The 56,282-nt window shown below is 63.4% G+C and carries 54 protein-coding genes (2 of these 54 running past the window's edge); 23 read left to right on the top strand and 31 right to left on the bottom strand.

The genetic code is table 11. The features are described 5' to 3' along the window. Positions 1-904, bottom strand: partial view of a LysR family transcriptional regulator gene (locus VA602_RS21625; protein WP_054891404.1) — the 5' portion only. Its footprint begins 29 nt before the window's first position; 904 of the gene's 933 nt are visible here — the first part of the coding sequence; it begins with the start codon at positions 902-904; its stop codon lies off the left edge, out of view. A 116-nt stretch (positions 905-1,020) separates the two neighbouring features. Here VA602_RS21625 and VA602_RS21620 point away from each other — a divergent pair, with 116 nt between their 5' ends. Then, complete coding sequence (locus VA602_RS21620) at positions 1,021-1,284, top strand: DUF2790 domain-containing protein (protein ID WP_323454285.1); 264 nt, start codon at positions 1,021-1,023, stop codon at positions 1,282-1,284. Positions 1,285-1,287: 3 nt separating this feature from the next. Here the strand turns inward: VA602_RS21620 and VA602_RS21615 are convergent, their stop codons facing one another. After that, a complete protein-coding gene (locus tag VA602_RS21615) occupies positions 1,288-1,980 on the bottom strand; it encodes a tRNA (adenine(22)-N(1))-methyltransferase (RefSeq protein ID WP_323454284.1) in 693 nt (230 codons plus the stop codon). Between the two features lie 128 nt (positions 1,981-2,108). On the opposite strand from VA602_RS21615, the gene VA602_RS21610 reads away from it, so the two are divergent. Beyond that, entirely contained in the window at positions 2,109-2,489 is a 381-nt protein-coding gene (locus tag VA602_RS21610; RefSeq protein ID WP_054891401.1) for a RidA family protein, read from the top strand. A gap of 8 nt (positions 2,490-2,497) precedes the next feature. Here VA602_RS21610 and VA602_RS21605 read toward each other — a convergent pair whose 3' ends face one another. From VA602_RS21605 to VA602_RS21595, 3 genes are read right to left on the bottom strand one after another with little or no spacing between them, the layout of a single operon-like run. Continuing rightward, positions 2,498-2,812, bottom strand: a complete 315-nt coding sequence (locus VA602_RS21605; protein WP_054891400.1) for an AtuA-related protein — start codon at positions 2,810-2,812, stop codon at positions 2,498-2,500. Further along, positions 2,809-4,155: an acyclic terpene utilization AtuA family protein gene (locus VA602_RS21600; RefSeq protein WP_323454283.1), complete on the bottom strand. Its 1,347-nt coding sequence runs from the start codon at positions 4,153-4,155 to the stop codon at positions 2,809-2,811. Before VA602_RS21600 ends, VA602_RS21605 begins: the two co-directional genes overlap by 4 nt. Positions 4,156-4,157: 2 nt before the next feature. Next, positions 4,158-5,450, bottom strand: coding sequence for a CitMHS family transporter (locus tag VA602_RS21595; RefSeq protein WP_323454282.1), 1,293 nt, complete (start codon positions 5,448-5,450; stop codon positions 4,158-4,160). Positions 5,451-5,549: 99 nt separating this feature from the next. Between VA602_RS21595 and VA602_RS21590 the strand changes: the two genes are divergently transcribed. The 3 genes from VA602_RS21590 (at position 5,550) to VA602_RS21580 (ending at position 9,219) form a co-directional block, all read left to right on the top strand. Continuing rightward, positions 5,550-6,428 (top strand): LysR family transcriptional regulator, encoded by an 879-nt coding sequence (locus VA602_RS21590; RefSeq protein WP_323454281.1) that lies wholly within the window; start codon positions 5,550-5,552, stop codon positions 6,426-6,428. Between the two features lie 102 nt (positions 6,429-6,530). Continuing rightward, positions 6,531-8,531: a peptidase U32 family protein gene (locus VA602_RS21585; RefSeq protein WP_323454280.1), complete on the top strand. Its 2,001-nt coding sequence runs from the start codon at positions 6,531-6,533 to the stop codon at positions 8,529-8,531. 130 nt (positions 8,532-8,661) lie between these two features. After that, positions 8,662-9,219, top strand: a complete 558-nt coding sequence (locus tag VA602_RS21580) for a TetR/AcrR family transcriptional regulator (protein ID WP_153773621.1) — start codon at positions 8,662-8,664, stop codon at positions 9,217-9,219. A 74-nt stretch (positions 9,220-9,293) separates the two neighbouring features. Here the strand turns inward: VA602_RS21580 and VA602_RS21575 are convergent, their stop codons facing one another. From VA602_RS21575 to VA602_RS21545, 7 genes are all read right to left on the bottom strand, one after another. Next, positions 9,294-10,700 (bottom strand): efflux transporter outer membrane subunit, encoded by a 1,407-nt coding sequence (locus VA602_RS21575; protein WP_407682526.1) that lies wholly within the window; start codon positions 10,698-10,700, stop codon positions 9,294-9,296. Then, on the bottom strand, positions 10,700-13,837 hold the full coding sequence (locus VA602_RS21570; RefSeq protein ID WP_323454278.1) for an efflux RND transporter permease subunit: 3,138 nt from the start codon (positions 13,835-13,837) through the stop codon (positions 10,700-10,702). Before VA602_RS21570 ends, VA602_RS21575 begins: the two co-directional genes overlap by 1 nt. A gap of 15 nt (positions 13,838-13,852) precedes the next feature. Continuing rightward, positions 13,853-14,995 (bottom strand): MexC family multidrug efflux RND transporter periplasmic adaptor subunit, encoded by a 1,143-nt coding sequence (locus tag VA602_RS21565; protein ID WP_323454277.1) that lies wholly within the window; start codon positions 14,993-14,995, stop codon positions 13,853-13,855. A gap of 175 nt (positions 14,996-15,170) precedes the next feature. Next, on the bottom strand, positions 15,171-15,335 hold the full coding sequence (locus VA602_RS21560; RefSeq protein ID WP_197889690.1) for a con-10 family general stress protein: 165 nt from the start codon (positions 15,333-15,335) through the stop codon (positions 15,171-15,173). A gap of 156 nt (positions 15,336-15,491) precedes the next feature. Beyond that, entirely contained in the window at positions 15,492-16,769 is a 1,278-nt protein-coding gene (locus tag VA602_RS21555; RefSeq protein WP_323454276.1) for an NTP/NDP exchange transporter, read from the bottom strand. A gap of 4 nt (positions 16,770-16,773) precedes the next feature. Beyond that, entirely contained in the window at positions 16,774-17,682 is a 909-nt protein-coding gene (locus VA602_RS21550; RefSeq protein ID WP_323454275.1) for an aldo/keto reductase, read from the bottom strand. Between the two features lie 83 nt (positions 17,683-17,765). Next, the gene (locus VA602_RS21545; protein ID WP_063544871.1) at positions 17,766-18,644 is read right to left on the bottom strand and encodes a Dyp-type peroxidase; all 879 of its coding nucleotides are present in this window, start codon (positions 18,642-18,644) and stop codon (positions 17,766-17,768) included. Between the two features lie 185 nt (positions 18,645-18,829). On the opposite strand from VA602_RS21545, the gene VA602_RS21540 reads away from it, so the two are divergent. Beyond that, on the top strand, positions 18,830-19,723 hold the full coding sequence (locus tag VA602_RS21540) for a bile acid:sodium symporter family protein (RefSeq protein WP_125929870.1): 894 nt from the start codon (positions 18,830-18,832) through the stop codon (positions 19,721-19,723). Between the two features lie 12 nt (positions 19,724-19,735). Here VA602_RS21540 and VA602_RS21535 read toward each other — a convergent pair whose 3' ends face one another. Continuing rightward, positions 19,736-20,200: a sterol desaturase family protein gene (locus tag VA602_RS21535; protein ID WP_063544869.1), complete on the bottom strand. Its 465-nt coding sequence runs from the start codon at positions 20,198-20,200 to the stop codon at positions 19,736-19,738. Positions 20,201-20,625: 425 nt separating this feature from the next. Here VA602_RS21535 and VA602_RS21530 point away from each other — a divergent pair, with 425 nt between their 5' ends. Next, entirely contained in the window at positions 20,626-21,339 is a 714-nt protein-coding gene (locus VA602_RS21530; RefSeq protein ID WP_063544868.1) for an MgtC/SapB family protein, read from the top strand. On the opposite strand, the gene dksA is transcribed toward VA602_RS21530, so the two are convergent. The 3 genes from dksA to VA602_RS21515 are packed head-to-tail and all read right to left on the bottom strand — an operon-like array spanning position 21,336 to position 23,668. Continuing rightward, positions 21,336-21,743, bottom strand: coding sequence for an RNA polymerase-binding protein DksA (gene dksA, locus VA602_RS21525; protein WP_054891385.1), 408 nt, complete (start codon positions 21,741-21,743; stop codon positions 21,336-21,338). The two genes, VA602_RS21530 and dksA, sit on opposite strands and share 4 nt — an antisense overlap. 24 nt (positions 21,744-21,767) lie before the next feature. Then, complete coding sequence (locus VA602_RS21520; RefSeq protein WP_153773613.1) at positions 21,768-23,105, bottom strand: dihydroorotase; 1,338 nt, start codon at positions 23,103-23,105, stop codon at positions 21,768-21,770. A 2-nt stretch (positions 23,106-23,107) separates the two neighbouring features. Further along, complete coding sequence (locus VA602_RS21515) at positions 23,108-23,668, bottom strand: gamma carbonic anhydrase family protein (RefSeq protein ID WP_153773612.1); 561 nt, start codon at positions 23,666-23,668, stop codon at positions 23,108-23,110. Between the two features lie 175 nt (positions 23,669-23,843). Between VA602_RS21515 and VA602_RS21510 the strand changes: the two genes are divergently transcribed. After that, positions 23,844-24,344, top strand: a complete 501-nt coding sequence (locus VA602_RS21510; protein WP_065862877.1) for a DUF4142 domain-containing protein — start codon at positions 23,844-23,846, stop codon at positions 24,342-24,344. 26 nt (positions 24,345-24,370) lie between these two features. Further along, entirely contained in the window at positions 24,371-24,622 is a 252-nt protein-coding gene (locus VA602_RS21505) for a hypothetical protein (protein WP_054891381.1), read from the top strand. A 64-nt stretch (positions 24,623-24,686) separates the two neighbouring features. On the opposite strand, the gene VA602_RS21500 is transcribed toward VA602_RS21505, so the two are convergent. Continuing rightward, a complete protein-coding gene (locus VA602_RS21500) occupies positions 24,687-24,857 on the bottom strand; it encodes a DUF6021 family protein (RefSeq protein WP_177339335.1) in 171 nt (56 codons plus the stop codon). A 61-nt stretch (positions 24,858-24,918) separates the two neighbouring features. Continuing rightward, positions 24,919-25,794 (bottom strand): DNA-binding protein, encoded by an 876-nt coding sequence (locus tag VA602_RS21495; protein WP_323454274.1) that lies wholly within the window; start codon positions 25,792-25,794, stop codon positions 24,919-24,921. Between the two features lie 127 nt (positions 25,795-25,921). Here VA602_RS21495 and VA602_RS21490 point away from each other — a divergent pair, with 127 nt between their 5' ends. Beyond that, positions 25,922-28,777 carry an RHS repeat-associated core domain-containing protein gene (locus VA602_RS21490; RefSeq protein WP_323454273.1) on the top strand — a complete coding sequence of 952 codons (2,856 nt, stop codon included), beginning with the start codon at positions 25,922-25,924 and terminating at the stop codon, positions 28,775-28,777. A 7-nt stretch (positions 28,778-28,784) separates the two neighbouring features. Here the strand turns inward: VA602_RS21490 and VA602_RS21485 are convergent, their stop codons facing one another. The 4 genes from VA602_RS21485 to VA602_RS21470 form a co-directional block, all read right to left on the bottom strand. Further along, on the bottom strand, positions 28,785-29,606 hold the full coding sequence (locus tag VA602_RS21485; RefSeq protein ID WP_054891378.1) for a helix-turn-helix domain-containing protein: 822 nt from the start codon (positions 29,604-29,606) through the stop codon (positions 28,785-28,787). A 53-nt stretch (positions 29,607-29,659) separates the two neighbouring features. Next, positions 29,660-31,072, bottom strand: a complete 1,413-nt coding sequence (locus VA602_RS21480; protein ID WP_323454272.1) for an aminotransferase — start codon at positions 31,070-31,072, stop codon at positions 29,660-29,662. Between the two features lie 34 nt (positions 31,073-31,106). Next, positions 31,107-32,213 (bottom strand): polyamine ABC transporter substrate-binding protein, encoded by a 1,107-nt coding sequence (locus tag VA602_RS21475; RefSeq protein ID WP_323454271.1) that lies wholly within the window; start codon positions 32,211-32,213, stop codon positions 31,107-31,109. Between the two features lie 119 nt (positions 32,214-32,332). Next, entirely contained in the window at positions 32,333-33,016 is a 684-nt protein-coding gene (locus VA602_RS21470) for a metallophosphoesterase (RefSeq protein WP_323454270.1), read from the bottom strand. A 78-nt stretch (positions 33,017-33,094) separates the two neighbouring features. On the opposite strand from VA602_RS21470, the gene VA602_RS21465 reads away from it, so the two are divergent. Both VA602_RS21465 and VA602_RS21460 read left to right on the top strand, forming a co-directional pair. After that, positions 33,095-33,607 (top strand): DUF3016 domain-containing protein, encoded by a 513-nt coding sequence (locus tag VA602_RS21465; protein ID WP_323454269.1) that lies wholly within the window; start codon positions 33,095-33,097, stop codon positions 33,605-33,607. Between the two features lie 68 nt (positions 33,608-33,675). Next, a complete protein-coding gene (locus tag VA602_RS21460; protein WP_197889682.1) occupies positions 33,676-33,918 on the top strand; it encodes a hypothetical protein in 243 nt (80 codons plus the stop codon). 4 nt (positions 33,919-33,922) lie between these two features. On the opposite strand, the gene VA602_RS21455 is transcribed toward VA602_RS21460, so the two are convergent. Together VA602_RS21455 and VA602_RS21450 are read right to left on the bottom strand one after the other, a co-directional pair. After that, complete coding sequence (locus VA602_RS21455; RefSeq protein ID WP_200602487.1) at positions 33,923-34,420, bottom strand: methylated-DNA--[protein]-cysteine S-methyltransferase; 498 nt, start codon at positions 34,418-34,420, stop codon at positions 33,923-33,925. Positions 34,421-34,504: 84 nt separating this feature from the next. Continuing rightward, positions 34,505-35,311, bottom strand: coding sequence for a lipopolysaccharide biosynthesis protein (locus tag VA602_RS21450; RefSeq protein ID WP_323454268.1), 807 nt, complete (start codon positions 35,309-35,311; stop codon positions 34,505-34,507). A 314-nt stretch (positions 35,312-35,625) separates the two neighbouring features. On the opposite strand from VA602_RS21450, the gene VA602_RS21445 reads away from it, so the two are divergent. From VA602_RS21445 to VA602_RS21430, 4 genes are read left to right on the top strand one after another with little or no spacing between them, the layout of a single operon-like run. Further along, on the top strand, positions 35,626-36,849 hold the full coding sequence (locus VA602_RS21445) for an SfnB family sulfur acquisition oxidoreductase (protein WP_323454267.1): 1,224 nt from the start codon (positions 35,626-35,628) through the stop codon (positions 36,847-36,849). 9 nt (positions 36,850-36,858) lie between these two features. After that, a complete protein-coding gene (locus tag VA602_RS21440) occupies positions 36,859-38,232 on the top strand; it encodes an LLM class flavin-dependent oxidoreductase (RefSeq protein WP_323454266.1) in 1,374 nt (457 codons plus the stop codon). Continuing rightward, on the top strand, positions 38,229-38,894 hold the full coding sequence (locus tag VA602_RS21435) for a methionine ABC transporter permease (protein ID WP_054891369.1): 666 nt from the start codon (positions 38,229-38,231) through the stop codon (positions 38,892-38,894). The genes VA602_RS21440 and VA602_RS21435 overlap by 4 nt, the downstream gene beginning before the upstream one ends. A gap of 26 nt (positions 38,895-38,920) precedes the next feature. Further along, positions 38,921-39,691 carry a MetQ/NlpA family ABC transporter substrate-binding protein gene (locus tag VA602_RS21430; protein ID WP_112898218.1) on the top strand — a complete coding sequence of 257 codons (771 nt, stop codon included), beginning with the start codon at positions 38,921-38,923 and terminating at the stop codon, positions 39,689-39,691. Between the two features lie 57 nt (positions 39,692-39,748). Here VA602_RS21430 and VA602_RS21425 read toward each other — a convergent pair whose 3' ends face one another. Beyond that, positions 39,749-40,246, bottom strand: coding sequence for a hypothetical protein (locus VA602_RS21425; protein ID WP_323454265.1), 498 nt, complete (start codon positions 40,244-40,246; stop codon positions 39,749-39,751). A 368-nt stretch (positions 40,247-40,614) separates the two neighbouring features. Between VA602_RS21425 and VA602_RS21420 the strand changes: the two genes are divergently transcribed. The 4 genes from VA602_RS21420 to VA602_RS21405 all read left to right on the top strand — a co-directional run bounded on the left by VA602_RS21420 (position 40,615) and on the right by VA602_RS21405 (position 44,723). Continuing rightward, positions 40,615-41,448, top strand: coding sequence for an oxidoreductase (locus VA602_RS21420; RefSeq protein ID WP_323454264.1), 834 nt, complete (start codon positions 40,615-40,617; stop codon positions 41,446-41,448). A gap of 52 nt (positions 41,449-41,500) precedes the next feature. Then, the gene (locus tag VA602_RS21415; RefSeq protein WP_323454312.1) at positions 41,501-42,409 is read left to right on the top strand and encodes an AraC family transcriptional regulator; all 909 of its coding nucleotides are present in this window, start codon (positions 41,501-41,503) and stop codon (positions 42,407-42,409) included. 50 nt (positions 42,410-42,459) lie between these two features. Beyond that, entirely contained in the window at positions 42,460-42,798 is a 339-nt protein-coding gene (locus VA602_RS21410; protein ID WP_323454263.1) for a VOC family protein, read from the top strand. 338 nt (positions 42,799-43,136) lie between these two features. Then, entirely contained in the window at positions 43,137-44,723 is a 1,587-nt protein-coding gene (locus VA602_RS21405) for an ABC-F family ATPase (protein ID WP_054891347.1), read from the top strand. Positions 44,724-44,839: 116 nt separating this feature from the next. Here the strand turns inward: VA602_RS21405 and VA602_RS21400 are convergent, their stop codons facing one another. Both VA602_RS21400 and VA602_RS21395 read right to left on the bottom strand, forming a co-directional pair. Next, positions 44,840-46,138, bottom strand: a complete 1,299-nt coding sequence (locus VA602_RS21400) for an ATP-binding protein (protein ID WP_063544840.1) — start codon at positions 46,136-46,138, stop codon at positions 44,840-44,842. A gap of 6 nt (positions 46,139-46,144) precedes the next feature. Then, the gene (locus VA602_RS21395) at positions 46,145-46,846 is read right to left on the bottom strand and encodes a response regulator transcription factor (protein ID WP_323454262.1); all 702 of its coding nucleotides are present in this window, start codon (positions 46,844-46,846) and stop codon (positions 46,145-46,147) included. A 260-nt stretch (positions 46,847-47,106) separates the two neighbouring features. Between VA602_RS21395 and VA602_RS21390 the strand changes: the two genes are divergently transcribed. The 3 genes from VA602_RS21390 to mobA all read left to right on the top strand — a co-directional run bounded on the left by VA602_RS21390 (position 47,107) and on the right by mobA (position 52,044). Continuing rightward, positions 47,107-48,276 (top strand): efflux RND transporter periplasmic adaptor subunit, encoded by a 1,170-nt coding sequence (locus VA602_RS21390; protein ID WP_054891344.1) that lies wholly within the window; start codon positions 47,107-47,109, stop codon positions 48,274-48,276. Between the two features lie 11 nt (positions 48,277-48,287). Next, a complete protein-coding gene (locus VA602_RS21385; RefSeq protein WP_323454261.1) occupies positions 48,288-51,410 on the top strand; it encodes an efflux RND transporter permease subunit in 3,123 nt (1,040 codons plus the stop codon). A gap of 61 nt (positions 51,411-51,471) precedes the next feature. Next, positions 51,472-52,044 (top strand): molybdenum cofactor guanylyltransferase MobA, encoded by a 573-nt coding sequence (gene mobA, locus VA602_RS21380; protein WP_323454260.1) that lies wholly within the window; start codon positions 51,472-51,474, stop codon positions 52,042-52,044. Here mobA and VA602_RS21375 read toward each other — a convergent pair. From VA602_RS21375 to peaB, 4 genes are all read right to left on the bottom strand, one after another. Beyond that, the gene (locus VA602_RS21375) at positions 52,041-53,723 is read right to left on the bottom strand and encodes an AMP-binding protein (protein WP_323454259.1); all 1,683 of its coding nucleotides are present in this window, start codon (positions 53,721-53,723) and stop codon (positions 52,041-52,043) included. The genes mobA and VA602_RS21375 overlap by 4 nt on opposite strands. A gap of 137 nt (positions 53,724-53,860) precedes the next feature. Continuing rightward, a complete protein-coding gene (gene peaD, locus VA602_RS21370; RefSeq protein WP_323454258.1) occupies positions 53,861-54,988 on the bottom strand; it encodes a quinohemoprotein amine dehydrogenase subunit beta in 1,128 nt (375 codons plus the stop codon). Between the two features lie 32 nt (positions 54,989-55,020). Next, a complete protein-coding gene (qhpC, locus tag VA602_RS21365) occupies positions 55,021-55,344 on the bottom strand; it encodes a quinohemoprotein amine dehydrogenase subunit gamma (RefSeq protein WP_054891339.1) in 324 nt (107 codons plus the stop codon). A gap of 1 nt (position 55,345) precedes the next feature. Continuing rightward, positions 55,346-56,282: the 3' portion of a quinohemoprotein amine dehydrogenase maturation protein gene (gene peaB, locus VA602_RS21360; RefSeq protein ID WP_197889663.1), read on the bottom strand. 494 nt of this gene lie beyond the right edge of the window; only the last 937 of its 1,431 coding nucleotides appear in the window; the start codon falls outside the window, past its right edge; its stop codon occupies positions 55,346-55,348.

Here is a 56,282-nt window from a genome sequence, read left to right as displayed (position 1 = left end):
GCCGCTCATGCGCCTGGAACAGCACCGGCAACTGCTCCTTGAGAAAGTCCAGCCAGGTACGCACCTTGGCATCGAGATAGTGCCGCGACGGGTAGATCGCATAGATCTCCCGTTGCCGCAACCGATGCGGGGCTAGCAGTCGGCAAAGGCGCCCGTCCTCCAGTGCCTGGCTGGCCGAGTAATAGGGCAACAGGCCAATGCCCATGCCGAGCTCGGTCGCCTTGACCATCGCATCGGCCACATTGGTGAGAAAGGTGTCCTGGGGGGAAATCACGCAGCTGTCCGGCGCGTCACCGAAGGGCCAGTCCTCCTCGAACAGCGGATCGACCGTGCGCAGGCAGACATGCTCGTGCAGGTCCTCGGGGCGCTTGGGGACGCCGTGACGGGCCAGGTAGTCGGGGGATGCACACAGCACGCTGTAGATACTGCCCAGCGGGATGGCGATCAGTTGCGAGTCCGGCAGGCCCTGGCCGATGGCAATGACCACATCATGCCCTTCGGCGAGCAGGTCGGGGTTGCGCTGGGACAGGGTAAGCTCCATCACCACTTCACGGCACGAGGCGTTGTAGCGTGCCACCAACGGCATCATCAGCAGACCCAGACCATGACTGCAATGCACGCGCAGGCGTCCGCGGGGCGTGAGGTGGGCGCCGCGTGCTTCGTCGAAGGCCTCTTCGGTCAACAGCATGATCTGGCGCGAGCGTTCGAGAAAGCGCTCCCCCGCCTCGCTCATGCGCAGCCGCCGGGTGGTGCGATGCAGCAGGCGAGTCTGCAACTGGTTTTCCAGTTCGGCGACGATCCGCGACACCTGCGCCGCCGAAATGTCCAGCGCATTGGCGGCTGCGGCGAAGCTGCCGCACTCCACGACCCGGGCGAAAGTGCGCATTGCGTGCAGCATGTCCATGAAGTGACGCTCCAGCGTGATTCATACCTTGAAGGCAGGAATCTATCACGGTCCAGCCCATTTATTGTGAAACACCAATGAATGGATCATGAGGGAAACCTCATCTGGAGTTCATCATGAAACGCTCGATCGCCGCACTTGCGCTGTGTAGCGCCCTCCTGCCCATTGCCGCCTTCGCCGAGCAGCCTCGCACGCCGTCTGCCGAGAGGCAGGCTTACGAATACGGTATGCCGCTGGATGTCGCCAAGGTGGTGTCGATCACCCCGGCCAGTAACGCTGCCGATTGCCAGGTCGGCACGGCGCACATGGTCTACGTTGACCATCAGGGCCAGACCCACAAGATCGCCTACCGCGAAATGGGCAACTGCTCGCAGCAATGAGCTTCAGGCCAGCAACTGGTCGATCCAGTCGATGTGCATCGCAAAAGCCCGGGCCTTGTCCTGAGGCACTTCCCTGGCCCGTTCGAAGTTGGCCAATGCCTGTTGACGCTGGCGCCGCATGCGCTGCCACTTGTTGATGAACGCCGCGCTTTTCTCGCGCATGAGCAAGGGGCCGAACAATAGCTCCTGCGGGCTGTAGCTCACCGAGTCGGCCTGCTCGGCGACGATGATCTCGTAGTCGAAGCGGTTTTCTCGCAGCACCTCTTCGCTGACAATCCGATAGCCGTTGTCCATCAACCACTGGCGCAGCGGTTGTTCGCCGCCATTGGGTTGCAGCACCAGGCGCTGCCCATCCTGCAACCTCGCCTTGCCCGCCTCGAGGATCTCGACGATGGTTTCCCCGCCCATGCCCGAGAGGCTGATGGTGTCGATGCGATCATCGCTTTCGATGGCGGCCAGACCGTTGGCCAGGCGCACGCTGATGCGCGCGTCCAGCCCGTTGCGGCGCACATTGCGCCGGGCTGACTCGCAAGGCCCTGCCGCCGCCTCGCCCGCCACTGCGGCCTCGATGGCGCCACGCAATACCAGGACCACCGGGAGAAAGCCGTGGTCGGAACCGATATCGGCCAGGCGCGCCCCTGGCGGGATGTGAGCCGCCACGCGTTCCAGCCGCTGCGACAATGTCTGTTCGTTCAACGCCAACCCCTTGCATGAGAATCGGCGCGATTCTGAAGGCCGAGTCGCATCATTTCAATGCATTTGCGACCGGGGCCGCGGCTCGCGTAGGCTTGCGCTTTCACTTCCAAAGCAAGGCAGAGTCGTTCATGGCCCAGACTGGTATCACCTTTACCCCCGATGCGGACGCCGCGTCCATCTCCTCCGATGTCGCCGAGTACAACGGTATCCTGGTCACCACCCAGGTCCCGGTGCGCGCCGATGGCGAGCTTGAGCTGGGCGATATCGTCACCCAGAGCGAATGCACGCTGCAGGCACTCAAGGACGCGCTGGAGCGTGCGGGCAGCTCGATGGACCGCGTGCTGCACCTGACCATCTACCTGACCGACATGGCCGATCGTGCGGCATTCAACGAGGTGTACCAGCGCTTCTTCGCCAAGCCATGGCCAGTGCGTGCGGCGGTGGGCGTGGCCTCGCTGGCGTTCGAAGGGATGAAGGTCGAAGTGACGGCGATGGCGGCCAAGGGCTGATAGCAGAGCTAGACCTCCATCGCCAACAACGCCGCCCCCAGGCACTTGCCATGGGCATCCAGCGCCAACGAGCGGGTCACGCCACCACGCAATAAACCCGGCAGCACGAAGTTCAGGGCCTTGAGTTGCGGCAAGTCATAGCGACGTACAGGCCCCGCGCTTTCATCGCGAAGATGGGCGAACCACGCTGCCACCCGTTCCGCTGTCAGCTCCCGTTCAAGCAGCGGGTAGTCCTCGTCCCGATACGCGATCAGCGAGATGTTCGAGGTGTCGCCCTTGTCCCCGGTACGGGTGTGAGCAAGTTCGTGCAGTCGGCGGGTCATGGACATTGCTCCAGGTGGACTTGAGGTTGCGCGAGTTCACGCGGCACGTAGAGGCTGGCGACGGCCAATACTTCGCGGACCTGGCGAGTGGCCCCGCCACCGCCAGCCGGGCCATTGGTGTAGAGGGTCTCGACCTCGTTGGCGACCGCCTGCGCCGCTTCACGGCTCGGGCAGCGCGCCGCAACCCGCAGGCGTACCTCCCAGGGTTCGCCGCCCATGCCGAAGTGGCTGGCGTGCAGCGAATCAACCCCCATCAGCTCGCAGCGCAATTCTTCGACGGCGACGCCCGTCAACGCCAGGCGTTCCTCGACGATCCGCCCGGCCAAACGCGCCCGCGCCACGGCGTTCGGGCCACCGTAGGACATCTGCCCTTCGCCGATCCAGCCATCCCGATAGCCTACGGTCACCTTGAGGTGCTGTGGGCGAGCCGTGCCTTCGCCACCACTGACGCGCACCTGATCCTTGCCGCAGGCCTGCAAGTGCACGCCCGAAAAGTCGGCCGTGACATCAGGCGTCAGATACCGACGTGGATCGTGTACCTCGTAAAGCAGTTGCTCGGTGCACGTCGCGACATCGATGCGACCGCCACTGCCGGCCACCTTGCCGAGCGTGGCCAGGCCTTCGCTGTCGATATCGGCGAAGGGGAAACCCAGCCGTGCCAGGTCGGCCACATCCTTCATGCCGGGGTCGGCAAAGTAGCCGCCACTGACCTGCCCTGCGCATTCGAGCAAGTGCCCGGTCAGCGTCCCTCGGCCACGGCGGCGCCAATCGTCGGCAGGCCAGCCAAAGTGATGCACTTGGGGGGCAAGGAACAGCGACGGATCGGCGACACGACCGGTTATCACCACATCGGCGTCCAGGGCCAGCGCCTGAACGATCCCTTCAATCCCCAGATAGGCGTTGGCCGAGACCAGCCGCTCCCCCAACCCGGCCACCGTCAGGCCATTGTCCAGCGTCCACTCCGGGTGCTCGCGCAGCACGTCGAGCACATCGTCACCTTCCACGGCCGCGACCTTCAGCCCCTGCAACCCGAGTTCAGCCGCGATGGCCGACACTTGTCGCGCGGCGCCACGCGGGTTGGCTGCGCCCATGTTGGTGATGATCCGCAGCCGCTGCTCGCCGCGGCGTACGTAGGGCAGCACCGCCTGCATGCGCTCGGCCAGCAACGGATCGAAGCCGGCACAAGGGTCAGCCAATCGGGCTTGCTGGGCCAGGGCGATGGTGCGTTCGGCCAGGCACTCGAAGACCAGGTAGTCCAGCTGCCCATCCCGGGCCAGTTCCACCGCAGGCTCCAGGCGATCGCCGGAATAACCGGCACCGGCGCCAATTCGCAAAGTGTTCATGTTCAGAAGACTCCAAGTGCCAGCGCGGTCAGGGTCATCAGCACCGACGCGGCGAACAGAAATGGCAGGGTGAAACGCTGGTGATCGGCAAGGTCAAGCTTGCACAGCCCCACCAGCAGGAAAGTCGCCGGGGTCAGCGGGCTGACCGGGAAGCCGGTGGTATGGACCCCGAGCAGCGACGCCTGGGCCACCTGCACCGGGTCCACGCCCAGCGAGCGGCCGACTTCGGCAATCACCGGCATGACCCCGAAGTAGAACGAGTCCGGGTCGAACAGCAAGCTGAGCGGCATCGACACGAAGCCCACAAGGGCAGGAATCAATCGCCCGTGCCCCGGCGGAATCTGTTGCACCGCCACCTCGGCCATGGCCTTGAGCATGCCCGTGCCCTGCATGATCCCGGTGAACACCCCCGCGGCAAGCAGGATGCTGGCCATGGTCAGGGCAGTCTTGGCGTGCGCGTCGATGCGTTCGCGCTGCTGATCGACACGCGGGTAGTTCAGGCAAAGCGCCGCAACAGTGCCGAGCATGAACATCACCACGGGGTCGACCCAGCCGGCGATCATCACCGCCATCACCAGCACGGTGAGCAGCAGGTTCGGCCAGAACATGTGGGTCCGGCGCAGGGCCTGTTCATCGGCGCTCAAGATGCGCTGCGGTGCCGCGCCGGCATCGGCGCCGGCCATGAGCCCCAGGCGCTTCTCTTCACGTCGGCCCAGCCAGTAGGCACAGCCGAAGACGAACAACAGCCCCACCACCTGCACCGGAATCAGTGGCTGGAACAGCTCGGCCACCGGCACGTGCAGCGCGGCGGATGAGCGCAGCACCGGGCCTGTCCAGGGCAGGAAGTTCACCCCCGCCGCCATCGCCGCAACGCAGGCCAGGACCCGCCGGTCGATGCCCAGGCGCGTATACAGCGGCAGCATCGCGGGCACCGTGACGAGGAAGGTCACCGCACCCGAGCCGTCCAGGTGCACCAGCAACGCCAGCAGCGCGGTGCCGCAGACGATACGGGTCGGGCGGGTCCCGACGGCGCGCAGGATGCGGTCGATGATGGGGTCGAGCATGCCGGCATCGGTCATCACCCCGAAGAACAGGATGGCGAAGATGAACATGCCGACCACCGGGGCGACATTCTTGATACCCGTGAGAATGAACCCGCTGGTCTGCAGGCCGAAGCCCGCGAGCAAGGCAGCCACGACGGGAAGGGCGATCAGCGCGACCAGAGGCGAGATGCGCTTGCTCATGACCGCGATCAGCAGGGACAGAATGGTAATGACGCCATAGAGGGCGAGCATGGGGTTACTCCGGCTTTTTTTGTTGTTGCCCCGAGTATCAGGAGAGGTCCGGTAGCGTGTAAATTGCAATTTAAAGCCACGCACATTCGAAAAAACAAAATGAAGAATGCCCTGCAGCATATTCGTGCCTTCATCACCGTTGCCCAACGCGGCAACTTCGCCCGCGCCGCCGACGACCTGCACCTGTCGCCCTCGGCCCTGACCGTACAGATCCGCCAACTCGAAACCTGGCTGGGCGTCGCCCTGCTCGAACGCAGCCCTCGGCACGTCACCCTCACGGGCGCAGGGCGCGAGGCGCTGCCGGCAATGGAGAAGCTGCTGCTCGATCTTTCCAATATCGTCAGTGCCAGCCAGGGCTTGGCGGCGGTGCGCCGCGGGGTGGTCACCGTGGCTGCCCTGCCCTCGCTGTGCGCCGGGGCGCTGGCTGAGCGGCTGGCGGTGTTCCGCCAGTTGCATCCAGGTGTCGAAGTGCGTCTGCGCGACCTGGTTGCCGAGCGCATCGTCGAGCGCGTGCGCGAAGGCGATGTGGATTTTGGGGTGGGTGTGCGCAGCCAGTTCGGCCATGGGCTGGACTTCACACCGCTGCTGCGCGATCGACTGTGCCTGTTTGTGCCCGCCGGGCACCCGCTGGCCACCGGCCCCGTCAGTCTGCAAGCCCTGAAAGGCCTGCCGATGATCCTCACCGGGCGCGACAGCAGCGTGCGGGCGCAGATCGAACAGGTGTTCCGCGCACACGGGCTGGTGTTGCAAGCGGCCATGGAAGCCAACTACATGTCGACGGTATTGGCGCTGGTGCGCAATGGGCTGGGCGTCACGCTGCTGCCGGAATCGGCGGATGACGGTGAAGGGCGACTGGTTCGTCGGCAACTGGACGAAGCAGGGTTGGAGCGCGAGCTGGGGGTCATTACCCGCAGCGAGTGCAGCCTGTCCCCGGCGGCACTGCGTTTGGTGGAATGCCTGAAGGCGATGAGGCTCTGATTGTTGCTCACTGGTGAGACCTGTGGGCGCCCAAAGATGCCACCAGCGCATTTCATCGCTACAATGCCGCCCTAAACCGTGACAGCCCGAACCTATAACGACATGTCCCTTCCAAAGAATCACCTGGAACTGCTCAGCCCTGCCCGCGATGTGGCCATCGCCCGCGAGGCCATCCTGCATGGCGCCGACGCCATCTACATCGGCGGCCCAAGCTTCGGCGCGCGGCACAACGCGTGCAACGAGGTCGGCGATATCGCCGAGTTGGTGGAGTTCGCCCGGCGCTATCACGCGCGGGTCTTCACCACGATCAATACCATTCTCCATGACAACGAGCTGGAGGCTGCACGCAAGCTGATCCACCAGCTGTACGACGCCGGTGTCGATGCATTGATCGTCCAGGACCTGGGGGTGATGGAGCTGGACATACCGCCGATCGAGCTGCATGCCAGCACTCAGACCGACATCCGTACGCTCGAGCGGGCCCGGTTTCTCGACCAGGCCGGTTTCTCCCAACTGGTGCTGGCGCGTGAACTGAACCTGCAGCAGATCCGCGCCATCGCCGCCGAGACCGATGCTGCCATCGAGTTCTTCATCCACGGCGCCTTGTGCGTGGCCTTCTCCGGCCAATGCAACATCTCCCATGCCCAGACCGGCCGCAGCGCCAACCGCGGCGATTGCTCGCAGGCCTGTCGCCTGCCCTACACCCTCAAAGACGACCAGGGCCGGGTGGTCGCTTTCGAAAAGCACCTGCTGTCGATGAAGGACAACAACCAGACCGCCAACCTTCGCGACCTGGTCGACGCCGGCGTGCGCTCGTTCAAGATCGAAGGGCGCTACAAGGACATGGGTTATGTGAAGAACATCACCGCCCACTACCGCAAGGAGCTGGATGCGATTCTCGAAGATCGCCCGGACCTGGCCCGCGCGTCGAGCGGTCGTACCCAGCACTTCTTCGTACCCGATCCAGACAAGACCTTCCACCGCGGCAGCACCGACTACTTCGTCAGCGACCGCAAGATCGACATCGGTGCCTTCGATTCGCCCACCTTCACCGGCTTGCCGGTAGGTGTGGTGGAAAAGGTCGGCAAGCGTGACCTGATGGTGGTGACCGAGGTGCCGCTGACCAACGGCGACGGTTTGAACGTGCTGGTCAAGCGCGAAGTGGTGGGCTTCCGGGCCAACATCGCCGAGCCGCGTGGCGAGTTCGAGGAAGACGGCCAGACACGCTACCGTTATCGCGTCGAGCCCAACGAGATGCCCGAAGGTTTGCACAAGCTGCGACCGAACCACCCCCTGTCACGCAACCTCGACCATAACTGGCAACAGGCGCTGCAACGCACCTCCTCCGAGCGTCGCGTCGCGGTTCAGTGGCAGGCCGTGCTGACCGAGCAACGCCTGGCGCTGAGCGTCACCAGCGAGGAAGGCATCACCGTGCAGGTTGCCCTGGACGGCCCGTTCGGCGCAGCCAACAAGCCGCAGCAGGCGCTGGATCAGTTGCACGACCTGCTGGGCCAACTGGGTACCACCCAGTACCACGCCGAGGCCATTGAGCTCGATGCCCCGCAGGCGTATTTCATCCCCAACTCTCAGCTCAAGGCCCTGCGCCGTGAGGCTATCGAGGCGCTCACCGAGGCGCGGGTCAAGGCGCACCCGCGCGGCAGCCGCAAGGCCGAGACCAGTCCGCCACCGGTCTATCCCGAAGCGCACCTGTCGTTCCTGGCCAACGTCTACAACCAGAAAGCCCGTGACTTCTATCATCGCCATGGGGTGAAGTTGATCGATGCTGCGTTCGAGGCTCATGAGGAACACGGCGACGTGCCGGTGATGATCACCAAGCACTGCCTGCGCTTCTCCTTCAACCTGTGCCCCAAGCAGGCCAAGGGCGTTACCGGTGTACGAACCAAGGTCGCGCCAATGCAGCTGATTCATGGCGACGAAGTGCTGACCCTGAAATTCGACTGCAAGCCGTGCGAAATGCACGTGGTCGGTCGGATGAAAGGCCACATCATCGACCTGCCTACCCCCGGCAGTGCGGTGGGCCAGGTGGTTGGGCACATCAGCCCGGAAGACCTGCTCAAGACCATCGTGCGCGCGCCGCACTGAGCCTGGACCCGGGCTTTTTCAATCACTCGAGCCAGAAAAGTCTCACATGAGGCATTTTCATCTCGAAAACATTGAACAGCCCGGTATTTTCTGCACAATGGGTTCCATGCGATCCACGCGAGGAACCCAGATGCAACCCACCCCCCACGACGAACGCCTGCTCAAGGCACTTGCCCACGCCATCGTCGTCCAGCCGCGCGCCACGCTCAAGGAGCTGGCCGAGACCGCCGGCATCAGCAAGGCCACCCTGCACCGCTTCTGCGGTACCCGCGACAATCTCGTGGACATGCTCGAGAAGCACGGCGAGCGCGTGCTGAACCAGGTCATCGAAGAAGCCGACCTGGCCAACGCCGAGCCACTGCAGGCGATACGCTACCTGATCACCGAGCATCTCAAGCACCGCGAGATGCTGGTCTTCCTGATGTTCCAGTACCGCCCCGACACCTTGCTCGGCGACGGCGACGACCGTCGTTGGGACACCTATACCCAGGCCATGGATGCATTCTTCCTGCGCGCCCAGCAGATGGGTACGCTGCGCATCGACATCAGCGCGGCGGTATTCACCGAAATGTTCCTGACCATGATCTTCGGCATGGTCGATGCCGAGCGCCGTGGCCGGGCGGCCAGCGCCAATTCGGCGCAGGCACTGGAGCAGTTGTTCCTGCAAGGGGCCAGGGTCCAGGCCTGAGGACTGGCAAAAAAAGGCCCCAGGACACAAGGTCCAGGGGCCGAACGGTTGGATCGTCCAACCAAAGGAGCCCTTCAGCCCTTGGGCGCAGGCCACCCCCCACCCAGCGCACGGAACAGGTCGACCAAGGCAATCTGGCGCTGGGTGCTGGCCTCGATCAACGTCGACTCGTTCACATAGCTGCTGCGCTGCGCATCCAGGTAGCGCAGGTGATTGTCTATCCCGCCCTGATAGCGCGCCCTTGCCAGCTCCAGGGTTGCCCGGCTGGTCTCGACCAGCGCGCTGCGCGCCGCTTCCTCTCGGCGCAGCGTGTCGCTGGCTGCAAGCGCATCGGCCACTTCGCGAAATGCCGTCTGTACTGTGCCCTCGTAGGCCGCCACTGCCGAGTCCTTGCGTACCTGCGCAAGATCCAGCCCGGCACGGTTGCGCCCGCCATCGAACAGCGGCAACGACAGTTGTGGCATGAAGCTCCAGCTACGCGAGCCACCGTCGAACAGCCCCGACATCTGTGCGCTTGAGGTACCGAAGCTGCCGGTGAGGCTGATCCTCGGGAAGAACGCCGCGCGGGCCGCGCCGATATCGGCGTTGCGGGCTCGCAGCCGGTGCTCGGCAGCGAGAATGTCAGGGCGCCGTTCGAGCAGCGCCGAAGGTGCACCCGGTGCGATGTCCTGCAATACCCAAGGGGCTTGGCCGGCAGATACCGGTATGTCCCTGGCCGCATCGGCACTGCCGACCAGCAGCACCAGCGCGTTGAAGGCCTGGCGCTGCTGGCGCTGGGTGCTCTCAAGCTCCGCGCGGGATTGTTCGACCAAGCCCAGCGCTTCCTGATGGTCCAGTGCCGTGGCGGTACCGGCAGCGCGACGTTGGCCGACCAGAGCCAGTGAGTCCTCGCGGCTGGCCAGCGTCTGGCGGGTCAGGGTCAGGCGGCGCTGCGCGCCATCCAGGGTGAGGTAGGCCTGGCTGACCTCGGCGATCAGCGCCAGGCGCGCGGCTCGACCGGCCTCCTCCGTGGCCAGGTACTGCTCCAGTGCCGCATCGCTCAGGCTCTTGACCCGACCGAACAGGTCCAATTCGTATTCGGGTAAGGCAAGGCCGACCTGATAGGTGCTGGCCACACCGCTGCGTCCGTCGGCCGCCAGGCTCGCTGGTTGGTGCTGGCGATTGCCCGACGCGCCGGCATTCAAGCCCGGTACACGATCGGCGCGCTGGATCCGGTACTGGGCACGGGCCTGCTCGATATCGAGCAAGGTCTGGCGCAGCGAGCGGTTGTTGTCCAGAGCGCTGCTGATCAGCTGGCGCAGGCCCGGGTCGACCACGAACGCCTGCCAGTCCAGTTGCTCCACGCTCTGCCCTTGAGCTGCCGCGCCGTCGTGCCATTGCGCCGGGATCGGCGCCTCGGGGCGTTGGTACTGCGGCGCCATCGAACAACCTGCCAGCATCAACGCCATCGCCAAGGGGGCGATTCCTTTACCCATGACCATCACTCCACCACCTCGACAGGACGTTGCGCAGCAGCCTTGCCGGCCCTGCGCTTGAGCAGCGACAACACCCAGACGAAACAGATCGGCACGAACACCACCCCCAGCAACGTCGCGCTGAGCATGCCGCCGATCACCCCGGTGCCGATCGCCCGCTGACTCGCAGCCCCGGCGCCGGACGCGATAGCCAGCGGTACCACGCCGAGGATGAAGGCCATCGACGTCATCACGATCGGTCGAAAACGCAGGCGCGCAGCTTCGATGGCCGCTTCACGCAGGCTGTGGCCCTTCTCCACCAGATCCTTGGCGAACTCGACGATCAGGATCGCGTTCTTCGCTGCCAGGCCAATGATGGTGATCAGGCCGACCTTGAAGTAGACATCGTTGGGCAGGCCGACCACCATCACCGCCAATACCGCGCCCAAGGCACCGATCGGCACGATCAGCATCACGGTCAGCGGGATCGACCAGCTCTCGTACAACGCCACCAGCAGCAGGAACACCACCAGGATGGCCAGCGCGAACAGGCTGCTGGCCTGGCCGCTGGAGACTTTTTCCTGATACGAGAGCCCGGTCCAGGCATACCCGATGCCGGGTGGCAGGTCGCTGACCAGATGCTCCATCTCGGCCATCGCTTGACCGGTGCTGTAGCCTGGGGCCGCGTCCCCTGCAATACGGATCGAGGGGTAGCCGTTGTAGCGCACGATCTGCACCGGGCCTTCTTCCCAGCGCGTGGTGACGAAGGCGCTGAACGGCACCTGCTGCCCTTCGTTGTTCGGCGCATACAGGCGCAGCACCGCTTCCGGGGTCATCCGCTCGCCTTGCTCGGCCTGGACCACCACGCGCTGCTGACGTCCGGCGTTGGTAAAGTCGTTGATCACCTGCGAACCGAACGCCGCCGACAGGGTGCTGTTGATGCTCTCGAAGGTCACGCCCAGGGCGCGGGCCTTCTCACGGTCGATATCGACCCGCAATTGCGGCGCCTCGGCCAGGCCTTCCATCATCGCGTAGAGGATCGCCGGGTTGCCGTTGACCTGTTGCAAGATCTTGTCACGCGCGGCCAGCAACGCTTCGCGCCCCAGGTTGCCGCGGTCGAGCAGCCGCAGGGCGAACCCGCCAGAGTTGCCCAGGCCATCGATCGGTGGCGGGTTCACTGCCATGATGCTGCCGTCACCGTGCGCCGCGAACTGCGCGTTGATGACCTGGGTTTCGGCATCCACCGACTGTTGCGAGCTGCGCTCGGACCAGTCCTTGAACGTCGGGAATGCCAGCGCCGCGTTCTCGCCCATGCCCGAGAAGCTGAAGCCGCTGACCAGAAGCGCCGAAGCAATGGCCTCGCGTGACATCAGGAACTGCTCCAGCGCCTGGCCCGTGGCATCGGTGCGCACCCGGCTGGCGCCTGGCGGCAGTTGCACATCGACAATGGCGTAGCCCTGGTCTTCCACGGGCACGAACGATTCGGGCAGGCGCAGGTAGAAGTACCCCAGCACCACAAGAATCCCCGCATACACCAGCATGAAGCGGCCGGCGCGCGCCACGAAGGCGCTGTTGAGCGAAGAGTAGCGTGCGGTCAGGCGGGCAAAGCCGCGGTTGAATGCGCCAAAGACACCGCGTTTCTCATGATGCCCCTGGGGCACCGGCTTGAGCAGCGTGGCGCACAGCGCCGGGGTGAACGTCAGCGCCAGGAAACCCGAGAACAGGATCGACACGGCCAGCGACAGCGAGAACTGCTGGTAGATCACCCCCACCGAGCCGGACATGAACGCCAGCGGCAGAAACACCGCTGACAGTACCAGCGTGATACCGATGATCGCGCCGGACACCTGACCCATGGCCTTGACCGTCGCCTCCCTGGGCCCAAGGCCCTCCTCGGCCATGATCCGCTCGACGTTCTCCACCACGACGATGGCGTCGTCGACCAGGATGCCGATGGCCAGGACCATGCCGAACATGGTCATCATGTTCACCGAGAAACCGAGCAGCTTCATCACCAGCAAGGTGCCGAGCAGGCAAACCGGCACGACGATCGACGGGATCAAGGTGTAGCGGATGTTCTGCAGGAACAGGAACATCACCAGGAACACCAGTACCATCGCCTCGATCAGGGTATGGATGACTTTCTCGATGGCCACGTCGACGAAACGCGAGGTGTCGTAGGGCACAGAGTATTCGACACCTTCGGGGAAGAACTCGGACAGCTCGGCCAGGCGCGCCTTGACTCGTGCCGCGGTCTGCAGGGCGTTGGCCCCGGGGGCCAATTGCACCGCCCCGGCCACCGCCGGCTTGCCATCGAGGCGCGAGGAGAAGTTGTAGCTTTCGCTGCCGACCTCCAGCCGTGCGACATCGGCCAGGCGCACCATCGAGCCATCGGGATTGGCCCGCAGCACTACACGGCCGAAGGCCTGCGGATCGTCCAGGGTGCCATGCACCGCCAGGGTCGCGGTCAGCTCTTGCTGGCTGCTACCCGGCGCACTGCCGAAGGCACCGGCCGGCACCTGCACGTTCTGACCGCGGATGGCATTGCCGACATCGTCGATCGACAGCCCGTAGCCAACCAGCTTCTGCGGATCGATCCACACGCGCATGGCCGCTTCCGAGGAGAAGAACTGCAATTTGCCCACCCCCGGGATGCGTCGCAGCTCGTTGTTGATGTTGCGCGCGGCATAATCGCCCAGTTGAGTGGTGTCGCCATGGCTGGCCGCGTCGGTGTAGCTCAGGGCGTAGATCAGCAGGAAGCCAGCGCTGATCTGTTCGACTTCGACACCTTGGGTGGTCACCGCCTGCGGCAGCCGCGCCTCGGCTTTCTTCAGGCGGTTCTGCACGTCGACCTGGGCCAGCTCAGGTTCGGTGCCCGGCTCGAAGGTGACGACGATCTCGGCGATGCCGTTGGAGTTGTTGGTCGACTCGAAGTACAGCAGGTTCTTGGCGCCGTTGAGCGACTCTTCGATGACACTGGTGACCGACTCCACCAGCACCTTGGCCGAAGCCCCCGGATAGGTGGCGGTAATGGTGATCTGCGGCGGTGCGACGCTGGGGTATTGCGCAACCGGCAATGACGGAATCACCAGCAGGCCGGCCAGTGAGATGAACAGCGCCACGACCCAGGCGAAGTTCGGACGATTGATGAAGAACGTGGACATCGTGCTTTCCTCGCCTTATCGCGCCGCGGCTTGCTGGGTTGCCGACGGTGCCACCGGCATGCCTGGCGTCAGACCCGCCGGGCTGCCGACGATGACCTGATCACCCGGCTGCAAACCCTCGGTGATCAGCCAGCGCGCGCCATGCATGGTGCCGGTCTGCACGCCCCGGGCCTCGGCCATGCCGTCAGCGCCTACCACCATCACCCGTGCCTGACCATCGGCGCCGCGCTGCACCGCACGCTGCGGCACGAGAATGGCGCGGTTGTCGGTGCCTTGTGGGGTGTGTACGCGCACGTACATGCCTGGCAGCAGAATGCCGTCAGCGTTGTCGAAGCGTCCGCGCAGGGTGACCTGGCCGGTTCCGCGATCGACCGAGACATCGGTGAAGACCAATTGCCCGGAGCGCTCGTAATCGGTGCCTTCGACCCGTGCCGTGAGGTGCTGATCGCTGCCGCTGGCCAGTGCGCCGTCCTTCAGGGCCTGGCGCAGACGCAGGGCATCGGCGGCGGACTGGGTGAAGTCGACATAGATCGGATCGAGCTGCTGGACACGCGCCATCAGGGTCGCGTCGCCCTGCCCGACCAGCGCACCTTCGGTCACCAGGGCGCGGCCGATACGACCGGAGATCGGCGCCTTGACCGTGGCGTAGCCAAGGTTGAGACGTGCCGTTTCGACATCGGCCTGGGCCGAACGAATCGCCGCTTCGGCGCTACGCAGGTCGGCGCTGGCGGTGTCGAAGTCCTGCTGGCTGACCGCTTCGATCTTCACCAGCGGTGCGTAGCGCTTGACCCGTGCCTGCGCTTCCTGACGCACCGCCTGGGCACGTGCCAGGTCACCCTCGGCACGCGACAGCGAAGCCTTGAAGGGCGCCGGGTCGATCTGGAAAAGCACATCGCCGGCCTTGACGTCGGCGCCTTCTTCGAAGCGCTTGCGCAGGACGATACCGGCCACCCGGGCGCGCACTTCAGCGACACGCATCGGCTCCACCCGGCCGGGCAACGTGGAACTCAAGGTCAGCGCCTCGCTGGCGACGGTCAGGGTTTGTACGGGTAAGGCGCTCTGGGCGCCGGCCTGAGGTTCTTCAGCCCCCCCACAGCCCGCCAGTACCAAGGTGGCTGCCAGGCAGCTGGCCAATGCTGTTGCACGCAAATTGCTCATTTCTGCTCACCGAGCCTTTGATAAAAACGGCTCGAATGGTACTAACCGACCATTAATGAGTCAATTTAGTCTCATTTGATATTTGTGTTAAAGATTGTAAGCTGGGTGGTTTCAGGCCGCGGCCTGGTCTGCCTCTGTTGCGGTGCCGAGTTACCCCGGCACCGCGCAGCATCACTTACGAGCGACCGCCCTTGCGGCCCATGTCGTCGCTCTGCTTGTTGCCACCGGACTGCTGGCCTCCTTTGCGACCGGCTTCAGACGCTTTTTCCCGGTCGTTGGCGAAGTTGCCAGGATTTTTGGTACCACCCTGACTGCCAGTCTTGTTCTGGTTATTGGCCATGGTCTTGCACCTCTTGTGGCTGTGGGATATGCACGGGCGTTTGCCGTACATAAGTTCGGAGCTCAGCGGCAACAGGGGATTCGGTTTATTACCGAGCCGCCAGACCGGTGGCGCTAAAGGTGCAGGGCGGTGTATTTGGCGCGAGGTACATTGCGCTTACGGAGCGTTTTCGAGGCTGCGCTGGCGACGGCCCAACCAGGCGCCGGTAACCCCCCAGCCAAGCGCGAGGATGGCGCCGATCGACATCGCCAACTGCGGATGCTCGCCCAGCAGGTCCAGGCCACGCTTGACCCAACCGCTCAAGGCGTCGCCACCCCGGTAGACCACGGTGTCGATGAAGTTCTTGGCTTTGTATTTCTCTTCGGCGGGCAGCACGGTAAAGAGCATCTCCCGCCCCGGGCGAACCAGGGCGTACTCACCCGCACGACGCATGACCATCACGAAGACGAACACTGCAAATACCGGCGCCAGCGCCAGCCATAGGAAACCGACCGCCATCACCAGGGGCACGCCGACCAGTAGCACGCCGACACCCAGGCGCCGGGCCAGGCGTCCGGTGAGAAAGACCTGGGTGAGTATCGCCAGGGTTTGCACGACCGTATCGATCAGACCGAAGACTTGTGTCTGACGTGTCCGATCGCTGAACGTCTCACTGACGATACGGGCCTGCTCGAAATACAGGAACGTGCTGACGCTGGCCAGCAGTACGACGAACAACGCGATACCCAGCAGGTAGGGCGACCGCAGCACCGCGGTGGCGCCGGAAAACGGATTGCCGCCCAGCGGCCGCGAGGCCGGATGCGCGATGATGGCCGGCAGCGGATTCAGCTCACGCCAGTGCTGCAAGTAGAGCGCGGCGCCTATGCTGCCAAGCAGGCAGACGCCCGCCAGCACCAACAAGCCCGCGTGCCCGAGGGGAGAAACCAGCAGCGTGCCAAGAATCGGCCCGCTCAGGCCGCCAAGGCTTGCACCCGCCGCGAGCAGGCCGAACAGGCGCTTGCCCTGCTCGCTGGAAAACTGGTCTGCCAGTACGCTCCAGGCCAGGGAGATGGCCAGCAGGTTGAAAACCGACAGCCAGATATAAAAAGCCCGCGCATTCCAGAGGTCGTCCGGGTCGCGGGCAAAGAGCACAGCAAACAACAGCAGGTTGCTGGCGAAGAAGGCGTAGGTCCACGGCAGGATGCGTCGCCTCTTCACCCGTGATGCAAGCCATCCGAATAGCGGCAGGCAGGCCAGGGTGGCAATGAAGGTACCGGTGAACAGCCATTGCAGATTGTCCACCCCACCGGCCACGCCCATGGTTTCACGGACCGGACGCAGCATGAAATAACCGGTGAACAGCAGGTAGAACAGCGCAAGACCTGCAACCACCGCCGGGCCTTCGCCGGGCTGGATGTTGAGGCTCTGGTCCAGGCGCCGCCGCCAGCCGTTCATGGCGTCAGGCAAATTGCTTGATCAGCGCCTGGCGCTGGGCTTCGCTCAGCAGCGGCCCGCTGCCCGCCTTGAGCTGGTCGAGCTGACGGTCCGGTCGGCCGGTCGCAGGAATTACCGTGGTCACCGCCGGATGACTGATGGCGAACTTCAGGAACATCTGCGCCCAGCTGCCGATACCCGCCTCGGCCGCCCACTCCGGCAATGCCTGACCTTTGACCCGGGCGAACAGCCGGCCGTCGTCGAAAGTACGGTTGACCAGCACCGCGACGCCTTTGTCCTGGCACAGCGGCAGCAGCTCGCGCGCGGCATCCGGGGCGTTCACCGAGTAGTTGATCTGGATGAAATCCAGCGGCTCGCTGCGCACGATGCGCGCCACCTCATCCTGGCCGCTGTTGAGATAGTGAGTGATGCCCACATAGCGCGTCTTGCCTTGCTGCTTCAACTCCCGGGCATAGGGGAGCTGGGTCTGCCAATCGCGCAGGTTGTGGATCTGCAGCAAGTCGACCTTGTCGGTGCGCAGGCTGGACAGGCTTTGCGCCCATTGCCGTTCGGCGGCGTCGCGGCTGTCGGCGGCGATCTTGGTGGCGATGAAGCACTGACGGCGCCAGCCGCCCTCCTCCAGCAACTGACCGAGAATGGCGTCGGCACCGCCGTAGTTGGGCGAGGTGTCGATGACCTTGCCGCCGCCTTTGAAGAACGCCTCGAGCACAGCCTTGAGCTGTTGGTACTGGGCAGAGCCGGCCTGGACCTCGAAACTGCCGGAAGTGCCGGCACCGATGACCGGCAAGGCCTCCCCGGTGGAGGGGATCTTGCGGGTCAGCAGGCCGCTGGCGGACTCGGCGCGCAGCCAAGGGCTCAGGGCCAGCGCGCCAAGCGCGGCGCTGGCGCGCAGGACATCGCGACGTGCGTACATGAAGGAGGCTCCCGGTTACAGGGGGAAACCTTCAAGGCTAGTCGCTCTACCCCGCGATGCGCAGCGATTCTGTATCGGGATATTTAACCGAGCAACAGGCGCAGGTCCAGGCCTTCAGCGCCCATTGGCGGGCACCAGTAGTAGCCGCCGGTCAGTGGTCGGCTGAAGCGGTACAAGGCATCGACCACGCCATCTTCCAGGCCACTCATGCGCCGCAGCTGGATTTCGAAGGCATCGAACGAACGGCCCAGAGCAACGAAAGCCAGCCCTGCGCCACGGTTGTCGGCCCAGGCCACCGAACGGCGCACCATGAAGGCCGCGGGGTCATAGCTTTCCTGCGCGGTACGCTTGACGTGGGCCGACTCCGGCGCGTCTTCCAGTTCCTCGTTGTCGCTCAGGCGACGGCCAATGATGTCGTCCTGCTCTGGCTGAGGCAGCGACTTGAAGTAGTTGAGGTCGTGTTTCCACAGCTGGAACGCAGCGAAACTGGAACCTGCCAGGCCCGCTTGCTCGCCCGCCACGATGGCTGCGTCGACAGCATCGTTGTCCCGCGGGTTTTCGGTGCCGTCTTCATAGCCGGTCAGGTCGTGTCCGCCGTGGTGCAGAAAACCATCGACACTGTCGACCAGCGTGAATGCCGGCGCCAGGGCCTGCTCCAGGGCTTGGGCACGCAGGAACAGATCACCACGCGCGTCATCACGCAACCAGAGCCACAGGGCATGCTGGGTGGCCGGGTTTTCGACCGCTGCGTCCAACTGCGGGAAGCTGCGCAAGCCCGGGACATCGCGCCCCAGTGCCTTGGCCAGCGGCGCGCCGACGGCCAGGATCAGGCTGTGGCCGTCGACTTGCTGCAACAAGGCATCCAGAACGGCAGGCAGCGCCTCCCCCGTATGCAGGGCAAAGAACAGGTGACGGGCGTGGGCCGGCACCGGAGTGGCGAGCAGACCTTGCTGGAACGACATGACGAGCTAATCCTTCGGCAAAAGCGCGAATCCTACTGTGCTCGGCAGTCCATCGCAACGCGTCAGGTCGCGGCGAGGTGCGGCTCATCCGGAAATAATCAGTTACCAAAGGCTGGCACTTTGCGATTAGCTGATCGACGGAGCCTGCCTACACTCTCCGGAATCCCTCGCCCACGAGCATGCCGATGACCGCCTCCCCCTTGCTGACTGCCTTCCTGCCCATCGCCCTGGGCATCATCATGCTGGGCCTGGGGTTGTCGCTGACCCTCGCCGACTTCGCCCGAGTGGTGAAGTATCCCAAGCCCGTGCTGGTCGGCCTGGCCTGTCAGATCCTGTTGCTGCCGTTCATCTGCTTCCTGATCGCCAACGGGTTTGGCCTGGAGGCCGCGCTGGCAGTGGGCCTGATGCTCTTGGCCGCATCGCCGGGCGGGACTACCGCGAACCTGTTCAGCCACCTGGCACATGGCGACGTGGCACTGAACATCACGCTGACGGCGGTCAACTCGCTGATCGCCATCCTCACTATGCCACTGCTGGTCAACCTGTCGCTGATCTACTTCATGGAGTCGGACCAGGCCATTCCGCTGCAATTCGCCAAGGTCATGCAGGTCTTCGCCATCGTCTTGCTGCCTGTGGGCCTGGGCATGCTGATCCGCCGCTACGCACCGGGTTTTGCCGCGCGGATGGAGAAGCCGATGAAGCTGGTGGCGGCGTTGTTCCTGGCCTTCACCATCGTCCTGGCACTGGCCAAGGACTGGCAGACGGTGGTGGAGTACGCGCCGGTGGTGGGGGTCGCCGCGCTGCTGTTCAACGTGATCAGCCTGGGGCTGGGGTATTGGGTGCCGCGCCTGTTGCGCATCCCGAAACGCCAGGCAATTGCCATCGGCATGGAGATCGGCATTCACAATGGCACCTTGGCCATCGCGCTGGCGCTGAGCCCCAGCCTGCTGAACAACGCCACCATGGCCGTGCCGGCAGCGATCTACAGCCTGATCATGTTCTTCACGGCCGCCGCCTTTGGTTGGTGGGTGAGTCGGGGACACAAAGAAGCCATTGCCGCGCAGGAAACCGCGAATTGAATCCTGCGCGACTCAATCACCTCGCCGCGCGCGCAACTGGCGCTTGAGCTCGCGCAGCGGTGGCGCGTAGAAAAAGCCGAACGACACGCTACCCTCGCGCCCTTTCACCGCGTGATGAAGCCGGTGCGCCCGGTACAGGCGTTTGAGGTAGCGCTGCATGGGTTTGGGTTTACGTGGCCAGTGCCGGTGGAAGAAACCGTCGTGGGCCAGCACGTACAGCACGCCATAGCCCGCGACACCTGCGCCGACCCACTGCAGGGGCGCGTAGCCGGCCTTGCCCAGCGCCATCAGGCCAGCAGCGATCAGGGCCAGCGCCACCAGGTAGAGGTCATTGGTCTCGAGCACACCCAGGTGCGGCTCATGGTGCGAGCGATGCAGCCACCAGCCCCAGCCGTGCATGACGTACTTGTGGGCCAGCGTGCCGACACCCTCCATGGCCACCAACGTGGCGAGCAGCACGGCGATGTTGAACAGCATGAGACAGTCCGGCGTAGATAATTACAGGCGCCAAGGTTACCACCGCTGACGAACGCATCGGAAACGGTAGGAGGTTTCGGCAATGAAGCAATTGTCATGAATTCGGCCTTGATTCTGCGCAACTGCAGGCGTAAGGTCCGCGTCGCACTTATGCATCCCCTACAGGAGTCCTGCATTGGACAGTAGCCCCAGTCGATTGCGACAGGTCCACACGGCAAGCTAGTCCGGCAGCATTCCTGCCGCTGTCTTGCCGAATACGGTAGACGGCGGTCCATCTCGCCTGCAAAGGCAGATCTCCCCTCTTCTTTCCCGCTCAGCCAGCTCATGCCGGCGAGTGTCGTGGTCCTGCGCGCTCATTCATTTCATCGGCGTCACGCTTGCCAGTGGCGCATGCGCGGGCCATTGCCCGTGGAAAGAGGTTTGCTATGGATTGGAAAGTATTTCTGCTGCGCGTCAGTGTGGCCCTTGTACTCGGCGCCCTGATCGGCGCCGAACGTCAACTGCGCCAGCGCCTGACCGGCCTTCGCACCAATGCGCTGGTCAGCACCGGTGCCTGCCTGTTCGTACTGATGACCCAGGCGGTACCCGGCATGGAACCCAGCGACGCCTCGCGCATCGCCGCGTATGTCGTGTCCGGGATCGGCTTTCTCGGCGGTGGCGTGATCATGCGTGATGGTTTCAACGTGCGCGGCCTGAACACGGCCGCCACGCTCTGGTGCACCGCGGCCATTGGTGTGCTGTGCAGCTTGGGGCTGTTGCTGGAGGCCACTCTGGGCAGCCTGGTGGTGCTGTGTGCCAACATCCTGTTGCGCGACATCGCCCAGCGCCTGGACCGTCAGGACGTGGTGCCCGCCAGTGAAGTCGAGCAACGCTTCGAGGTGCGCATTGTCTGCCGGGCCGAAGACGAGATCCAGGTACGCAGCCTGATGCTGCACAGCCTCAGTGACCCAGGCCTGCGCCTGCAGTCGCTGCACAGCGAAGACCTTCACGACCCGCTGCGCCTGGAAGTACGCGCCGAACTGCTGGGTACCCCACAGGCGCCCGCACAACTCGAGCGCCTGGTCAGCCGAGTGAGCCTGGAGAAAGGCGTCAGCTCGGTACGCTGGCAACTCCATGCCCAAGCGGTAGAAGTCGATTAAGCATCGTCGCGCAAATGCCGCTCTCTGAGTTCCTGCCGCTCCTTGGCCTCGATGCACAGGGTCGCGGTCGGACGCAGCAGCAGGCGGCGCAGACCGATCGGCTCGCCGGTCTCTTCGCACCAGCCATAATCCCCCTTGGCCAGGCGCTCGAGCGCCTGGTCGATCTTGTCCAGCAGGCGCTTTTCCCGCTCAAGGGTGCGCAACTGCCAATGCCGCTCCTCCTCGGCACTGCCCAGGTCGGCCGGATCGCTGTGCACTTCCTGCTCGCGCAGCGCCTGGAAATCCTGCTCTATACGCTCCTGCAACTCCACCCGCTGCCCCAGCAACAGGTTACGAAAGTACTGGCGCTGGGGTTCGTTCATGTAAGCCTCGGCCGGCTGGCCGAGCAAGTCTTCTTCAGTCATGGGGCACACTCGTGCAATAAAGGGTCATCGATCGAACATCAGCGGCAGGCCCTGGCAGCGTGGCTGCACCTGGCCCTGATGCCAGGCGAGCTGGCCGGATACCACGGTGGTGCGCACCACATGCCGCAGGTGTCGATGCTGAAAGGGTGTCCAGCCACAGCGGGCCAGGATCGGGTCGTCGGCGACCTGGCGCGGTTGCGCCAGGCGCTCGACCAGCGCCAGGTCGGCCCAGTAGCCTTCGCGCAGAAAACCGCGCTCGCGGATGGCGAACAGGCGGGCCACGGCGTGGCTGGTCTTGTCGACGACCTGGGTCAGGCTCAGCACACCCTCGCCGACCAGCTCCAGCGCAGCTGGCAAGGCATGCTGAACCAGTGGCAGGCCCGAGGGCGCGCGGCCATAGACTCGGCGTTTTTCCTCAAGCGTGTGCGGCGCATGATCGGTGCCGATCACGTCGATCACGTCGCCGGCCAGCGCCTGGCGCAGTGCATCGCGGTCGGCACGGGTCTTGATGGCCGGGTTGCACTTGATCAGATGGCCGAGTTGCGCGTAATCGCTGTCGTCGAACAGCAGGTGATGTACGCAGACCTCGGCGGTAATGTGCTTGTTGTGTACGGGACCTGGGGCGAACAGTGCCAGTTCTCGCGCGGTGGTCAGATGCAGCACATGCAGCCGCGTGCCGAAACGCCTGGCCATGTCCACGGCCAGTGACGAGGAGCGATAGCAGGCATCGGCATCGCGAATCAGCGGATGAGCGGCCGCAGGAATGAATTCGCCATGGCGCTCCCGCCACAGCGTCTCGTTGGCCAGGATGCTCGGGGTGTGTTCGCAGTGGGCCAGCAGGATGGTCGGGCAATAGATGAACAGCCGCTCGAGCACCTGCGGGTCGTCCACCAGCATGTTGCCGGTGGACGCGCCCATGAACACCTTGACCCCGGCGACTTCACGCGGGTCGAGCGCGGCGATGGTGTCCAGGTTGTCGCGACTGACGCCGAAGTGAAAGCCGTAGTTGGCCTGCGAGCTGGCCGCCGCGCGACGTTTCTTGTCGGCCAGCGCCGCAGTGGTGAGGGTTGGCGGGTCGGTGTTGGGCATGTCCATGAAACTGGTGATGCCGCCCGCCACCGCAGCCCGCGACTCACTGGCAATGTTCCCCTTGTGCTCTGCCCCGGGTTCACGAAAGTGCACCTGGTCATCGATCATTCCCGGCACCAACCACTGCCCTTGCGCATCGATCTCGACTTTAGCGCGCACGCCTTCGATGCTCGCGGCGATCTTGTCGATACGCCCGCGGGCGACCAGCAGGTCAGCCTCGAACTCGCGCCCTTCGTTGACCAGTCGTGCGTTGCGTATCAGCAAGTCGGCCATGATCAGAACTCGTTCTGCAGGGCCTTGTAGCCCTGGACCAGGTCGATGTTGGTGCGGGCGACATCCTCGGAAAACTCCGAGGCCGACACACTGACCGGTGGGTAACGGTCAAGATCGGTGTGTGGGCCGATATGTTCGGTGGGCGGTACGTAAAAGCGCTCCGGCAGGTCGCGACCATCGACCACCGAGTTGTGACGCACGACGCTGCCATCACCCACGCGGCAATTGAACAGCACGCTGTTGAAACCGATGAACACCCGATCGCCGACCACGCAGGGGCCATGCACGATGGAGCGGTGGGCGATGGAGGTGTATTCACCGATACTCACCGCCGCGCCGGATTTGGAGTGGATGACCACGCCATCCTGAATGTTGGAGTTGGCACCAATGACGATCGGCTCCATGTCACCGGTGCCGTCCACCTCGTCGGCGCGAATGACCGCGTAGGGGCCGACGAACACATTGTCCTTGATGATGACCTTGCCGCAGATGATCGCGGTCTTGTCGATGTAGGCCGATTCGGCGATTTGCGGGAGGTGGCCGGAAGGGTTTCTGCGGATCACGGTACGTTTCCTGAGGCAAGCTGATTCACGCAAATGTTACGTTATAACAATTTACTTGCAACCCCCTTCCCCTCCCGTCGAGCATGATGCCGGCGAGAAATTTCAAACTTTCGCCGCCGATCGACGCTCAACCGTCTGCGACACCGATGTCGCGACCACGGACAAGGAGAGACACATGAATACTCTGTTCCTCAAGCGAGCCGGTCTGTGCATGGCCATGGGCCTTGCCTCGATGCAGGTGATGGCCGCTTCCTCCGACGACTTCGTCGATGCCGCGACCGAGGCCGGTATCGCTGAAGTCGTAACCGGCAACCTGGCGCTGGAAAAGAGCAAGGATGCCGAGATCAAGACCTTCGCCCAGCAGATGGTCACCGATCACACCCAGGCCAACCAGAAACTCGGTGACATCGCCCGCAAGCTGGATATCAGCGTGCCTGACGAGGCTGCGCTCACCGACAAGGTCAAGAAGATGATCCTGGAATGGCGCGACGAGTCGTTCGACAAGTCCTATGTCAACAATCAGGTCGATGCCCACGAGAAAGCCGTGGAGCTGTTCAAGAAGGAAGCCGCATCGTCCGACAAGCCGGAGCTCAAGGCCTTCGCCAGCGAAACCCTGCCCACCCTCGAGAAGCACCTGGAGCATGCCAAACAGCTTCAGGCCAAGCACGGCAAGTGATCCACAGGTAATCAGAGAGGCTTGATATGAGTAATGATGCTCTGCGCGCCGAAGTACTGACTCGGCTACTGCATGCCCATCCTGAAGGTCTGGGTAAGGAAGTACTGGACAACTACCGCGGCGAAAAGGCCGTGGCCGGCATGCTCAAGACACTTCAGGAGGCCGGCTTGATCCATGATGGCAGCGTCAATGTCGATGCCGATCACCAGATCAGCGTGCGTTATCCAATCAAGTTGTCCAGTGCCGGCGTAGACGCGGCGCGTCAGCTCGACAGCTGAACCCTCGGGCTTGCGGGCGCGGCACTTGCTGCCGCGTGCGCACGCCCGGGGGATCATGCCTCGGTTACTTACCTTTCTTTTCGTGATCGCGAGGTGGCTTTGCCGGACCTTGCGGGTCGACTTGCGGATCCTCCAGATCAGGGGAGTCCGGATCAAAACCCAGGTCCTGCTTGCTGGACGCCTTGTCGGAGGAGTGAGGCCCTTGCGCAGGGTGGGGACGTTTCTGTTCGCTCATAGTGCGTTCTCCGTAACGGTGTCTACAGAAGAAAGCGCGGGTCTGGCGAAGTTTGATTTATCTACGCGCCCTTTGCCTGGAAGGTCTCGAGCTGCGCACAGCGCGCCTCGCTCTGTGTCAGACGATCCTGCAGACGCTCGATCAGGCGCATCTGTTCGGCACAGATGTCACGCTGGCCCACCAGCGCCTGGCGCTCGCTGTCCAACTGCCGACGCACCTCCTCGCTCGCCCCCTGCGCCTGGGCCAGGATCGAGCGCAGCCCTTGAACCTGGGCATCGCGCTGCTCCAATTGTTCGTCGAGTTGTTTGTGCTGGGCGCTGGCCTGTCGGTTTTCGGTCAGCAGGCGCTCATTCTCACGGTGCAGGTGTGTCAGTTCTTCCTGGCGGGCGATCGCGTCCTGCTGCAACTGACGCAATTCCCCTTGCGACTGCTGCAACTGCTCGTCCTTGTCGGTCAGCCTCAGCCGCAGTTCGCGCAGGGATTGGTTGAGGCTGGCGCTGCGCAGTTGCTCGGCCTGCAGAGTGCTCAGCGCTGTCTCGAGCTTTTCCGACTCCGCCGCAAGGGCGCTGGCCTGAATCTGTTGTTGCTGGTGAGCAGCCGCAAGTGCTTGCTGGGCAAGTTGCAACTGCACCTGCAATTGGCCGCGCTGTTCATCGAACACCGCCTGCGCGTCGCGAATACGGGCCTCTGCTTCCTCGCGCAACTGCTCGGCCAGTTGGCCGACGAAACGCCCCAGCGTGTCGCTGAGGGCCGGTGAACGCTTGTCAGCCAGCGGTTGCAGCGCTTCGAGCTCGCGCATGTAGCGATGAATGGTGGTTTTCGAACCGGTGTTACCCAATTCGATGCGTACTGCATCAATACTCGGATGCTCGCCCCGGGCGATCAGCGCCTGCCGTGCCTGCTGTACTGCCGCCTTGTCGATGCCACCGCGGGCCATGTTCGCTCCTCGATTTCGTACCGTGGTATGTAGCCCGTAACAGTACCAATTGCCGAGCATAGCCGCCAGCCTGCTCTATAGTTCCCTTCATCATTCATTTGGCTGTCTCAGGGAATGGAGAACACCGATGACCCCTTCGCCTTTGCTATTCGACGGCACCCCGAGTGTCATAGCCCTCGACAACCGGGGACTTCCAGTGCGCGACATCGCCTACCACCGCCACCCCGACACCCCAGATATCAAGCACCAGCGTCTTACCCGCCATCGGTACGCCCCTCAAGGCTTTCTGATGAGCAGTACCGATCCTCGCCTGCACGACGTCGGGCTGTTCAACTTCATCTACCTCAGGCACCTGAACGGTGGGCTCCTGTACACACAAGGTGCGGATAACGGCACCACCCTTAACCTGAGCGACACGGCTGGACGCCCACTCGTCACGCTCAGTAACCTCTGCACCGACATCGGCGGTACGCAGGACAACAGTCAGTCGGTGACACGCACTTGGCAGTATGAGGGCCATACCCTCCCAGGGCGGCCACTGAGCCTGACAGAACAGGTCAGCGGCGAAGCTGCCTGTATCACTGAACGTTTTGTCCATGGCAGTAATTCGCAGGCGCAGAAAGGCCTGAACCTGGCCGGACGACGCATCAGTCACTACGATACTGCAGGGCTGGTGCAGACCGACAAGATGGCACTCACCGGCATCGCGCTGTCACTAACCCGCCGCCTGCTGAAGGAGACGGGTGAGGCGCAGATACCCCCAAACTGGAAAGGGCAAGGATGCTGCAACTGGAATGACCTGCTCGCCGCAGAGGGAGAACGCCATACCACCCTGACCACTGCGGACGCCTGCGCAGCTGTATTGGCCACTACGGATGCAAAAGGGAATGTGCAGCGAGTGGCGTACGATGTGGCGGGCTTGCTCGCAGGCAGCTGGCTGACAATGAAAGACGGCACCGAGCAGGTCATAGTGAAAGCACTGGCTTACTCGGCTGCGGGACAGAAGCGGCGCGAGGAGCACGGTAACGGCGTGGTGACCGCTTATTCCCATGAACCCTATAAGCAGCGTCTCAGCGAGATCAGAACGGAGCGCCCGAAAGGACATATGCTAGGGGCGAAGATGCTGCAGGACCTGCGCTATGCATACGATCCGGTGGGTAACGTCCTGAAAGTCAGCGACAACGTCGGACAGACGCGCTTCTGGCGCAACCAGAAAGTGCAGCCGCAGAATAGCTACCGCTATGACAGCCTGTACCAACTGGTCAGCGCCACTGGACGTGAAATGGCCAACGCCGGCCAGCAGGGCTGCACTCTCCCACCCGCTACTATGCCGCCCTCTCCCGACGACTCTGCCTATACCGGTTATCTACGCACCTATACTTACGACATCGCTGGCAACTTGACGCGGATACGCCACGATCCAGCCACAGGCAGCGGTTACACGACGAAAATCACCACAAGCAACCGCAGTAACCGAGCCGTATTGAGCACCTTGGCCGACAAGGCCGCAGACGTGGATGCGCTGTTCAGGACCGGTGGCCAACAGACTCAGCTTCAGCCAGGTCAGAGCCTCACCTGGACACCACGTAACGAACTGCTGAAGGTGACGCCTGTGGTACGCGCGGGCGGCGCTGATGACAGTGAGCACTACCGCTATGACTCGAACAGCCAGCGCATCCTTAAAGTCAGCGTACAAAAAACAAACAGCAATCTACAGATAGATCGCACACTGTACCTTTCGGGACTGGAACTGAAGTTTCATGCGTCTGGCGATACGCAAATGCAGAGTTTGCAGGTAATCACCATAGGCGAGGCTGGCCGTTCACAAGTTCGGGTGCTGCACTGGGAGATCGGTAAACCGACCGACATCGGCAACGACCAGATACGTTACAGCTACGACAACCTCACGGGCAGTAGCGGGTTGGAATTAGATGGCAGCGGCAACCTCATCAGTCGAGAGGAATACTATCCGTATGGCGGCACATCCGTGCTGACAACACGAAGTCAGACCGAGGCGAAATACAAAACCCTCCGTTATTCGGGCAAGGAGCGGGATGCCACGGGGCTGTATTACTACGGTTATCGGTACTGTCAGCCTTGGGTTGGACGCTGGCTGAGTGCAGACCCGGCAGGCACGGCGGATGGGCTGAATCTATTCCGTATGCTCAGGAATAATCCGTGCTCGGGCATGGATCGCGATGGACGGATATGGGAGTGGCCGGAAGAAGCCCACATAGAAACCCTTGCCGAAAAACTGCGGGACATCGACCGCAATGTTGTATTGGCGATATTGGAGCTCGACCAGGAAACGAATCCCGACCCGAGAGACCTCGCGGCATATATCATCAGCGGGATTAATAATGACTTCGGGCCTGCCAAAGATGCCATGACATACGTGAAATCAGTGGAACCTCCGGCACCGCCTCCCCCCGCCGAGATCGCAGCGACAACATCGGTGCCCGTCCCCAGCAACACCCAACAGAGCTGGACCTCTTCACTGGACATCGATCCTGCCATGCAAATTCGAATGAACTGGATCAAAGGCACTGCGCAGGTTCGCCAATCCGGAAATTTCATCTCCACAAACATTGAGGGCGATATATTTCAAAGTGACTATTTCCCCAGGGCATGGATAGTTTATGCAATCTTTAAAGACCCACGCCACAAGCATTACTTTGCCAGCGATGTTGCTAAACTGCAGTATGACGCAGTCTCAGAGCGAGAAAAATTTGACCGAAATCCAAACATAATCATCCATGACACTGTCATCAATCAAGAAACGCTCAAGGTCATGAATGAAGCCGCCCAGTCTGGAACGCCCTTACGACAACCATTTCTTTGGAATACGCCAAATGGGAAAAGCGCCAGGAGGCTCATGGATGTTTTTAATCTAGAAGCTAGAAAAGTCACCCGGGCGGGCGATAGCTTCATCATCCATGTCAAACCCAAACCCTCAAAACTGTGGCGCCCTTGGCAAAGTTGAAGCATGTTCAAGCTTGGCGTAACCAATCGATGAACCGAGCGAAAAGTTCCGACTGCGAGTTGATGCCAAGCTTCAGATAGAGATTCTTGCGGTGCATGCGCACGGTTTCAGGCGAGATACCCAGCTCCAACGCAGTGGATTTGACCGAATGGCCACGCAGGATCATGTGTGCGACTTCACGCTCGCGATCGGTCAGCACCTCGCAACCGAAGCTGTCGAATGCAGCCTGCAGGCTGCCGTGCTCCAGTGACACTTTGCCCGGCTCGAGGTTGTGCCGTGCATAGCGGCCCAGCAGTTCGCGCACCACCGGCTCGACCGCGCGAAGCAGGTCGATCTGCTGCGGGCTGAGGTGGGTGCCACTACGCCCCTGGAACAAGCTCAAGGACAGCTTGCGGCCATCGCACAGGTCGGCGATGTAGTAGCTGTCTTCGCTGCAGCCGGTGCCCAGGTAATAGGTCTTGTAGTAGTCGCTGTCGAAGAAGTTGTCCGGAGCGATGTCCTGCAAATGGTAAAACCCCTCGGCCAGGCCACCCTGCACTGCCAGGCAAAAGGGATCCAGCAGGTAGCCTGCAGCAAAGTAACGACCCAGCACGGCATCGCGATGAACCAGGGGAATCCCTTGCTGGTACAGCAGTTGCGGCGCCTGGCCCTGGCTCTCCAGGCTGATCATCATCGATTCGACCGCAACCAGATGACCAAGCGCTGCCGCCAGATGCTGCAGGGCGTCGGGCGATTCACTGTGAACCAATGCGCATTGCAGCGCCGCATGCCATTGCTGCAATGCACCGAGGGTCAAGGTGAGCGGTGTGTCGGGAGAGGCCTGGGTCATGCCCGGCAGTCTAGCCTGCCGGACATGCCCACGCACAGCCCGCTGCAGGCTGCTCATCGCCCCTGGTACAACCCTTGCGCCGTGAGCTCGCGCGCGGTTTCGAGGATGCACTGGCGCAGGGTCTCGACAATCTCGTCGACCTGGGCGCGGGTGACGATCAGCGGCGGCGACATCACGTTCAGGTGCATGATCGGCCGTACCAGCAGGCCTTTGGCCTGGGCTTTGCTGTGGATGCGCTCACCGATGTTGATCGCATCGTCGAACAGTGCCTTGCTCGCCTTGTCGGCGACGAATTCGACACAGGCCATCAGCTTGATGCACCGCACATCGCCCACCAGCGGTAGCTCGCTCAGGCTCTGCAGGCGTTGTTCCAGGTAGCCGCCAACATCCTTGACGTGTTCCAGCAAGCTTTCCCGCTCGATGATCTCGATGTTCTTCAGCGCCGCGGTACAGCACACCGGATGGCCGCTGTAGGTAAACCCGTGGGTGAAGCAACGCCCCTTGCCCGGCTCGGCGATCACCTGCCAGATACGCTCGGAGAAGATGCACGCACCCAGCGGCAGGTAGGCGGACGTCAGGCCCTTGGCCGTGGTGATGATATCCGGGGTGACACCGAACAGCTCTTCGCTGGCGAAGAAGGTGCCCAGGCGTCCGAACGAGGTCACTACTTCGTCGGCGACGAACAGGATGTCGTAGGTCTGGCACAGCTGCCACATGCGCGCGAAGTACCCCTCGGGCGGGATGATCACCCCGCCCGAGCCCATGATAGGTTCGGCGAAGAAGGCTGCGACGTTGTCGGCCCCCAGGGAGAGAATCTTGTCTTCGAACTCGGCGACCAGAAAGTCGAGGAATTCGGCTTCGTCCATGTTGTCCGGGGCGCGGTACGGGTTGGGGTTGGAGATGTGGTGGATCAGGTCGTGGGCATAGTCGAATTCAGGTACCCGGTCGGCAGCCTTGTTGCCGATCTGCATGGTCAGGGTGGTCGAGCCGTGGTAGGCGTTATAGCGGGCGATGATGTGTTTCTTGCCCGGCTTGCCGCGGCAGTTCTGGTAGTACTGGATCAGTCGATAGGCGGTGTCCACGGCAGTCGAGCCGCCTGTGGTGAGGAAGACATGGTCCAGGTCGCCCGGTGCCAGTTGCGCAAGCTTGCGGCAGAGCTCGATGGCCACGTCGTTGGCCATGTCCGAGAACGGGTTCGAATAGGCAAGCTTGCGCACCTGGTCGGCAATGGCCAAGGCCATTTCCTCGCGCCCCAGGCCAATGTTGGTGCACCACATGCCGCCAACGGCATCGAGGAAGCGGTTGCCTTGGGTGTCGCGGATATAGGCGCCTTCGCCTTCGATGATGTTCAGCGCGCCCTGTTCGCGATGCTCGTCGAACATGTGGTAACCGTGCATGTAATGGGCCTTGTCGGCTTCCACCAATGGATCGTGGGCGATAGCGGATGCGTTGCTTGAAGTGGCCATGGGCAGCTCCTTGGCGAGGATCGTTCGAAAATGTTCAGAACCCGGTCTTGACCGTGCTCCAGACCCGCGTGATCGCACGCATGTCCTTGGGCGTCTGGGTCTTTTGCGCGAACAGCCGTTCGCGGGTCTGGGCGTCCGGGTAGATCGCCGGGTCCTGGCGGATATCGGCCTGTACCAGGGCGGTGGCCGCGGCATTGCTGTTGGCGTAGTGGATGTAGTTGGTCACCTTGGCCATGGTCTGTGGCTGCAGCAGGAACTCGATGAAGCGATGGGCGTTGCTGACGTGGGGCGCATCCTTGGGGATGTAGAGGTTGTCGAACCAGATCAGCGAGCCTTCCTTGGGAATGAAGAACGCCAGCTTGATAGCCTTCTTCGCCTCCACTGCACGCGCCTGGGCAGTGGCGTAGTCACCCGACCAGGTCAGGGCCAGGCACACGTCGCCGTTGGGCAGGCTGGTCAGGTAGTTGACCGAGTCGAACTTGCGGATATAGGGGCGGATGCCCAGCAGTAGCTGCTCGGCGGCCTTGAGATCTGCCGGTGCGGCGCTGCGCGGATCCTTGCCCAGGTACTGCAGGGCCAGTGGAATCACTTCGGTGGGGGCGTCCATCAAAGTCACCCCGCAATCGGCGACGCGCGAAACAATGGCAGGGTCGAACAACATGGCCAGCGAGCCGATCGGTGCGTCGGGCATGCGCGCCTTGATCTTGTCGACGTTGTAGGTAACGCCGGAGCTGCCCCAGGTGTAGGGCGCCGAGTACTTCAGGCCAGGGTCGTAACCTTGCAGGTTGCTGACCACCTGCTCGTCGAGGTTGTGCCAACTGGGCAGTTGCTGTTTGTCCAGGGCCTGGAACACGCCGGCCTGGATCAGCGGCGGTACCAGCGACGCATTGAGCATGACCAGGTCGTAGCCGGAGCGGCCGGTGAGCAGTTTGGTCTGGACCGTTTCATAGCCATCGAAGGTGTCGTAAACCACTTTGATGCCGGTGGCCTTTTCGAAGTCGGCCAGGGTGGTTTCACCAATGTAGTCAGTCCAGTTGTACAGCCTGAGCGTGTTGCTGCTGTCCCCCTCTGCCGCTGCCTGCACCAGTGCCGTCGAGGACACCAGCAGCAGACCGCCAATCACCTTCAGTGCCTTGCGCATAGCAACTCCATCGTGTGACTGCTCCGGATTGAGCCGATGGGGTCACTATGGGAGGTCTGGCTGGCTGCAGACATACCCCGAATGTGTGGGTGGTCGTTTTTGGGTAGGTCGCAGATGTGTCACTCGTTGATCAGCGTCAGCGTGCCGATATCCAGCAGGCTGAAAAAACCGCTGCTCCAGCCACCGGTATCCAGGTGCCACACGTTGCCCAATACCTTGTGCGTGAGCACCGGGGTGTGGCCGACCAGCAGCGCACGCAGCCCTTGGATGGGTTGGCTATCGCCGCTCTTCAGGCGCCGGCGCGACCATTGGCAGACCTCGCGCACGGCAGGGTCGTCCCTCGTCTGCAGGCAGGCGCGCAGCTCAGCCCAGTCGGCGAACGGGCTGTCGGCATGCAGCATGCCGACCAACCCGTGGGCAGTCTGTACTTCGAGCGCGACCGGCAGGCGTTCGAACTGCTCGACGAAGCGCGCCTGCTCAGCCTTGGGCAAGTCGAGAAACCAGCCCCCGCCAGCCGCACGGTACATGTCCAGATCCACACGGCCACCGCGATAGTGGCTGATGGCCAATGCTTCGTGATTGCCCTGCACGGCATGAAACCAGGGTTGCGCCAGCCAGTTCAGGGCCTCTTCGCTGGCCGGGCCCCGGTCGACCAGGTCACCGACACTGAACAGCCGATCAACCTCCGGATCGAATGCCGCCTGCTCGAGCGCGGCCTGCAGGCGTTGGAAGTGCCCGTGGATATCGCCGACCGCCAAGTCGCGCCCTTTGTCGTTGGCAGCTAGCTGCCGAAAACGCGCCATTACATCATTCCTCTGCTGTGTCGCCGGCACCAGGCGTAGAATGGCGCGACAACGACGATCCTAACGCGGAGATGCATCATGCGCTCTACCCTCGCCTGCGCTGCACTGCTGGTGCTGGCATACGACAGCATGGCACAAGGCATCCCGCCCGCGCAGGTCCAGGTCAGCTTCGATCACCCGGAAAAATTCCGCGATGCCAGCCTGAACAGCCCCGGCTATGAGCGCGGCGCCGACCCCGAAGTGATGAAGGCACTCACCCGGCACCTGGAAAAACTTGGCCAGCGCTACCTTCAGCCCGGCCAGCGGGTACTCATAGACATCCGCGACATCGACCTGGCGGGCCGCTACGAACCCTGGAACAGTCAGGCCTACAACGTACGTTTCATGCGCGAAATCACCTGGCCGACCATCGACCTCAGCTACACCCTCGTTCAACCCGGCCAGCCCGAGCGCAAGGCCGAGGAACGCGTCAGCGACAAGATGTACCTGAGCCGCCCGGGCCGCGTGGGCAGCAGCGATCGCCTGTATGCCGAGAAGGCCATGCTCGATGACTGGTTCCGCCAGCGCTTCGCTGCACGGCCGGCGTCCTGAGTTTCGCTGGTTAACGGCGGGCGGCTGAGGGTATCCTCTCCCTTTGTGTCACCCAAGGAAGGATCCCCGTGAAGTACCTGCTGCTGGCATTCGCCAGCTATGCCTCCTGCTACTACCTGGTTGGTTTGCTGATTCGCGGCAGGCTGGCAGACATCGCCGAAGGGTTGCGCCATCGCCCGGATGCGCCGACACCCGGCCAGTACCTGCGTGAGGTCGAACGCCATGCCCGACGGGCGCAGCGGCACTACGGCCTGTTCGCAGGCTCGGTGCTCGCACTGGTGCTGTGCGCATTGGCGTGGTGGTTGAGCTGAGCGCTCAGAACAGCGACAGGCTCTGCCTGCCCTCGAGCGCCAGCAGATACTGCTTTGCCGGCAACCCGCCAGCAAAGCCAGTCAGGCTGCCCGAGGCACCGATCACCCGATGGCAGGGTGCGATGATCGAGATCGGGTTGCGCCCATTGGCTGCCCCTACCGCACGCACTGCCGTGGGGTTGCCGATCTGTCGGGCGATATCGCTGTAGCTGCGAGTCTGGCCGAAAGGAATGGTCAGCAGCGCCGCCCAGACCTGGCGCTGGAATTCCGTGCCATCGAAGTCCAGCGGCAGCTCGAAGCGCTGGCGCTGGCCGGCGAAATACTCGCCTAACTGACGGGCAGCCTCCCGCAGTACGGGCGCCTGGTCATCACGGTGCAGTTCGCCAAGGCGCACCCGATTGGCACGCTCCTCTTCCCACAGCACGGCGGCCAGGCACTCGCCACGGGCGACCAGTGTCAGGGTGCCGACTGGCGATGACATGAGGGTGAAAGCGCTGGACACAGGCAACTCCTGATGCTGGCTGGCGACCCCGGCACTCTACCTATCGCGCGATCGTGCTGCATCCGCTTTCTTGACGTGCAATGCTCACACCACGGCCGTCGCTCGCGCCGCGAGGGCGCGGGCCTGCTGCAGGTCGATCCTGGGGATCAATGCCGGGGGGATGCGTGAGCGGGTCGAGAGGTTATGAACGCGGAAGCGCTCACCCACCACTTGGTGCGCCATCAGAGTCAGTGACGGCAGGATACGGCTTTCCCAATGCTGGTCGAGGCCGCAGGGCGAACGCTTGCCGCCGTTGGTCTCATAAAAGCGCCCTGCCGACTGGTTCAGATCCACGCCGACCAGTAGCACGTCATCGAAGCCCAGGTGGTAAGCCAGTTGCAGGGCCACAAAAGCCACGGTCCGGGCATCGAAGAACCCGTATGACAGGTTCCTGCTGAAACCGATCGAACGCGCTCGCTTGCTCCACAGCGTGCGGTTGCGCGCATAGCGTCCATCGCCGAGCCCCAGCCATTCGCTGAACGTTGGCTCCAGAGCCTTGAGCAGCGGGTAGCGCTCGGTGTCGTCAGGCAGGTCGAACAGGTCGAACTGCTCCGGCCACAGCGCCAGTCGCGGACTGGTGTGCAATGCCGTGGCAAAAAGCTCGGGTTGCTGGTTGCAGAAATCCTTGTCGGTGCAAATGTAGAAGAACGGACGCACATCCGTGCCCACCAGCATCGAAATGGAGCCATTCATGGCGATGATCGGGACGCTGGCAAAATCTTCGAGCGGAAAATCTTTCGCTGACGCACCTGACGCCAGGATCACCACAGGGCCTTTCTGCGTATTGCGACACGCCTCAAAGCTGGAGAACGCCCCGCGTGCAGCCTCTGACTGCGACGGAAGTTGGTTCATGGGTCTGGCCAATGGTGTAGGTCTTTTCAGAATACAGTTGTTCACAATTCTTAAACGGTTTTTTACATAACCCTTACACAGACCCGAGGGGATGGATGTTGTAGGCAAGCGAGGCTGCAGCGCGGGTCGGCATGCACGGCGACATGTTTCCCTGGCAACTGTCTGACCAGCAACACCTGGCCAACAGTTGATTGCTCAAAGGGCGACACCTCCCGCATAAAACAATTTCAAGCCATTGATTTTATTCAAATAAAGTCGCTGGCACGGTTTCTGCTCCGGTGAGCTGTGTACACGCACAGTTTCCCGAGGAACCCATGTCCACGCCTGCCGTCTCAGCCTCCTATGACATCCGCCAGCCGGATGCCCATGTCATCCGCGACGATGCCGAAGCCATCGCCGTTGCCCACCAGATCGCCGTGCTGCTGCGCGAAGGCGCTGCCGAGCGTGACCGACGCCGAGAAGTCCCTGCCGATGTGGTCGATGCCTATTCCAACAGCGGTCTGTGGGGCATCACCGTGCCACGTGCCTACGGAGGTGCCGAAGTGTCCTTCGCCACCCTGGCGCAGGTGATCGCCATCGTCTCGGCCGCCGACCCTTCGCTTGGCCAGATTCCACAAAACCACTACTGCCTGCTCGAAGACATCCGCCTGCAAGGCACCGAAGAGCAGCGGCGCTTCTTCTTCGACCTGGTGCTCAAAGGCCATCGTTTTGCCAATGCATTGTCGGAGACCGGTGGCAAGACCGTCCAGGACATCCGGACCCGCCTGGTTGCCGAAGCCGACGGCTACCGCATCGACGGCCGCAAGGGCTACTGCACCGGCTCGCTCTATGCCCACTGGATCGGCGTCCTGGCCCTGGACGAACTGGACCGGGCGCAATTGGCCTTTGTGCCACGTGGCACTCCTGGGCTGGTGGTCGTCGACGACTGGAACAGCATGGGCCAGCGCACCACCTCCAGCGGCACCGTGCTGCTGGACGGATTGTGCCTGCCCGCATTCAACCTGTTCCCCAGCTACCGCTCCTACGAGCACCCTACCCTCGCCGGCCCCTTCGCCCAACTGACCACTGCGGCGATTGACGCCGGTATCGGCCGCGCGGCGCTGGACGACACCATTGCGTTCGTACGCGACCATGCCCGTCCGTGGATCGATGCCGGTGTTGAAAAGGCCAGCGAGGATCCGCTCACCATCATTCAGATCGGCTCCCTGGAGATCCGCCAGGAGGCCGCCGAGGCCCTGCTCGAGCGCGCCGGCAAGGTGCTGGATGCCGCCAAGCCTGCGCCGAACGAAGACAACGTCGCCGCTGCCTCGGTGGCGGTGGCCAAGGCCAAGGTGCTGACCACGGAGGTGTCGATCGAGGCCAGCAATCGCCTGTTCGAACTGGGCGGGACCCGCTCCTCGTTGCTGCAGCACAACTTTGACCGGCACTGGCGCAATGCCCGGGTGCATACCCTGCACGATCCCGTGCGCTGGAAATACCACTTGGTCGGCAACTGGGCCCTGAACGGTATCCGCCCCACGCGCCACGACTGGAACTGAGGCCGCGCAATGACCAAGCAGATCCGTCTCAATGCCTTCGCCATGAACACGGTCGGGCATCTGTCGCCTGGGCTGTGGCGCCATCCGCGCGACCAGGCGACGCGTTACACCGATATCCACTACTGGATCGAACTGGCCCAGACCCTCGAGCGTGGCTGTATCGACGGCCTGTTCCTCGCCGATGTGCTGGGTGTCTATGACGTCTACGGCGGCAATGCCGACGAAGCGCTGCGCAGCGGCGCCCAGGTACCGTTGAACGACCCGCTGCAATTGGTACCGGCGATGGCCGCAGCCACGCGCCACCTGGGGTTTGGCGTCACCGCCTCGGTGTCGTTCGAGCATCCCTTTCCCTTCGCCCGGCGCATGAGCACCCTCGATCACCTGACCCAGGGCCGTGCCGGCTGGAATATCGTGACCTCCTACCTGTCCAGCGGGGCACGCAACCTTGGTCAGCCCGAACAGATGAGCCATGACCAGCGCTACGCGCTGGCCGAGGAATACCTGCAGGTCTGCTACAAGCTTTGGGAAACCAGCTGGGAAGAGGATGCCGTGCGCGCCGATCGTACCAGCGGTGTCTACACCGACCCGAGCAAAGTCCACGGCATCGAGCATGACGGCACCTACTTCAAGGTCCCTGGTTTTCACCTCAGCGCCCCGTCGCCACAGCGCACACCCGTGCTCTACCAGGCAGGAGCATCCAGCCGAGGGCGGGCCTTTGCCGTAGCCAACGCCGAATGCGTGTTCGTTGCCGCACCGAGCAAGACCGTGCTGAAGAAGCAGGTGAGCGATCTACGTGCGGCCGCGGTCGCCGCCGGGCGCAAGGGCTCCGACATCCTGATCCTCGAACAGCTCACGGTGATCGTCGCTGAAACCGACGAGGCCGCGCAGGCCCGTCTGCGCGAGTACCGCGAGTACGCCAGTGCCAGCGGCTCGCTCTCGCTGATGTCGGGCTGGACCGGCATTGATTTCGCTGCCTACAGCCCCGACCAGATTCTTCGCGAGGTGCCCAGCGAAGCCATCCAGTCGGTGGTCGAGGGCTTCACCCGCGCCGACCCGACACGGACCTGGACCGTTGCCGAGATCGCCGAATACTGCTGCCTGGGTGGCGACGGCCCGCTGCTGGTCGGATCGCCCTCGACCGTCGCCGATCAGTTGCAGGGCTGGGTCGAAGACACTGACGTGGACGGCTTCAACCTGTCCAGCGTGGTCGTGCCGGAAACCTTCGTTGCCGTGGTCGATCTGTTGGTTCCGGAACTGCAGGCTCGCGGCCTGTTCAAGCGCGAGTACGCCGATGGCAGCTTGCGCAACAAGCTGTTCGGCCAAGGTGATCGCCTGCGTGCGCCCCATCCGGTGGCCGCGTTGCGCCAGGAGCGTGGGCGATGAATGCACTGTTGGCCAACCTGGACTGGAGTGAAATCGGCCTCGCCTGCCTCGAGACCCTGAGCATGCTTGGCGCCGCGCTGGGCTTCACCGTAGCGCTGGGGCTGCCGTTGGGGGTGCTGCTGTTTCTCACCGGGCAACGCCAGCTGCTGGCCAATGCGCCGGCCTATCGGGCCATGTCGGCCGTGGTCAACGTGCTGCGCTCGCTGCCGTTCATCATTCTGCTGATCGTGCTGATCCCCCTGACCACCTTGGTTGTCGGCACCTCACTCGGTGTGCGCGGCACCATTCCACCACTGGTGGTGGGCTGTACGCCGTTCTTCGCGCGCCTGGTGGAGACCGCCCTGCGCGAAGTCGACCGTGGCGTGGTCGAGGCCACCCAGGCCATGGGTGGCAGCACCTGGCAGATCATCCGCCACACCTTGCTGCCCGAAGCCCGTACCGGGCTGATCGCCGCCGTCACCGTCACCGCCATCGTGCTGGTCGACTACACGGCGATGGCCGGTGTGATCGGTGGCGGCGGCCTGGGCGACCTGGCCATTCGTTTTGGTTACCAACGCTTCCAGACCGATGTGATGGTCGTCACCGTACTGCTGTTGATCCTGCTGGTGCAGGCCTTGCAGATGAGTGGCGATCGCCTCGTCAGACATTTCACCCGCCGTTGATTCCCGACCTTATTCGGAGCATTCCCATGAAAAAAATCCTCGCCACCCTGGCTGCGGTCATCGCCCTCAACGTGCAGGCCAACGAGCACCTGGTCGTCGGTGCCACCCCCGTTCCCCACGCCGAGATCCTCGAGTTCGTAAAACCGGTACTGGCCAAGGAAGGTGTCGACCTGGACATCAAGGTGTTCAATGACTTCATCCAGCCCAACCTGCAGCTTGCGCAGAAGAACCTGGACGCCAACTACTACCAGTACCGTCCCTTCCTCGACGACTTCAACAAGACTCGACACACCGACCTGGTCCCGGTGGTCGGTGTGCACATCGAGCCGTTCGGTGCCTATTCGGCCAAGTACAAGAGCCTCGCGGAGCTGCCGGACGGTGCCAGCGTGGCCATTCCCAATGACCCGGTGAACACCGGTCGTGCCCTGGTACTGCTGGCCGAGGCCGGGCTGATTGAACTCAAGGACCCCAGCAACCCACAGTCGACCCAGCGCGACATCGTCGCCAACCCGCACAAGTTGAAGATCCGTGAGCTGGAAGGGGCAATGCTGGCGCGCTCGGTGAAACAGGTGGACCTGGCATTCGTGTTCGCCAACTACGCGCTGGAGGCAGGTATCGATACCAGCAGCGCGCTGATCGTCGAAAAAGGCAAGGATCTGTACGTGGAATACCTCGTGGCGCGTCCGGACAATCTGCAGGATCCCGGCATCCAGAAACTGGCCAAGGCGCTGAACTCCCCTGAAGTACGTCAATTCATCCTGACCCGCTACAAAGGGCAGATCGCGCCTGGCTTCTGACAGCGCAAGGTGGGTGCAGGGCATGCGACCTTCCCTGCACCCCCGCCCAATCTCCCCTTATTGAAGGGCAACAAGCTGGGCGCGTTGCGCGGGATCAAGGTCATTGATCGAGACGATCCGAAGCGCGTCCTGCATCGCCTCCGCCACCGGCTGCCCAAGGTCGGCTGAGACCTCGTCCGGCAACTTGTACATGGCACCGGTCAGCGGATCGACGATCAGCATGCCGATAACACCGCCAAACAAGATGTTCGCCCAGTACCAACCGTCCACTCTCGAGTCGAGTTCGACCTGTCGATCCGGGTACCCCTCCCTCATGAAGCGCAACGTGTAGGTTTGGCCGCGAAAATAGCCCTCCCCCGACATCAGTGTCACGACCCCAGGGGTGCTGCCGCGATGAACGACCACCCCTGATTTGTTGATGACCTCGAAATTCGCACCCGCCGGGCTGCTCGTGACAGTCACCGGATACTTGGAGTCACTGATGATGCTGGCGCAACCCTGCAGCGCCAGGAGCGCAAGAAGCGCCCCCATGGTTCTGGTTTTGTGAAAGCACACGGAATCGTTCCTCTAGACGTTGATCGACATTGACCGAGAAAGGATTCTCCAGGGACGCTTTAGCGATGTATGCCATCCAAATAGCCATTTGCAGTAGGGGCTTTCCCAAAACTGGTTTCTGCCCGTTGTACGTATTTTTTGACACCCCCTTCACGACATTTTCACGTCGCGGCTGGCACAGTTATCCTACATCCGTGAAATACTTCGCCCGCCCTCCCCAGCGGGCTTTTCTTTGCCTGCAGCATCCCGCGCAGGATGACCACGCTCGCTTCTGATAGAAATGGGCAAGGTTTCAAGAGCCCCCGGCATAGGGACGATCAGCCAATCCACCTAGCATGCTCGCGTACTCCACACACAGGATCGCGATCATGAGTGACAGCAAGACTCTCTTTATTACCGGCGTCAGCAGTGGTTTTGGCAGTGCCCTGGCCCAGGCCGCGCTTGCTGCAGGCCATCGCGTCATCGGCACCGTGCGCAATGACAGCGCGCTGACGGCATTTCAGACCCTGGACAGCGAACGCGCTCACGCGGTGATCCTCGATGTCACCGACTTCGCCCGCATAGACGCGGTGGTTGCACAGGTGCAGGCGCTTCACGGCCCCATTGATGTGTTGGTGAACAACGCAGGCTACGGCCACGAAGGCATTTTCGAGGAATCGCCACTGGAGGAGATGCGCCGCCAGTTCGAGGTCAACGTGTTTGGCGCCGTGGCCATCACCAAGGCCTTCGTGCCGTATTTTCGCGAGCGGCGCGCCGGGCACATCATCAACATCACCTCCATGGGCGGCACCATCACGATGCCGGGCATCGCCTACTATTGCTCCAGCAAGTTCGCACTGGAAGGCGTTTCCGATACCCTGAGCCAGGAACTTCGCCCGTTCGGCATCGCCGTCACCGCAGTGGCGCCGGGCTCGTTCCGTACTGACTGGGCCGGTCGCTCCATGCAGCGTTCGCCGCGCAGCATCGCCGACTATGACCAGAGCTTCGACCCGATTCGCAAGGCGCGCCAGGACAAGAGCGGCAAGCAGCTGGGCGATCCGCGCAAGGCCGCCCAGGCGATCCTGCAGGTCATCGCCAGCCCCAGCCCGCCCGACCACCTGTTGCTGGGCAGCGACGCACTGGGCCTGGTGCGCGACAAGCTGCAGCGCATGAGCAAGGAGATCGATCAATGGCAAGACCTGACCTGCTCGACCGATGGTTGAGCGCCAGGCAGAGGACCGGGCAGTGACACAGACCGACACCCGCAGCGCGCGCATGGTGCAGTTGCTCACGCAGCTCGCGCCGGTGGAAGGCTATAACCTCAGCGCGCTGCAAGACGTGCGCTTCCTGCGCTCGAACCGGCCGCTGAGCCATGTGCCGGTGCTCTACGAACCCGGCATCGTCATCCTCTGCCAAGGCTGCAAACGCGGCTACCTGGGTGACGAGGTTTATGTCTACGACGCTCGGCACTACCTGGTGGTGTCGGTTCCGGTGCCCTTCACCATGGAAACCGATGCCAGCGAACGCGAGCCGATGCTGGCCATCTACATACGCCTGGACCTGCAGCTGGCCAGCGAGCTGACCCTGCAGGTGGATGAACTGCTGGGCAGCAGCAGCGAACCGCCGCAGGGCATGTACGCCTCCCCCATGGACGATGCGCTGCAGGTCACCACACTGCGCTTTCTTGAGGCCATGACCGTCGCCAGCGACGCACAGATCCTCGGCCCGGCGCTGGTGCGTGAAATCTACTACCGCATCCTCTCTGGCGCGCAGGGCGGCTCGCTGCGGGCGGCGTTGGGTCGGCACGGCCATTTCGCCAAGGTGACCCGCGCCCTGCGCACCATTCACAGCCGCTACCGGGAGCATCTGGACGTAGAGTCGTTGGCCCGCGAGGCCAGCATGAGCGTGCCCAGTTTCCATCGGCACTTTCGTAGCGTGACCAACACTTCGCCCATGCAGTACCTGAAGTCGGCCCGCCTGCACCAGGCACGTCTGCTGATGTTGCACGATGCCTTGAGCGCATCGGCAGCCGCCTTCAGCGTCGGCTACGAGAGCCCCTCGCAGTTCAGTCGCGAGTTCAAGCGCTTCTTCGGCCGTACGCCCCAGGCCGAGATCGACTGGATGAAGGCAACCTATGCACTGCCCGCCCCCTCTGGCTCACCCGTGTATGTTTCGTCCCATTGAGCAAGACGCTACTATCAGCCACCCCCCTGTCCCGCCATCCGGAGAACACCATGCCGCTGAGCCCCCTGTTGCGTTGCAATGACCTGCAGAAAACCCGGGAGCATTATCGCGAGACCCTGGGTTTCGAGGTTGCTGATTCGCAGCAAGCGACACTGACCGTCCACCTCGACGACAACCGGATCGTGTTCACCGAGCAAGACCTGTGGGGCCATTCACCGCAATGCTCCGGCACGTTCTATTTCGTGATCGCCGATGTCGATGGCTACTTCGAACGCGTGCGTGAAAAAGCCGATATCGCCTGGCCACTCCAGGACATGCCCTACGGCTCGCGAGAGTTCGGCGTGCGTGACTGCAATGGCTACTTCCTGGCGTTCACCCAGGCGCGCTGAGGTCTCAGCCTTGCTTTGGCAGGCTATTTATCCGCCCCCCTGCAAAGTGGGCTGTAGATCGATCAACCAGGTGATACAATCCGCGCCCTCGAATCAGCGCATGAAGCGCTGAGCCTCCGTGAACATTGCCAGTACGCCTTGCGCGAGCCTCATACCGGCATCGCTGCCACCGGCCACGGCACTTGCATGTCGCCCGCGACACCACTCGAATGGACTGCCGCTCCTCCCAGGCCTCGGGTGAGCGGGAAAGCTGCCGCCTAGCGTCAAGCCGCTCTACAAGCGTTCAGGCATGACGAAAGGCCATACATACACCTCTGGAACTCCCGCAGGACAAGTACTTGATTTCTACAGCCAATATCACGATGCAGTTCGGCTCCAAGCCGCTCTTCGAGAACGTCTCGGTCAAATTCAACAACGGCAACCGCTACGGCCTGATCGGGGCCAACGGCTGCGGCAAGTCGACCTTCATGAAGATCCTCGGTGGCGACCTGGAGCCATCCGCCGGCCAGGTCATGCTCGAGCCCAACACCCGCCTGGGCAAGCTGCGCCAGGACCAGTTCGCCTACGAGCAGTTCAGCGTCATCGACACGGTGATCATGGGCCACGGCCAACTGTGGAAGGTCAAGGCCGAACGCGACCGTATCTACTCGCTGCCGGAAATGACCGAAGAAGACGGCATGGCCGTCGCCGAGCTTGAAACCGAATTCGCCGAGATGGACGGCTACACCGCCGAATCGCGCGCCGGTGAGCTGCTGCTGGGCCTGGGCATTCCGCTGGAGCAACACTTCGGGCCGATGAGCGAAGTGGCGCCTGGCTGGAAACTGCGTGTGCTGCTGGCACAGGCACTGTTCTCCGATCCGGACGTGCTGCTGCTCGACGAACCGACCAACCACCTGGACATCAACACTATCCGCTGGCTGGAAAACGTGCTCACCGCACGCAACAGCACCATGGTGATCATTTCCCACGACCGTCACTTCCTCAACAGCGTCTGCACCCACATGGCCGACCTGGACTACGGCGAGCTGCGCCTGTTCCCGGGCAACTATGACGAGTACATGACCGCCGCCACCCAGGCGCGCGAGCAGCTGCTGTCGGACAACGCCAAGAAGAAAGCCCAGATCGCCGAGCTGCAGACCTTCGTCAGCCGCTTCTCGGCCAACGCCTCCAAGGCCAAGCAGGCCACTTCGCGCGCCAAGCAGATCGACAAGATCCAGCTGGCCGAGGTCAAGCCGTCGAGCCGGGTCAGCCCGTTCATCCGCTTCGAGCAGACCAAGAAGCTGCACCGCCAGGCCGTGGTCGTGGAAAAGATGGCCAAGGCCTTCGACGACAAGGTGCTGTTCAAGAACTTCGACATTACCGTCGAAGCCGGCGAGCGCGTAGCGATCATCGGTCCCAACGGCATCGGCAAGACCACCTTGCTGCGCACCCTGGTCGGCGAGCTGCAGCCCGATGCAGGCTCGGTCAAGTGGACCGACAGCGCCGAGGTCGGCTACTACGCCCAGGACCACGCCCACGACTTCGAAGACGACGTCACCCTGTTCGACTGGATGGGCCAGTGGACCAGCGGCGAGCAGGTGATTCGCGGCACGCTGGGGCGCATGCTGTTCTCCAACGACGAGATCCTCAAGTCGGTGAAGGTGATCTCCGGGGGTGAACAGGGCCGCATGCTGTTCGGCAAGCTGACCCTGCAAAAGCCCAACGTGCTGGTGATGGACGAACCGACCAACCACCTGGACATGGAATCGATCGAAGCGCTGAACCTGGCGCTGGAGAACTATCCAGGCACCCTGCTGTTCGTCAGCCATGACCGTGAGTTCGTGTCGTCGCTGGCCACGCGGATCATCGAGCTGTCGGCCGATGGCGTGGTCGACTTCAGCGGCACCTATGACGACTACCTGCGTAGCCAGGGTGTGGTGATCTAAAGCGGCAAGCCTCATCGAGGCACCGTGCAATGCGGTGCCCGTGAGGCAGCGGGGGAATTGCGGTGAGAGCGGTTCCGCTGGTTACGGCCGGTCGCGGGACGATCCCTTACCTTTGATCATCCCGCCGGCAGACGAATCCTGAACTGCGCCCCACCCAATGACGACTGCGCCACGGTCAGCGTCCCGCCCTGCCCTTCGATCGCCCTGCGGCTGATCGCAAGCCCCAAGCCAAAACCACCGGTACTGCGGTCCCGGCTGCGGTCCAGGCGGTAGAACGGCTGGAAGATCCGCTCGCGCTCCTCAGGCGGAATACCGATCCCGTCATCCTCTACCGTCAGCAGGCAAGCGCCATCCGCCTCGAGCTTGAGTCGCAGCAGCAGGCTTTCGTCGCAATAGCGCATGGCATTGCGTACCAGGTTCTGCACCGCCCGCGCGGTCAAGCGAGGATCGAGCACGAAACGTGGCAGCCTGTCGTCAGCGCGCACCTCCCATCTGATCCCGCGACCATCGAGTTCTTCGGCAAAGCTGCCCAGCACACTGTCGACCAGCTCCAGCAACGACACCTCGACCCGCTCGCGGACCTGGTCGGCGTTCTCCAGGCGGCTGTACGACAGCAGCTCAAGCACCAGCTCGTCCAGCTCCCGCACATGCCCCACCAGTTCCAACAAACGCTTGCGGCTGGCCGGCGGCACTTCATCGAACAGCAGCACCAGGCCGAAGTCCAGGCGCGTCAGGGGGGTACGCAGCTCATGCGAGACCGCATTGAGCAGCTCGCGTTGCTGGTTGACCTGGCGCTCCAGGTCGCCTGCCATGGTGTCGAACACTCCGGCCAGCTCGCCGATGTTCGAGCGCGGCGAGATCTGCGTACGCTCCGCCATCTCCCCGCGCCCCAGGCGCCGCGCGGTTTCCTTGAGCCGTTCCAGGTCGCGCCAGTGCGGCCAGACCCACAGCAGCAGGCAACCCAGCATGGCGGCACCGATCAGTACCGTGACGCCCCACGACAACACGTTGATGTCGAGCGGATCCGGCGGCGAGTGCAGGCGCACCAGCCAGTCCTTGTCCAGCGGCGCCAGCACGGTTTCGTAATAGCCCCAGTCGGCGATGCGCACTGCATACAGCCCGTGCTCCAGCCTCGCCCGCTCCTGCGGCGCAAGGTCGGCGGCGTCCATGCGCAGCAGTTGCACCTGCAGGGGCGCGAAGGCCGAGGCCAGGTCCTGCTCCACCGAAGGCCATTGCTCGCGCGGGGCCTGATGGAACTGGCGGACGATCAACGACTGCACGCCCTTGGCCTGATCGAGGTTGTACGCCATGAAGCGTTCATGGAACGCCCCGACGATAGCGTCGGGGATCAGCAGCAAGGCACCGGCATAGGCGACGATGATCACCAGGTACAGGCGCACCAGGATCTTGAGCATGGCGCCTCAGTACTCCCACTCGACCCGGCTGAACAGATAGCCCTTGCCCCACACGGTCTTGATCTTGCGGGCTTCGCCGGCATTGTCGTCGAATTTGCGCCGCAGCTTGGAGATGGCCACGTCTACCGAACGGTCGGTACCGTTGAACTCGATGCCGCGCAGTTGCTGGAGGATGCGGTCGCGGCTGAGCACTTCACCGGCATTGCGTGCCAGCACCACCAGCAGGTTGTATTCGCCGCTGGACAGCTCCACCTCGCAGCCGCGCCAGCTCACGGTGCGCTCGGCCAGATTGATGCTCAGGCCACCGACCTGAATCAGCTCGCTATCGAGCCGTGGTTCGTTGACATTGCTACGGCGCAGCAAGGTGCGGACCCGGGCCAGCAGTACGCGGGGCTCGCATGGCTTGGTGACGTAGTCGTCGGCGCCCATTTCCAGGCCCAGTACATGGTCATGGCTGTCGTCACGGGCGGTCAGCATCAGGATTGGCAGGCTTTGCGACTCCTGGCGCAGCAGGCGGCACACCTGCAGGCCGTCAAGCCCGGGCAGCATCAGATCGAGCACCACCAGGTCGGGGCGCTGACGACGAAACTCGTCAAGCACATGATCGCCACGGGCGATGACCCGGACGTGGAAGTCGTTGCGCTGCAGGTAGCTGGCAATCAGTTCGGACAGCGCGCTGTCGTCTTCGACCAGAAGGATGTTTGGCATGTGGGTCGTCATGAACAAATAGGCTTGAGACCTTACCGTCGTCATTGCCGGACAAGCCCGCGCCTACAGAGGCTGCGAACACCTGTGGAAGCGGGCTTGTCCGGCGATGGGGCCAGTGCAGTCAGTTGCTCGCAGGATATAGAATCCTACGCTCCACACGGCACGAGCCTTACACTTTTTCACACACGGCCTACACAGCTTAACAGCCCATGCGCGAGCGCCTGCCTTAGCATAGGGGCGATCCTATCCGGAAGATCCGTATGTCCATTCCCTTCTCCAAGCGCCCTTTGGCGATTCTCGCCTTGCTCACACTGGCCCTGACCGGCTGCAACGACGCCCCCGAACAGGACGCGCAGGCACCCGCCCCCCAGGTGCGGGTCGAAACCGTACAGTTGCAAGCCATGGCGATCAGCACCGAACTCAGCGGGCGGATTCTCGCGCCACGCACCGCCGAAGTCCGCGCCCGGGTTGCCGGCGTGGTGCTCAAGCGGGTGTATCGCGAGGGCAGCGACGTCAAGCAGGGCGATGTGCTGTTCCTCATCGACCCGGCGCCGTTCAAGGCGGACCATGACAGTGCCCGCGCCGCGCTGGCCAAGGCCGAAGCCACCTTGTACCAGGCGCGTCTGCAGGAACAACGTTACCGCGAGCTGGTCGACGACAAGGCCGTGAGCCGCCAGGAATATGACAATGCCCGTGCCGCCTTCCTCCAGGCGGACGCCCAGGTTGCCGAAGCCCGGGCCGCACTCGAACGCGCGCGACTCAACCTGGGCTATGCCACGGTCACCGCACCGATCTCCGGACGGGTTGGCCGCGCGCTGGTCACCGAAGGGGCGCTAGTCGGACAGAACGAAACCACCGCGTTGGCCGTCATCCAGCAACTGGACCCGATCCACGCCGACGTCACCCAGTCGACCCGCGACCTCAACGCCCTGCGCCGCGCCATGCGCGCTGGCGAGCTGCAGCAGGTCGGCCAGGACCAGGCCCGCGCCACCCTGATTCAGGACGACGGCAGTGCCTATCCGCTGCCGGGCAAGCTGCTGTTCTCCGATATCAGCGTCGACCCGAGCACCAACCAGATCACCCTGCGCAGCGAATTCCCCAACCCTGACCTCGATCTGTTGCCCGGCAGCTACGTGCGTGTGCGCCTCGAACAGGCCCTGCAGCCCAAAGGCATCAGCGTGCCGCAGCGGGCGATCCTGCGTGACAGCGCAGGCGTGCCCAAGGTGTTGGTGGTCGACGCCCAGCAGCGCATCGAGGAACGCCAGGTGGTCCTGGGCAATGCCCAGGGCGACCGCTGGATCGTCAGCGAAGGCCTGGCCCCCGGCGAACGGGTGGTGATCGAGGGGCTGCAGCACGTCAAGGTCGGCGATCAGGTCCGGGTCGATGCCGACAAGGCCGCCAACCCCATCGTCCAGCGCAACGGCCAGTGAGGGCCTGATCCATGCCGCAATTCTTCATCGACCGCCCGATCTTCGCCTGGGTGGTTGCGTTGTTCATCCTGCTCGCCGGTGCCTTGGCCATCCCGCAATTGCCTGTGGCGCAGTACCCCGATGTCGCGCCGCCGCAAGTGGAGGTGTACGCCGTCTACCCCGGTGCCTCGGCGCAGACCATGGACGAAAGCGTGGTCAGCGTGATCGAGCAGGAACTCAATGGTGCGGACAACCTGCTGTACTTCGAGTCCCAGAGCAGCCTGGGCAGCGCGACCATCACCGCCACCTTCGAGCCGGGCACCATCCCTGACCTGGCCCAGGTCGATGTACAGAACCGCCTCAAGGTGGTCGAGTCGCGCCTGCCGCGGCCCGTCACGCAGCAAGGCCTGCAGGTGGAAAAAGTCTCCACCGGCTTTTTGCTGCTGGGCACCCTCACCTCCGAGGACGGCAGTTACGACGAGATCGCCCTCAGCGATCTGTTGGCGCGCAACGTGATGAACGAGATTCGCCGCCTCAAAGGCGTCGGCAAGGCACAGTTGTATGGTTCGGAGCGGGCCATGCGCATCTGGATCGACCCGGCGAAGCTGGTCGGCTTCAAGCTCACGCCCCAGGACGTCGCCGACGCCATCGCCGCGCAGAACGCCCAGGTTGCACCCGGCAGCATCGGAGACCTGCCCGCCCGTGCGACCCAGGAAATCACCGCCAACGTGGTGGTCAAGGGCCAACTGAGCACGCCAGAGGAGTTCGCGGCCATCGTGCTGCGGGCCAACCCGGATGGCTCGGTGGTCACCGTGGGTGACGTGGCGCGGGTCGAGATCGGTGCCCAGGAATACCAGTACGGCACACGCCTGAACGGCAAGCCCACCAGTGCCTTCAGCGTCAAGCTGTCGCCGGGGGCCAACGCCATGGAAACCGCGACCCTGGTACGCCAGAAGATGGATGAGCTGGCACGCTACTTCCCGACCGGCGTGAAGTACGACATCCCCTACGACACCTCGCCGTTCGTCAAGGTCTCGATCCAGCAGGTCATCAGCACGCTGTTCGAAGCCATGCTGCTGGTGTTTGCGGTGATGTTCCTGTTCCTGCAGAACATCCGCTACACGCTGATCCCTACGCTGGTGGTTCCGGTGGCGCTGATGGGCACCTTCGCGGTGATGCTGGCGTTGGGTTTCTCGATCAACGTGCTGACCCTGTTTGGCATGGTGCTGGCCATCGGCATCCTGGTGGACGACGCCATCGTCGTGGTGGAGAACGTCGAACGGATCATGGCCGAGGAAGGCCTGTCGCCGAAGGCCGCGACACGCAAGGCCATGGGCCAGATCAGCGGTGCCATCGTCGGCATCACGCTGGTGCTGGTGGCAGTGTTCCTGCCGATGGCCTTCATGAAAGGCTCGGTGGGCGTCATCTACCAGCAGTTCTCGCTGTCGATGGCGGTGTCGATCCTGTTCTCGGCCTTCCTCGCCCTGAGCCTCACCCCGGCACTGTGCGCCACCCTGCTCAAGCCAGTGGCCAAGGGCGAGCATCACGCACGCAAGGGCTTCTTCGGCTGGTTCAACCGCCGCTTCGAGGGCATGAGCAATGGTTACCAGCGCTGGGTCGCCCACGCCTTGGCACGTAGCGGGCGCTACCTGTTGCTCTACGGGCTGCTGGTGGCGGTGCTGGCCTATGGCTTCAGCCAGTTGCCCAGCGCTTTCCTGCCGACCGAAGACCAAGGCTACACCATCACCGATATCCAGCTTCCGCCAGGCGCCAGTCGCATGCGTACCGAGCAGGTGGCGGCGCAGATCGAGGCGCACAATGCCGCAGAACCCGGGGTGGGTAACACCACGCTGATTCTCGGTTTCAGCTTCTCAGGCAGCGGGCAGAACGCCGCGCTGGCGTTCACCACGCTGAAGGACTGGTCAGAACGCGGCGCCGACGACAGCGCACAATCGATCGCCGACCGTGCCACCATGGCCTTCGCCGCGCTCAAGGATGCCGTGGCCTATGCCGTGCTGCCGCCGCCAGTCGATGGCCTGGGCGAGTCCACGGGTTTCGAGTTCCGCCTGCAGGATCGCGGCGGCCTGGGTCATGCCGGGCTGATGGCCGCCCGCGACGAACTGCTGGCCAACGCACGCACGAGCAAGGTGCTGACCAACGTGCGCGAGGCATCGTTGGCCGAAAGCCCGCAGGTGCAACTGGAAATCGACCGACGCCAGGCCAACGCCCTCGGGGTTTCCTTTGCCGACATCGGCGCCGTGCTCAACACCGCGGTGGGCTCGAACTATGTCAACGACTTCCCCAACCTGGGCCGCATGCAGCGCGTGGTGGTGCAGGCCGAGGGTGACCAGCGCAGCCAGGTCGAGGACTTGTTGAAGATCCACGTGCGCAACAGCAGCGGCAAGATGGTGCCACTGGGGGCATTCGTCCAGGCCCGCTGGCTCAGCGGCCCGGTGCAACTGACCCGCTACAACGGCTACCCGGCAGTGTCTATTTCCGGGGAACCGGCAAGCGGCTACAGCTCCGGCGAGGCGATGGCGGAAATCCAGCGCCTGGTCGATCGACTGCCGACCGGCAGCGCACTGGAATGGACCGGTCTGTCGTTGCAGGAGCGTCTTTCGGGTAGCCAGGCGCCCTTGCTACTGGCCCTGTCGCTGCTGGTGGTGTTCCTGTGCCTGGCAGCGCTCTACGAGAGTTGGTCGATCCCTACCGCAGTGTTGCTGGTGGTTCCGCTGGGTGTGCTCGGCGCCGTGCTTGCGGTAACCCTGCGCGGCATGCCCAATGACGTGTTCTTCAAGGTCGGCCTGATCACCTTGATTGGCCTGTCGGCAAAGAACGCGATCCTGATCATCGAATTCGCCAAGAGCCTGGTGGATCAGGGGGTCGACGCTGCGGATGCGGCGATGCAGGCCGCCCGCCTGCGCCTGCGCCCGATCGTCATGACATCGTTGGCGTTCATCCTCGGCGTCGTGCCGCTGGCCATCGCACGCGGCGCAAGCTCAGCCAGCCAGCAGGCGATCGGCACCGGCGTGATCGGCGGGATGCTCAGCGCGACACTGGCGGTGGTGTTCGTACCGGTGTTCTTCGTGGTGGTGATGCGGCTCGCCGGCAAGCGCCGCGCTGAACCGGATCATGCAGTACCCCACGACGCCTGACTGGACAAGCCAGGCGTTGAATGAGAGGGTTCCGGGCATCGACTGCCCGGGACCCTTTTTCATGCCTGCCGCCCTGCCCCCCTGCTCCATCCTCATCCTCGCCGGTGGCCGTGGCCAGCGCATGGGCGGGCGCGACAAGGGCCTGCTGCAATGGCGCGGCGAACCGCTGGTCGCACACATCCATCGGGTGGTGCGGGGGCTGAGCGACGACCTGGTGATTTCCTGCAACCGCAACCGGGACGCCTATGCCGCCTATGCCGACCAATGTGTGGGCGATGCCGAGGCGGATTATCCCGGGCCACTGGCCGGCGTCATTGCCGGGCTCAAGGTGGCCAGACACCCGTGGGTGGTGGTGCTGGCCTGCGATTCGCCGCGGGTCGACCAGGCGCTGATCGATGCGCTGCGCGGGTTGGCTGCCCGCCGTGACAGCGCTGCGATGGTACGCCAGGGAGGGTATTGGCAGCCGATGTTCAGCGTCTTGCCGACGCGCTTGTTGCCAGGGCTGGAACAGGCCTGGCAGGCCGGTGAGCGCAGCCTGCAGCGGGCCTTGTCGCGTGAATCGCTGGAGGGGCTGGAATGTGCCGTCGACGATGAGCGGCTCAGCAACTTCAACAGCCCGGAGTGGTTACGCTAGCCGGCTGACACCCCACCCAGTTCTTCGACACTGATCTCACGCATCCGAAACTTCTGCACCTTGCCGGTCACCGTCATCGGAAACTCGTCGACGAAACGGAAATGCCGCGGCACCTTGAAGTGCGCGATGCGCGCCTTGGCCCATTCGCGCAACGCCTCGGCACTGGCGCTGTGCCCCGGATGCAATCGCACCCAGGCGACGATCTCCTCGCCGTACTTGCTGCACGGAATGCCGATCACCTGCACGTCGGCCACCGCCGGGTGGGTGAAGAAGAACTCCTCCAGCTCACGCGGATAGATGTTCTCCCCGCCGCGAATGATCATGTCCTTGCTCCGCCCGACGATACGCACGAACCCGGCCTCGTCCATCTGCGCCAGGTCGCCGGTGTGCATCCAACCCTCCCCGTCGATACTCTCGGCGGTGGCCGTCGGGTTGTTCCAGTAGCCGAGCATGACGCTGTAGCCACGCGTGCACAGCTCGCCGATCTCGCCGCGTGGCAGGGTGTTGCCCTCGGCGTCGATGACCTTGCTCTCCAGGCGCGGCTGGGTACGGCCCACGCTGGTCACGCGCACTTCCAGTTCGTCCTCCGGGCCGGTCTGCAACGACACCGGGCTGGTCTCGGTCATGCCATAGGCGATCTGTATCTCGGCCATGTGCATCTCGTCGATCACCCTTCGCATCACTTCGATCGGGCAGGTGGCGCCAGCCATGATCCCCGTGCGCAGGCTGGAGAGGTCGAATTCGCTGCGACGCGGGTGGTCCAGTTCGGCAATGAACATGGTCGGTACGCCATACAGCGCAGTGGCGCGTTCCTCGGCCACGGCTTGCAGGGTGAGCAAGGGGTCGAAGGCATCGTTGGGGTAGATCAGCGTGCTGCCATGGGTCATGCAGCCGAGGTTGGCCATGACCATGCCGAAGCAGTGGTAGAGCGGCACCGGCACCACCAGGCGGTCATGCTCGGTCAGGCGCAGGCTCTCGCCGACCATGTACCCGTTGTTGAGGATATTGTGGTGGCTGAGCGTCGCGCCCTTGGGGAAGCCGGTGGTGCCGGAGGTGTACTGGATATTGATCGGCTCGCACGGGCGCAGGCTCGCCTGACGGCGGCCCAGCGCCTCGACACTGACCTCACCGGCGCGAGCCTGCAGGTCGTACCAGGCGAGAAAGCCTGGCGGTGGCTTTAACGCCAGACTGATCACCCCGCGCAGCTCCGGCAGGCGCTCGCAGTGCACAGCCCCGGGCTTGCAGGCCGACAATCCGGGCACCAGGTCGCAGAGCATGGCGTGATAGTCGCTGGTCTTGAACGCATCTGCGCAGATCACCCAGCGGCAGCCAGACTGGCTCAGGGCGTAGTCCAGCTCACTGCTGCGGTAGGCCGGGTTGATGTTGACCAGGATCGCACCGATCTTGGCGCTGGCGAACTGGGTGATGCACCACTCGGCGCAGTTGGGAGCCCAGATGCCCAGGCGATCGCCCGCTTGCACGCCGAGCGCCATCAGCGCGCGGGCATGCTGTTCAACGGCATCGGCCAGCTGGCGCCAGGTGTAGCGCCGTTGCTGGTGACGCACCACCAGGGCCTCGCGGTCGGGGAAGCGGGCCACGGTGGCGTCGAAGGCGTCACCGATGCAGTGGTCGAGCAAGGGCTTGTCCGGGTTGCCCTGGGTGTGACTGGGGTGGGTCATAGAGGGGCCTGATAATTATTGTGTTGTTTAGGCGGGCCCTATCGCGGGGCAAGCCCGCTCCCACAGTTAACCCTCTGCCTAAAGTGGGTAGCTGTGGGAGCGGGCTTGCCCGCGATAGGGCCGTCACAGACGACCGATTACCTGACAAACACCTGCGGCGTGGTGGTCGACATGTCCCCCCCCGGCAGCTTGATGTTCTTCACCTTCTCCAGCGTGTTCGGGTCGAACACCGCCAGGTCGTTGAAGGTGCCGCCCAGGTAGAGCTTGTCGCCCGCCTTGTCGAAGGTCACGCAGTAGTAGGTATGGTCCAGGTTCGCCGCCTTGACCAGCTTGCGCTGCTTGATGTCGTAGCGAGCCAGGCGGTTGAGCACACCATAGATCTGGTTCGGATCCTTGGGCGAGCGCAGCCCGGTGAAGTACAGCTCGGTCAGATCGGCGAACTCCTGGGTGTGGGTCTTGCCGGTCTTGAGGTCCACGCTCAGGTAGCCGTACAGCAGCTCGGCGGTTGCCGGATCCTGTTTTTCATCCTTGAACCTGGCGATGGTATATAGCATCGAGAACTCGTGGCGCGGGCTCTGGTGCGGCCAGAAGTACAGCACGTCGGGCGCGCTGTAGCCCTTGCGGTTCCAGTTGCGCAGCGGCAGCGCCACTTCGTACTTGCCGGTCTTGACGTCCATCTTGTAGATATCCGGCCCGGCGACGAACAGGCTGCCATCGTCGGCGGCACGCATCAGGTAGACCTGGCGCGGCATGGGGAAGGTGCGCACCGGCTTGGCCCCTACCCCGTCGGCTGTGCTGAACACCTCCAGGCGTGGCGGCTTGACCACGTAGTGGTCGTTCAATCGCTGGGTCGGATTGACCGTGGCATAGACCTCCTTGCCGTCGGGGCTGATGGCGAAGGAGTACATCGACTTGCCCACCTCGCCCGGCACACTCGACAGGTTGGCGTGGAAGGTGGTCTTGCAGGTGTCCAGGTCGATGCCATAGATATCGGCATAGTGATTGTTGAGGATGTAGGCGGTGCGGTTGTCCGGCGCCATCATCGCCGTGCCCGGGCCGAAGGCGTCCGGCAGGCGACAGCTCTTGAACAGCGTATCGCTGGCCACATCCACCACGTGCAGGTTGTTCGGGTAGTTGGTGGCGATCAAGTACTCATGGCCAGGCTTGAGGGCCGGCCCGGCGTCGCCGTCAGTGGCGTGCACGGCCAGTGTAGCGGCGCAGGTGGCGACGCACAGCGCCAGTTGCGCGCAGAATCCAGGTTTCATGCGGTTTCCCCTTGTCGTTCTTGTCGGGCCGGTCACTTGTCTTTCGGGAATACGGTGCCGAGGTTGCGCCAATCGTCCTGCGAATTGCTCGCCTGGGCGTTCCAATCCTGGTAGGTGCTCATCATGTCGGGCACCTGGGCCGGCCACCAGCAAGGGTCGGAGCAGCCGTACAGGTCAGCCTCCATGGGTTGGCACAACGAGCTGACGCCACCAAAGGCGTCCACTTCCCAGCCTGGGTCGGTGGTGGCGGTACAACCGGCCACCGCGCTCATGGCCATGACTTCTTCGACGCGGTCTTCGGCGGCAGCCTGTTCAAGAATGCGCGCCTTGTTGTTCAGGGGCTTCAAGTGCTTCATGTCAGTGCGCCTTGCGAGGAGTGATGTAGCGATCGATGAAGGCCGGATTGGCGGCCATGATGCGGCTGTAGACCTCGATGCCGAAGTCGACCCAGTCGCGCATCAGTTCGCAGTAGTGGTAGGTCGGGTGCTGCGGGTCGCCGTAGCGCGCATAGCTCTCGTGATAGCAGCCACCGGAGCACAGGTTGCGAATGCGGCAGCTGTCGCATCCGGTGCCGCTGCGGTCCAGGCGCTGGGACAGGAAATCGTTGAGCTCGACCTGTTTGACCGCCGTGTGCACGTTGCCGAAGGTCGGCAGGCTGGAGCCGGTGAAACGGTGGCACAGGTTCAGCTCACCCTCGTGGTCGACCGCCAGCATTTTCAGGCCGGCGCCGCAGGGCAGCGCCTTCTTGTGCCCCTCGTGGATGTCGGTGATCAGTTGGTGCAGGTTGGAGAAACCGATGTTGCGGTGCTGCAACGCCGCCTCCAGGTACTGGCGACCCAACGCCTTCATGTTGGCGAACACCTGCACCAGCTCTTCGCCAGTGAGGTTGAAGTCGGCCATGTCGCCCGATGTCACCGGGGCGAAGCCCACTTCGGCAAAGCCCAGCTCGTTGAACAAGTGGTTCCAGATGGTCTCGACATCGGTGATGCCCCGGGTAAGGGTCACCCTGGCGCCGACCGGGCGGCTGTCATAGCGCGACAGCAGCATGTCGGCCTTGCGCCGCACCACATCGTAGGTGCCCTGCCCGCCCACGGTGATGCGATTGCGGTCGTGCACGGTCTTCGGCCCGTCGATGCTCACCGACAGCCCGAATCGATGGGCATTGAGCCAATCGACGATCTCCTCGGTGAGCAGCGTGGCGTTGGTGGTCATGATGAACTCCACCTGCTTGCCGGCCTCGGCGAAACGTCGCTCGCAATAGCCGACCATGTGCTCGATCAGCGGCCGGTTGGAC

The sequence above is a fragment of the Pseudomonas machongensis genome, assembly GCF_034961125.1.
In the GTDB taxonomy this organism is placed as follows: Bacteria; Pseudomonadota; Gammaproteobacteria; order Pseudomonadales; family Pseudomonadaceae; genus Aquipseudomonas; species Aquipseudomonas machongensis.
This window is presented reverse-complemented; position numbering and strand designations above follow the sequence as displayed.

Excerpts from the sequence above, each read along its gene's own strand:
- VA602_RS21620 (WP_323454285.1), top strand. The coding sequence starts at position 1,021 with ATGAAACGCTCGATCGCCGCACTTGCGCTGTGTAGCGCCCTCCTGCCC.
- VA602_RS21610 (WP_054891401.1), top strand. The coding sequence starts at position 2,109 with ATGGCCCAGACTGGTATCACCTTTACCCCCGATGCGGACGCCGCGTCC.
- VA602_RS21605 (WP_054891400.1), bottom strand. The coding sequence starts at position 2,812 with ATGACCCGCCGACTGCACGAACTTGCTCACACCCGTACCGGGGACAAG.
- VA602_RS21600 (WP_323454283.1), bottom strand. The coding sequence starts at position 4,155 with ATGAACACTTTGCGAATTGGCGCCGGTGCCGGTTATTCCGGCGATCGC.
- VA602_RS21595 (WP_323454282.1), bottom strand. The coding sequence starts at position 5,450 with ATGCTCGCCCTCTATGGCGTCATTACCATTCTGTCCCTGCTGATCGCG.
- VA602_RS21590 (WP_323454281.1), top strand. The coding sequence starts at position 5,550 with ATGAAGAATGCCCTGCAGCATATTCGTGCCTTCATCACCGTTGCCCAA.
- VA602_RS21585 (WP_323454280.1), top strand. The coding sequence starts at position 6,531 with ATGTCCCTTCCAAAGAATCACCTGGAACTGCTCAGCCCTGCCCGCGAT.
- VA602_RS21580 (WP_153773621.1), top strand. The coding sequence starts at position 8,662 with ATGCAACCCACCCCCCACGACGAACGCCTGCTCAAGGCACTTGCCCAC.
- VA602_RS21575 (WP_407682526.1), bottom strand. The coding sequence starts at position 10,700 with ATGGTCATGGGTAAAGGAATCGCCCCCTTGGCGATGGCGTTGATGCTG.
- VA602_RS21570 (WP_323454278.1), bottom strand. The coding sequence starts at position 13,837 with ATGTCCACGTTCTTCATCAATCGTCCGAACTTCGCCTGGGTCGTGGCG.
- VA602_RS21565 (WP_323454277.1), bottom strand. The coding sequence starts at position 14,995 with ATGAGCAATTTGCGTGCAACAGCATTGGCCAGCTGCCTGGCAGCCACC.
- VA602_RS21560 (WP_197889690.1), bottom strand. The coding sequence starts at position 15,335 with ATGGCCAATAACCAGAACAAGACTGGCAGTCAGGGTGGTACCAAAAAT.
- VA602_RS21555 (WP_323454276.1), bottom strand. The coding sequence starts at position 16,769 with ATGAACGGCTGGCGGCGGCGCCTGGACCAGAGCCTCAACATCCAGCCC.
- VA602_RS21550 (WP_323454275.1), bottom strand. The coding sequence starts at position 17,682 with ATGTACGCACGTCGCGATGTCCTGCGCGCCAGCGCCGCGCTTGGCGCG.
- VA602_RS21545 (WP_063544871.1), bottom strand. The coding sequence starts at position 18,644 with ATGTCGTTCCAGCAAGGTCTGCTCGCCACTCCGGTGCCGGCCCACGCC.
- VA602_RS21540 (WP_125929870.1), top strand. The coding sequence starts at position 18,830 with ATGACCGCCTCCCCCTTGCTGACTGCCTTCCTGCCCATCGCCCTGGGC.
- VA602_RS21535 (WP_063544869.1), bottom strand. The coding sequence starts at position 20,200 with ATGCTGTTCAACATCGCCGTGCTGCTCGCCACGTTGGTGGCCATGGAG.
- VA602_RS21530 (WP_063544868.1), top strand. The coding sequence starts at position 20,626 with ATGGATTGGAAAGTATTTCTGCTGCGCGTCAGTGTGGCCCTTGTACTC.
- dksA (WP_054891385.1), bottom strand. The coding sequence starts at position 21,743 with ATGACTGAAGAAGACTTGCTCGGCCAGCCGGCCGAGGCTTACATGAAC.
- VA602_RS21520 (WP_153773613.1), bottom strand. The coding sequence starts at position 23,105 with ATGGCCGACTTGCTGATACGCAACGCACGACTGGTCAACGAAGGGCGC.
- VA602_RS21510 (WP_065862877.1), top strand. The coding sequence starts at position 23,844 with ATGAATACTCTGTTCCTCAAGCGAGCCGGTCTGTGCATGGCCATGGGC.
- VA602_RS21505 (WP_054891381.1), top strand. The coding sequence starts at position 24,371 with ATGAGTAATGATGCTCTGCGCGCCGAAGTACTGACTCGGCTACTGCAT.
- VA602_RS21500 (WP_177339335.1), bottom strand. The coding sequence starts at position 24,857 with ATGAGCGAACAGAAACGTCCCCACCCTGCGCAAGGGCCTCACTCCTCC.
- VA602_RS21495 (WP_323454274.1), bottom strand. The coding sequence starts at position 25,794 with ATGGCCCGCGGTGGCATCGACAAGGCGGCAGTACAGCAGGCACGGCAG.
- VA602_RS21490 (WP_323454273.1), top strand. The coding sequence starts at position 25,922 with ATGACCCCTTCGCCTTTGCTATTCGACGGCACCCCGAGTGTCATAGCC.
- VA602_RS21485 (WP_054891378.1), bottom strand. The coding sequence starts at position 29,606 with ATGACCCAGGCCTCTCCCGACACACCGCTCACCTTGACCCTCGGTGCA.
- VA602_RS21480 (WP_323454272.1), bottom strand. The coding sequence starts at position 31,072 with ATGGCCACTTCAAGCAACGCATCCGCTATCGCCCACGATCCATTGGTG.
- VA602_RS21475 (WP_323454271.1), bottom strand. The coding sequence starts at position 32,213 with ATGCGCAAGGCACTGAAGGTGATTGGCGGTCTGCTGCTGGTGTCCTCG.
- VA602_RS21470 (WP_323454270.1), bottom strand. The coding sequence starts at position 33,016 with ATGGCGCGTTTTCGGCAGCTAGCTGCCAACGACAAAGGGCGCGACTTG.
- VA602_RS21465 (WP_323454269.1), top strand. The coding sequence starts at position 33,095 with ATGCGCTCTACCCTCGCCTGCGCTGCACTGCTGGTGCTGGCATACGAC.
- VA602_RS21450 (WP_323454268.1), bottom strand. The coding sequence starts at position 35,311 with ATGAACCAACTTCCGTCGCAGTCAGAGGCTGCACGCGGGGCGTTCTCC.
- VA602_RS21445 (WP_323454267.1), top strand. The coding sequence starts at position 35,626 with ATGTCCACGCCTGCCGTCTCAGCCTCCTATGACATCCGCCAGCCGGAT.
- VA602_RS21440 (WP_323454266.1), top strand. The coding sequence starts at position 36,859 with ATGACCAAGCAGATCCGTCTCAATGCCTTCGCCATGAACACGGTCGGG.
- VA602_RS21435 (WP_054891369.1), top strand. The coding sequence starts at position 38,229 with ATGAATGCACTGTTGGCCAACCTGGACTGGAGTGAAATCGGCCTCGCC.
- VA602_RS21430 (WP_112898218.1), top strand. The coding sequence starts at position 38,921 with ATGAAAAAAATCCTCGCCACCCTGGCTGCGGTCATCGCCCTCAACGTG.
- VA602_RS21420 (WP_323454264.1), top strand. The coding sequence starts at position 40,615 with ATGAGTGACAGCAAGACTCTCTTTATTACCGGCGTCAGCAGTGGTTTT.
- VA602_RS21415 (WP_323454312.1), top strand. The coding sequence starts at position 41,501 with ATGGTGCAGTTGCTCACGCAGCTCGCGCCGGTGGAAGGCTATAACCTC.
- VA602_RS21410 (WP_323454263.1), top strand. The coding sequence starts at position 42,460 with ATGCCGCTGAGCCCCCTGTTGCGTTGCAATGACCTGCAGAAAACCCGG.
- VA602_RS21400 (WP_063544840.1), bottom strand. The coding sequence starts at position 46,138 with ATGCTCAAGATCCTGGTGCGCCTGTACCTGGTGATCATCGTCGCCTAT.
- VA602_RS21395 (WP_323454262.1), bottom strand. The coding sequence starts at position 46,846 with ATGCCAAACATCCTTCTGGTCGAAGACGACAGCGCGCTGTCCGAACTG.
- VA602_RS21390 (WP_054891344.1), top strand. The coding sequence starts at position 47,107 with ATGTCCATTCCCTTCTCCAAGCGCCCTTTGGCGATTCTCGCCTTGCTC.
- VA602_RS21385 (WP_323454261.1), top strand. The coding sequence starts at position 48,288 with ATGCCGCAATTCTTCATCGACCGCCCGATCTTCGCCTGGGTGGTTGCG.
- mobA (WP_323454260.1), top strand. The coding sequence starts at position 51,472 with ATGCCTGCCGCCCTGCCCCCCTGCTCCATCCTCATCCTCGCCGGTGGC.
- VA602_RS21375 (WP_323454259.1), bottom strand. The coding sequence starts at position 53,723 with ATGACCCACCCCAGTCACACCCAGGGCAACCCGGACAAGCCCTTGCTC.
- peaD (WP_323454258.1), bottom strand. The coding sequence starts at position 54,988 with ATGAAACCTGGATTCTGCGCGCAACTGGCGCTGTGCGTCGCCACCTGC.
- qhpC (WP_054891339.1), bottom strand. The coding sequence starts at position 55,344 with ATGAAGCACTTGAAGCCCCTGAACAACAAGGCGCGCATTCTTGAACAG.